Raw genomic sequence first — 56,498 nt, 5'->3', positions numbered from 1 at the left:
CGGATGCCTGCCCGCGGTGCATGTCGACCAGGTCGGTGACCGTGGCGCCACCGCCGAGCATGGTGACGATTTCGGCGCCCGCCGAGGTCCCCTGCAGGATGTCGGCCGTCGCGGGTTCGCTTCCGGTCTGCTCGGCCAGTGCATGCAGAACGGCGACGATCCACGCGCCGCCGATCGTGCCGCCGCAACCGATGACCAAAGCCGTTTTGGGGGCTTTATTCGTCACGGGTCTCCTCGTGTGCCGGGCTGATTACGCCCGTGCCGGCAACCTGCGTTCGATGATTTTCAGCGCACGCTCGGCCCAGCGGATGTTTTCCTGCTCGAAAGATATGCCACGCAGCAAGGTCAGGTAAGGACCGACCCGTTCGGCATCGGTTACGAATTCCTCCTCGCTGCGGCCGGCGAGCAGGCGGGTCCGCAGCCGCTCGTAGCGCTCGAGTTTGGCCTGGGCCCACTGCAGGCGTTCGGCGATCGAGTCGCGAACGGCTCGGGTGTCGCCGGCATCGGCGGCGGCAACCTTGATCATCAGGTCGTCGCGCATCATCGAGGGCTTGGGAGCCTTGGCGGTGAGCTGCGTGATCGCCTCACGCCCGGTGTCGGTCAGCGAGAACATGCGCTTATTGGGACGACGCTCCTGGTGAACGACCCGCGCCTGAATCAGGCCCTGCTCGGCCAGCCGGTCGAGTTCGCGGTATAGCTGCTGCGGCGTGGCCATCCAGAAGTTGGCGACCGAGGCGTCGAACTCTTTGGCGAGGTCGTATCCCGAGTACTCACGTTCGAGGAGTGCGGTCAGCACGGCATCACGCAACGACATCCGCCGATAGTACAACGATGCACCTATTCAACAAAGTGATTATTTGCCTATGGACATACGACCGGCCAGGATCTAGCGTCGATCTCATCTACTCAACAAATTGACTATTGCGAGGTTCTCATGCACCCCTTCCGTAAAGCCGTCGAGGCGCACGACGTAGAAGCCGTCGAGACGATGCTGGCCGACGACGTGGTGTTCACGAGTCCCATCGTGTTCAAGCCGTACGTCGGTAAGCCGATGACCAGGGCGCTGCTGCGCGGGGTGCTGCGGGTGTTCGAGGACTTCCGGTACGTCCGGGAGATCCACGACGAGAACGGCCGCGACCACGCGTTCGTGTTCGAGGCGACGGCGGCCGGCAAGCAGGTCACCGGATGCGACTTCCTGCACTTCAACGAGGACGGCCTGATCGACGACTTCATGGTGATGGTGCGGCCGCTGTCCGCCGCCATGGCCCTGCAGCAGGCGATGGGCGCACAGTTCGACCGGATCACCGAAGAGGCGCTCGAGTTCGCCTCCGAACTGAGCCAGGCGCAGGCGGGCTGACCATGCGGATCGGATTGGCGATCAACTATGCCGGCGGCTTCAGAGAAGTGGCCGCCGAAGTGGCCGACCTGGAGCGGGCCGGGTTGGACATCGTCTTTGTGCCCGAAGCGTATTCGTTCGACGCGGTGAGCGCGCTGGGTTATCTGGCGGCCTGCACCGACCGGGTGGAGTTGGCCTCGGGCATCTTGCAGCTCTACACGCGGACCCCCACGCTGACCGCGATGACCGCCGCCGGCCTCGATTACGTCTCCGACGGCCGCTTCACCCTCGGGCTGGGCGCCTCGGGACCGCAGGTGATCGAGGGTTTCCACGGTGTGCCCTACGACGCTCCGATCGGGCGCACCCGCGAAGTCATCGAGATCTGCCGTCAGGTGTGGCGCCGCGAGACGCTGAAATACCAGGGGAAGTACTACACGGTGCCACTGCCGCCCGAGCAGGGCACCGGCCTGGGCAAGCCGCTGAAACTCATCAATCACCCTGTGCGGGAGCGTATCCCGATCCTCATCGCCGCGTTGGGTCCGAAGAACGTCGAATTGGCCGCCGAACTGGCCGAAGGCTGGCAGCCGATCTTCTATCTGCCGGAGAAGGCGCAGGACGTGTGGGGCGACGCCCTGGCCGCCGGCAAGTCCAAGCGTGATCCGTCTCTGGGCGACCTTGAGGTGTATGCCGGACCGACGCTGGCGATCGGCGAAAACGTCGAGCCGCTAAGGGAATTCGTCAAGCCCCACCTGGCGCTCTACATCGGCGGCATGGGAGCCAAGGGCAAGAACTTCTATCACACCCTGGCCACCAGGTACGGGTACGGGCCGCAGGCCGACCGCATCCAGGAGTTGTACCTCTCCGGCGATAAGGAAGGCGCCGCCAAGGCGGTACCCGACGAACTGGTGCGCGACGTCAACCTGATCGGCACCAGGGAATTCGTCAAGGAACGCGTGGCCGCGTTCCGCGCGGCAGGGGTGACGACACTGAATGTCGTACCCATCGCGGGGACGGCCGCGGAGCGGGTCAAGCTGATCGAGGAGCTGCGCGGGCTGGTCGACTGAGTCCGGCTCAAGACGCCGAACGGCGGCGGGAGGAAGTCGGAGTGACCGCGACTCCGGTCATCGACGTCATCGCTTCGGCGAAACGCGGATAGATGATGGCGGGCCCGATCCACCGCGCCAGAAAGCGGCGCAGGTCGGTGCCCCGGCGTGGGGGTTGTCCGCGATCGACGACGAACGAATGCAGTATCCGCAGACAGAACTCGGAGAGCTCGTCCAGCGCGGCGTCGTCGAAACCGTTGGCGTCCCAGTCGACGTCGTAACGGTGGAGCATGGCGCGGCTGAACGTCACCGCTGTTTCAGACGAGATCGAGGGAACCGCACCACCCTGCTGCCGCTTGGTGAGGATGAGCCGGATGCGATCGTCGGCGGCCAGGTTCTCGATCGCGAACGCCAGGCCCTCCACCATTGCCCCGACTGGATCGGTCTGACCGCGGACGTGTTCGGCCAGCTGCCCGAGGAATCCGTCGCCGGATCGCATGGCGGTGGCCAGCAACAGCGCCTCGGTGCCCGGGAAGTAGCGGTAGACGGTCTGGCGCGTCACACCGAGATCCCGTGCGACGTCGGCGATGCGCATAGCGGACCCGCGCTCGGCGACGATCGCGTCAGCCGCGTCCAGGATGCGGGTGATCGCGTCTTCGTCGGAAGCGGGCGGATTGCCCGCCCAGCCGTGACTACGCGCCACTACCGGCTCGTCCGTGCCGCTGACATGCCGTGATCATAACGGGCGCAGGCCGTCGTGCGGCCGCGTCAGAGGTGTGCCCCACCGGTCGAGTACCAGTGTGCGGCGCTCTTCGGTTCTTCCGCGTACCGGTCGAACCAGCGTCCGGCAAACTCGGGGATCTTCTCGTAGGTGGGGTCGTGGCCAGGCCCTTGCGAACGGATCAAGCCGGCCAGCATCGCCGCCAGCTCGCGTTTCGGGACACCGGCATACGTGGCTTGGCCGGGGCGCGTCAGCTCGCGGGACGCGCGCGCCGAGGCGTAAAAAGCCTTGGGAGACAGGCCTTCAGGTATCAGACGGCCGTACGACCCACCGTCTGCTGTCGGCACGTGTTCCCGAAATCCCTGCGTGATGATCCGCAGGATTTCGTCGATGTGCCGTGCTACTCCGGCGATGGTCTTGAGTCGGTAGGGGTAGCTGTCATGGACCGCGTCATACACCCTCAGCGCCGAACTGCGGTGTTCGATCTCCTCTACGAAGTGCCAAAGGAACAGTGACGCAACGCGTTCGTCGCCAGGTGCGAACAGCTTGTCTTCGTGGTCGAGAAACACCTTGAAGTAGGGAGTGAACGTCGCCTCCACAGCTGCCACGTACCCGAGTCGCCAGGCCAATGGTTTGGTCGCGGTCAGGCGATCGAAGGAGGCCACCACTTGGTCCATCGTCTCCTGTAGTCCGGGCCAGCGGCGGACCAGCGCGCGATAGTGGCTCAGGTGCGCGGCCGAATGTTGTGCCTCCTGGCGCAGATAGGCGTTGGCTTCTTCGGCAATCTCCGGATCTCGTATCAACGGCATGGCTTCGCGCGTCGCTTCGACGATGAACTTCTCGAAACCTGGCGCGAAAAACGTTATGACGTTGCACTGCATGGCAAAAGCCGGGCGCTCGGGTTGCCAGTTGAAGGGTATGTCGGAGCCTGCGAAGTCGAAGCGGACTCGCCGCACTTGAATATCTGTCGTCACGCGCCCGCCTTTTCGTTCGGCCCCCCGGAGTGACTCGCTGCCAACGCTAGCGGGCGTGCGCGTATCTTGGCAATACGCTCAGTACAAAATGTATGGTGGTGCGATGGGTTACTCGACTGTGGCCGCCTCTTTGCTCGGCCTGCCGTTCGACGACCCCGACGACGTCATTCGCGACGCCGTGGCGCAGGCCAGTGTTCCTGCGCTCCTTATGTCTTTGGTACACATGACCGGCGACATAGGCCTTCTCGCCGAGCTACCGCGGCCGTTCGCGCTGATCGCGATGGACCTGCAGGGCGCGATGAGCGAGCCCGACAAGGACGCGGTGCGTGAGCGTGCCTTCGACGTGATCCGCGACTACCGCGACCGCGGCTGCCCGCCGCCCTATGTGCCGGGGCCCGAGGAGATGCGGGCGATGTTCGACGTGATTTCGGCGGGGACGGTGACCGAGGAATACGTGGACTATGTCGCCGCCGACCTACGGTTCACCGACGCCGACCAGAACGGTCCGGTCCTCAGGTCATCACCGGAGCAGCGGGCTGACTTCCCGGTCGTCGTCATCGGGTGCGGTGAGGCCGGACTGTTGGCCGGGATCAAACTGAAAGCGGCCGGCATCCCCTTCACCATCATCGAAAAGCAGGCGCGGGTGGGCGGAACGTGGTTGCTCAACCGCTATCCGGGTTGCCGGGTGGACATTGCCAATCAGTACTACGCCTACTCGTTCGAACCGACGGACCACTGGACCCATTACTACTCCGAGCAGCCGGAGATTCTGCAATACCTCACCGACGTGGCAACCCGGCACGACATCGAACCCCACGCGCGATTCAACACCGAGGTGACCGGGGCGACGTGGGACGACGTCTCGGGGGCGTGGCAGGTGCGCGTTCGTGAAGCCGATGGGCGGGCCGAGACGCTCACCGCGCGAGCTCTGATCTGCGCGGTCGGCCAATTCAGCAACCCGGTGATCCCAGAGATCAGGGGAGCCAACAAGTTCCGTGGACCCTCGTGCCACACGGCGGACTGGTGCGACGACGTCGACCTGACCGGCAAGCGGTTGGCGGTGATCGGTGCCGGTGCCAGCGGATTCCAGCTTGTGCCCGCCATCGCCGACACCACGCGACACGTCGACGTCTATCAGCGCACGCCGCAGTGGATGGCGCCCAACCCGATGTACCACGATGCCGTGCCCGACGGCGCGAGATGGGCGATCCGTCACCTGCCCTACTACGGCCGATGGCTGCGGTTCGTATCGTGGTGGCCGCTGGCCGACGCACTCGACGAGCAGGTGCGCATCGATCCGGACTGGGACAACGGTGGGCTCTCCTGCAATGAGTCCAACCACGCCATTCGGGAGATGTTCATCGCGTGGATGCGGGCCTTCTGTCAGGACGAGGAGTTGCTGGCCAAGGTGACTCCGAAGTATCCGCCGATGGGTAAGCGAACGTTGCAGGACAACGGAACCTGGCTGCGAACACTGCAACGGGATGACGTCGAACTCGTCACAGAGGAGATCGCCGAGATCACCGAAGACGGGGTGACCACCGTCGATGGCGCGCACCGGCCGGCGGACGTGTTGGTGTGGGCCACCGGTTTCGACGTCAACCACCAACTCGGACCGATCGACATCCGCGGACTCAACGGACGCGACCTCAACACCGTCTGGGGCGACTCCGCCTTCGCTTACTTGGGCATCACGGTTCCGGGCTTTCCGAATTTCTTCTGCATGTACGGGCCGGGTACCAACGGCGTCAACGGTGCCAGCATCATCTACAACTCGGAGTGTCAGATGCGCTACATCATGGGATGTATCGACATGGTGCTGGAGAGCGGTTGCCGCTCGGCCATGCCGCGCGCAGAAGTGTGTGACGAGTACAACCGCCGCAACCAGGAACGGCTGAAGACCATGGTGTACAGCCACCCGGCGGTCAGCAGCAGTTACTACAAGAACGCCGCCGGGGAATTGCCGACGCTGTACGGTTTCCGCATTTTCGACTACTGGCGGTGGACCAGCAGCCCGGACCCGCAGGACTACGAACTGCGGCCCAGAGGCGATTGTGCCACGTCTTGACCATACACTGGTCCTAAAATGTATTGTGGGGGTGAACGGGAGGAGTCCACCTATGCCACGACCGGAAGCACTGGACCTGACCCGGCGGGTGCTCAAGCACTTGGAGGATGACGCGCTCGACACTGCCGAGGACGTCTGTCGAGAATCGCGCGAAGCGTTCACGGATCTCGGATGGTTCGACCGTGAGCTCGCCATGCTGCGGAGCGTGCCCCATGTCATCGGCTGGGCCGGTGAAGTCGCGATGCCGGGGAGCTATACGACGAAAGACGTGCTGGGCGTGCCGGTATTGGTGGTCCGGGGCAAAGACAATGTGCTGCGCGCCTTCGTCAACGGGTGCGCCCACCGCGGCGCGCAAGTCGCCGCCGACTGCGGGACGACCAAGATGTTCACCTGCCCCTATCACAACTGGTCGTACGGGCTGGACGGCCGACTGGTAGGAGCGCCCGCGCGCAAGATGTTCGCCGGCGCTCTCGACGGACGGGGACTGACGCCGTTGCCGATCAGCGACGAGGCGGGCCTTATCGTCGTCGGCCTCAACTCTGACGTGGACGTCGCACGGGCTTTCGGCGAGGTTGCAGAACCGCTGAGCCACTACGACTTCGATGTCAGGCACCACGCCGAGACCCGGCGCTTTGTGATCGCCGCCAACTGGAAACTGGCCGTCGGGGTCAACTTCGAGGGGTATCACTTTCCGTACGTCCATCCCGACACGCTGGATCCCATTGCGACCAACAATTCCGTATGCGACGTGTACGGGCGCCACAACCGGTGGGCATTTCCCTTCCGCGGCGTCGCCAACTTCCGGGATTCGCCCGAAGCGGATTGGCCCGACCAGTTCTTCGGCACTGTCGTCTATGGCTTGTTCCCGAGTTGCGTGCTGATAGAGGCGCCGGCCTCCTACCAGATGCTGCGGGTGTACCCGGGTCGCGGGCCGGGTGAAAGCGTCATCCACATGACATACGGCGCGCCCTCTCCTGTTACCACCGAGCAGGAGCGCGAGTGGTACCGGATGTCCATGGATGCGGTGTGTAACGTGTTGTGCAATCAGGACTTTCCGATGTCCGAGGCGTGCCAGCGCGGACTTGAAGGTGGAGTGTCTGAGGTGCTCTTCGGGCGCAACGAGCCGATGCTGCACCATCTTGTCGCTGTTTGGCGGGAGGCCGTACTGGAGACTGCGGCGGCTGCGTCCCCAGCCCCGCGACTCTAGTGGAATTCCGCCGGGTGCTCGGCGTCAGCCGGGAAGAGAAATCTGTCGGCGATTGCGTGTTCATTGCGAATCGACATCTCTTGCGCCGTGTTGAGCCACAACCCGTCGAATCCGGCGGAATGCATGCCGGCGTGAATCGCGGCGATGTTTCTCAAGTCTTGCGACGGTAACTCGCCCCAACCATCGTGGTCCTGCCACCGCTCGAAGACCTGCCATTGAGTGTCGGGTACCTGACCGGGCGCGAAGTGCTCGAGCGAAAACATCTCGAACAGGCACCTGTTCGGGTCCTCGGCGTCGGGCAACATGCGATACCCCAGCAGGCAAGACTTCTCGACCAGGATCACCATGCTCGGAAAAACGTGCCAGTCACCGTTTCCTGCGAAATACTGCTCCATCGACATCTGCGGGAAGTCGACGCCCTCGGCGCGGGCAAGTTCTTCGCACATCTGGTGATAGAGCACAAAAGGTGGCACGTCGCCAGGCTCCAGGGTGGCTAGTTGCTGGGCGGCGCGAAAGTCGCGTTCGGTGACCAGAGATCCCACCTCGAGGTATTGGTACTGCATAGAATTCGCGAACACCTCAGGTCTGGCCGCCAGTTCCTGACGTCCGCTGTCGCGGTCGGAGTGCTCTGGTCGCTGGGTGTAGACGAAGCGGGAGTGGTTCTTGTAGGTGATGGTCGGCGTGTAAGGGGCGTAGGCGTATTCCTGTGGTGGGGCGGGCTCGGCCGACGGCCGCGGACCCTGCGCTGACCGCATGGTCTGCGGGTGGGTGCCTGGGGTGTGGTAGCCCTCGATGAACGCGTCGATCACGGTCTTCCAATTGGCCGGTAGATACGTGCGCTTGCGCCAGCGATAACGCATGTCCTGCAGCCGGAATGGAGCCAGCGCAGTGGGCAGCGGATCCAGCCAGTCCAGCAGATCCGGTGGCTCTTGCGCCATGGAGACGAACACCCATCCACCCCAGGTGCCGACCGCCACCGGACGCAGCCCCCACTGTTCACGCGGTCGCGAGGCGAACTCCTCACGGCACGGAACGAACGAAGAACGGCCGTCCAACGCATATCGCCAACCGTGGAATTCACATCGGAACTCGTTGTCCTGCAGGCACCCGTTCCCTCGCGCGATCTTCATTCCGCGGTGTGAACAGGTGTTGTGGAACCCTTTGATTCCGCCGTCCTTCTGGCGTACCACGACGATGGATTGCCGTCCGATCGTGTATTCGTAAAAGCAGCCCGAATCGGGTATCTCCTCTTCGCGACAGGCAGGTTGCCAGACCTGAGCAAATAACCGGTCCAACTCGAGCTGCAAGAACGCAGGGTCGGTGTATCGGCTCTTCGGAACGAAGGTATCGCCGCAGGAATACTTCTCGGGCACGCGGCCGGTGAGGGTCTCGGTCATCACAGGTCCTTCAGTCGGCGGGCGGCCTGTCGAAGATGTTCGGGTACAGCACCGCTTCTTTGAACGACGTCTCGATCTCCGAAAAGGCGGTCGGGATATCCCAAGTTCCGGAGGCTGAGACGATCTCTCGCTCCACGACCGGATTCGACATCAGGCTTATGCGGCCGTTACCGGCGAAGATGACCCGCCGGTTGAGCCAATCCGACTGCAGGCTGGCCAGATACACGACCGGAGGTACGCAGTTCTGTGGCGATAGTCGGACGTTGGAGTCGGAGTAGTCCATGCTCCCGCCGCCTTTGATGCCCTGGGTCATGCGGGTGCCGGCGATGGGTGCGATGGCATTGGCTCGTACCCCGTAACTGCGCAGTGCATTAGCGCACGAGAACGTCAGCCCGACGATCCCCATCTTGGCCGCCGCATAGTTGGGCTGGCTCGGTGCACCCTGGAGTCCGGACATCGAGGTGAAGGTGATCAGCCGGTACTGCCCGCCCCGGTTGGCCCGCCACCATGCGGCCGCATGACGCGTGATGTTGAACGTGCCTTTGAGATGCACAGAAATGACTGTGTCCCAATCCTGCTCGCTCATCTTGAACACCATGCCGTCACGCAGGATCCCGGCGGCGTTCACGACGATGTCCAGGCCGCCCAACGTTTCGGCTGCGCGACCCACGAGGTCGGCACATGCGCTGAAGTCGGTGATATCGGTCGTGTCGGCGAATGCCTTACCGCCTCGGCTGGTGATTGTGGTGGTAACGGCCTCGGCAGGACCAGCATCGTGACCGGTGCCGTCGACGCTGACACCGGCGTCGGAGACGAATACCGTTGCGCCCTCGGCTGCGAGCCCCTCGGCGACCGCCGCTCCGATACCCCGCCCGGCACCCGTTACCAGTGCAGTCCGTCCCTCCAGTACACCCATGGGCTCAGCATACAGAACAGTCATACAACATATGTATATGTGTCGACTGTGCTATTCGAAGCCCCACTCTTGGTAGCGGCGTTCCAGCTCGGCCATCGCCGCACGTCCCCCGCGTTTGCTTCGTTCCTTCATGAAGTTGTACTCGTCCTCGCGCCAGGAGAGGTTGCTGAAGACGCTGTGCGCCATCGGAACCCAGTCGCCGAATTGGGCCATGCCAACCGCGTGCCAGAACGTGATCAGCGCGTGTTTGCCCACCATCAAGCCGTCCGCGGAGTGGTGGGCGATGGCGCGCGCGTAGCGCATCGCCTCATCACGGAGTGCGTCCGCGGGTACCACTGACGCAGCGACGCCCCAGTCGTGAAGTTCCGCCGCCGAGACCCTCCGGCCGGTGATCATCGCCTCGTACCCACGATTAGGCCCGAGCTTGAGCAGGGCGAGCGGCATCGCGGTGGAGAAGCCGGCGAACCCGATGCGAGCCTGCGGTCGGGCCAGGTACATGTCTTCGGAAGCGATCAGTATGTCGGCCGCGAGCGCAAGATTCATCCCGGCACCGAGTGTCGCACCCTGGCACGCGGCGATTACGGTCTTGGGGAACTCCAGCCAATTGGTCAGATGTCGGTGCAGTCTCCGGGCATTTCCCATGCGCGCGGTCTGCGGCATTCGCTTGCCTTTGCGTAAACCCGCTTCCTCCAAGGGGAGTCGCCGCACGTCGTCACCGCTGCTGAAATCCTTGCCCTCGGCAACCACAACCACGACTTTGACCTCGTCGTCGTCTTCGGCGCGGGTCAGACGTTCCTTGAACATGTTGTGCATGTCCGGTGACAGGATGGCGTTGCGGCGGTCCGGGCGGTTAATGGCGATCTGCGCGATGTGCGGTTCGACCACCTGGTAGCGGACCCAGTCTTCTGTCACTTCAGCGGGGTCGAAGTCCCCGCCCGCGGTCGCGTCGGTGTCCATCCCGGCCTCCTTAACTGGGTGCGGCGGCCCATGCGATACATAAGTACACCAGACGATTAGTTGTTACACAGCAGTGGTACCGTCGGCCGATGTCAACCATCGCCATCCGAAAGCAACTGGGCGTGCCTGCGGGAGCAGTGTGGGCGACGCTCGCCGACTTCGGCAATGTCGAGTGGATCCCGGGGGCAGGTGACGTCGTTGTCGAGGGTGACGGACCGGGCATGCAGCGGGTTCTCGCCGGCGGCGGGCCAACTCCGATCGTGGAGAGGCTGCTGTGGATCGAACACGCGACGCGGAAGCTGTGCTACGAGATCACCGACAATCCATTGCCGGTCAGGCGTTTTGTGGCCGTCGCGACGGTTTTGGACGGCGGGACCGATTCCGGGGTGTCCACCGTGGCCTGGGAAGTCGACTTCGAACCGGATGGCGATGAGGATGCCGCGCGGGGCGCCATCGAAGCGGTGTACGGCCTGATGGCGGGCTGGATCGAAGACTACGTGTGGGCCGCCGACCAATAGAACACTTAGACACAATCTGTTTAGTAGTTTAAAATTCAGGTGTGATTGATCCTCTCGATCTGGTACTGATCAGTGTCGACGACCACACCATCGAGCCACCCGACATGTTCGCCGGACGCGTGCCGAGTCGCTTCGCCGACCTCGCGCCGCGCATCGTCGAGGACACCGATGGCGTGTGCTACTGGGAATACGACGGTCTGCGGCTGCCCAACATCGGGTTGAACGCGGTTGCCGGCCGGCCTAACGACGAGTGGGGTTTCGAGCCGTCCCGCTTCGACGACATGAGAGCGGGGTGCTACGACATCGACGCCCGGGTCAACGACATGGACGCCTCAGGCGTCCTGGCGTCGGTATGTTTCCCGTCGTTCCCGACCATCTCGGGTGCGTTGTTCACCTACCAGGGCGACCGTGAGGTGTCGGAGGTGATGGTTCGCGCATACAACGACTGGCACATTGAGGACTGGTGCGGCCGCCATCCGGACCGCTTCATCCCCATGGGCATCCTGCCGCTCTGGGACCCGACGCTGGCCGCCGCGGAGGTGCATCGTCTTGCGGGACTGGGTTGTCGGGCGGTGACCGCTCCGCAGCACATCGGTAGCTACGGACAGCCGCCGTGGCAGGACCCGCACTGGGATCCGCTGTGGGAGGCGCTGTGCGAAGAGAACACCGTGGTGAATATTCACATCGGCACGGGCGGCGGCGTGCCCGTGCCGTCCGATCAGACCACCTACCTTGCTTATAACTCGATGCTGCCAATCGATACGCAACGGTTCACGGCGGACCTGTTGTTTTCGCCAATCCTGATCAAATTTCCCACCATCAAGTTTTCACTCTCCGAAGGGGGCATCGGCTGGATTCCGTTCCTGCTCGAGAGGTTCGAGGACATCTACGCGCGTCAGCGGGCCTGGACGGGTGACGATCTCGGTGGCGGTCTGACCCCTACCCAGGTGTATCGCCGCAACTTCATGTCCTGTTTCATCCGGGACCGGGTGGGCATCGAAATGCGGGACCGAATCGGTGTCGAGACCATCTGTTGGGAAATGGATTACCCGCACTCCGACAGCAGCTGGCCCGACGCGCCGGAGCAACTGGCTGCCCAGCTGGACGGCTGCACTGCGGCAGAGGTCGAGGCGATCACGTGGCAGAACGCCGCGCGCGCGTTCGGCTACACCGGTGTCGACCGGCTCGGCCGGTCGAACTGCACGGTTGGGGCACTGCGACAGAGAATCGTCGACCTGGATCTGTCGGCACCTAAGGTAGATGCCGGCCGAGCACCCAAGGCCGGCGCCACCGCAATCACCTACGGCGAGATGAAACTGCGGATGGCATCGATCCTTCGTGGTGGGGCGTGACCGAGCCGGACTACGGGGTCGTCCTCAGCGATGCCGACCGCGCATTCCGCGACGAGGTGCGCGAGTTCATTGCCGCGGCGCTGACCTCCGACCTGCGGGGGCGCGGCCATGACAAGACCGACCATCTGGTTCGAATGCGCCTGTGGCAGGAGCGACTTCATGAAGCGCGCCTGGCTGCCATCTCGTGGCCGAAACAATTTGGCGGCCGCGGCGCGGGTCCGGTTCAGCAGCTGATTTTCAACGCCGAGATGGCTGCCGCACACGCCCCCGAACCCATCAACCGCAGCGCGATCAACCAGCTGGGGCCGACCATCATTCAGTGGGGCTCCGAGGAGCAGCGCGCCAATTACCTGCCGAGGATTCTGTCTGGCGCAGATGTCTGGTGCCAGGGTTTCAGTGAACCTGAGGCGGGTAGCGACCTGGCCGCATTGAGGACGAAGGCCGAGATCGATGGTGACGAGTTGGTGGTCACCGGGCAGAAGATCTGGACGTCCAAAGCTGAGTATGCGGACTGGATCTACATTTTGGCTCGCACGGACCCAGCGGCGGAAAAGCACGCGGGTATCAGCTACGTCTTGGTGCCTTTGAGTTCGCCGGGAATCGAGATCCGTCCCATCCGGCAGATCACCGGGCAGGCGGAGTTCAGCGAGGTGTTCTTCGATTCAGTACGGGTGCCGCGAGCGAACGTGGTCGGGCCGTTGCATGGCGGATGGCGGGTGGCCAAGTCGACTCTCGGCTACGAACGCGTCGGCCAGAGCCGCACTCACCGCATCGAGCGACGGCTCGCAATTCTGGTCAAGATGGCCCAGGACGACAACGCGCTGACGCGGGATGGGTTGGACGACAGCTATGTCGCCGATCGCATCGCTGGTTTCGCTGCCCGGGTTGAAGCGCTGCGCCAGATCTCGGCGCAGGCCACCGCCGCCGGTGTCCGCGGTGTGAGTCCCGGACCCGAGGCCTCGGTGGCCAAATTGTTGACATCCGAAGTCGACCAGGAGATGGCTAACTTCGGGCTGGACCTCGCGGGGCCATCTGGAACCCTGGATGGCAACTCGATCGGCACCGCGAAGGGGGGCAACGTCGCTCAGAGCTACCTGCTGATGCGGGCAGCGACGTTCGGCGCGGGCACCTCGGAAGTGCAACGCAACGTCATCGCCGAGAAACTACTGGGGTTGCCACGTGACCCTTGACTCGGCCCATGGGTTGGACGACATCGCCGACACGGCCGAAGACCTTGCAGCTCTGCGGGATTCGGCTGATGATGTGCTGCACCGATCCTGGTCGCTCGCAGCTTTCCGGGACATGCTTGCAGGTCCGGTATTCGAGCCGGGGTTATGGCGGACGGTCGCCGACCTGGGCTGGCCGGACGTGCTGGTGACCGAGAACCGCGGCGGCGGAGGCGGGGTCCTGCGTGAGTTGTGCGTGCTGGCGGAGGCGTCCGGCGCCGCGGCAGCCCCCATTCCGCTGGCGGGGGTGGCCGCGGCTGCCTGGTGCGCGGACCGCTGCGTCGACGGCGTCGTTCTATTACTGCCAACACTTGGCGAACGCACCGGCGTCGGTGTCTCGGGAGTGTGGCCGGTGGTGCCCTACGGGGCGGTGGCAGGCGCCCTCGTGGTGTGCGCGGGTGCGGGTGACCGGGCCGTGCTGGGGTTGGTCGACATCAATGGGGTAGGGGTCAAGATCGAGCCGCTGACACCGCTGGATCACAACCCCGCCGCGCGAATTTCATTGCACGAAGCACCAATCGACGTCCTTGCCGAAGGCCGGCACGCCGAGTCACGCCACCGTGGGGCAGTGCTGCGCGCACAGATCACCCAAGTGTCGGAACTGGTCGGCATTGCGGCGGCCGCCAACGACACTGCAACGGAATACGCGAAAATACGTCGAGCCTTCGGCCGGCCGATCGGCGCGTACCAGGCGATCAAGCATCGTTTGGTTGACCAGAGGTGTGCGATCGAGATCGGTCGGGCGCTGGTCAGCAGGGCCGCTGATGCGTGCCAGGACGACCATCCCGATGCCGCCGCGCTGACGTCGCTGGCAGCGTTCTGGGGGATCGATGCGCTGCGCGCAGTGGCCGAAGGCGCCACGCAAGTCTTCGGCGGCATCGCCTTCACGTGGGAGCACGACGCGCATGTGCACCTTCGCCGGGCAGCCACCTCCGCTGCCTTGCTCGGTTCCCGCGCCTATCACCGCCAAGCGGTGACGCGCTGGCTAGGGGCGGGTAACCGCCTCACCCGTGAGGGGACTGCCGGCGCATGACGCACTTCCTATCCGGTGTGACCGTCTTGCAGCTTGGCGACGGCATTGCAGGAGCGGCTGCGTCGGCATTGCTGGCCAGCCTCGGTGCTCGGGTCAGCCGGGTCCCTCGCGGTGAAGCGCCCGGCCGTGCCGGTCCGATCATCCGCGGAAAGGCCGGTCCCATCGCCGCCGTCGATCTGATCCTTGATCGGGGCAAGCGGATCATTGCGCCGGCTGACGAGTCTTTGCCAGTGATAACGGGTTTCGACATCGTGGTCGTGGACCACGACCGGGTGGTCGAACCGCCGGCGGCCGACGAAGCCGTGGTGGTGTGCATCACCCCATTCGGGTTGCACGGACCGCGGTCTGAGCAACCGGGCGGCGAGCTTGTCGCCCAGGCCGCGGGGGGAATGCTCGCGACGATCGAAGATGCCGATGGAACACCGGTGCCGGCACCGGGCTATGTGGCACTCAAGGCGGCCGGAGCGGTCGCCGCCCTCGCGGCGCTGCACGGCCTGGACGAACGCAACAGCACGCAAGCTCCGGTCCTGGTCGACGTGTCGGTGCAGGAGGCGGTTACGTTCGCCGCCGCCCTGCCGGAGTGCGCCCATGTGCTCTACTCCTGCCCCGGCAGGGCCGGCAGCGGCCGCTATCTCGCGCCGTCCGGACTATTCCGAAGCTCTGACGGCCTGGTGCGCATCACCGCGGTCGAGAACCACCAGTGGCGCGGTTTGATTGCCGCGCTGGGTCATCCGGGATGGGCCGAGGGGCTCGATGAGCGAGACGCCCGCATCGAGCACTCGGACCTGATAAACCAGCACGTGACCAGGTGGGCCGAAACTCGCGACAAAGAGGGATGCGCAGCACTGTTGCAGGCGCACGGCGTGCCTTCCACGCCGGTGAACACCCCACGGGAGATTCTGACTTCACCCCAGTTCATTTCGCGCCGAGCGGTGTCGGAGGCAGACCTGGCGGGGACTGTGTTATCGGTGCTCGCGCCGCCATGGCTGGTGACAACGGCAGGGCGGATCGGCCGGCATCGGACCGGGCGCCTCCGGGATCTGCGGATCGTCGAGGTGACTCATGTGCTTGCGGGTCCGATCATCGGTGCGCTGCTCGGTGGCATGGGGGCTCAGGTGCTGAGGGTCGAGGATGCGGAACGCCTCGACATCTACCGGCGCACCGGCCCTTTCGCCAACGGCGAGCCGGGCGTCGAGCGGGGCGCCTACTTTGCGGTGTCCAACCACTCCAAACAGAGCCTGCTCATCGAGTCCGCGAGCGCCACTGCCGATGTGGCTGCCGTGTTGGTGGATTCCGACGTCCTGATCGAGAATGTCGGTGGGTCGCGTTTGAAGCGCCTGGGTGTCAACCCGGACGCGATCGCGGGTTCCGGCCGGCTCGCGGTCCGGGTTTCAGGCTTCGGTGCGACGGGTCCGATGGCCGGGTATCGGGTGTACGCCAACAACGTTCAGTCCTACGGCGGCTTGGCCGGGCTGACGATCGGGCCCGACGGGTCCCCGGCACGGCTGGGTACGGTTCTTGCCGACCCGTTGTCGTCGATCGTGGCCGCCGCCGTGATTGCAGCCTGGGCTGTCGGGCCGCAGCGCGACAGCGGCGCTCTGATCGATCTCTCCATGGCCGAGGTGGTCGCTTTCACTGTGGCGGAGTACGTGGCCGCAGCTTCGGCGCCCGATGCGATCGCTGACAACCCGACACCGCCGCACCGCGGCGTGTACCAGGCCGCCGACGGGCGTTGGGTGGCAATCGAACTCATTCGCCCGCAAGACTGGCTGCGCCTGGCTGGAATAACTCGCGACGCTCGAGAGCTGCCCGACCTGGTCGCGGCAGCGCCGGCGGCTGACGTGGCCGCCCGCTTCACGGCCGCTGGGGTGCGCGCGGCCGTGGTGCAGCGCGCGGAGGACCTGGTGGCTGACCCGCATCTGGCTGCGCGCGGCTTCTTTCCCGAGATCACCCATCCCGATCCCGCGATCGGAACGGCGCGTCTGGTCGGTTTGCCATGGCGATTCGCGGGGCGTGGCCCGATTCGGTTGAGGCCACCGCCGGCGCTGGGCAGTGCGAACACCCGCCACGAAAGGATCACCAGTGCAACCTGACTCGCACCCGGCTACGGTGTGGGCCGCGACATTCGTCCCCTCGAAGTCGCCGATCCCCGGATACGGCATGGACGGCTACAGCGTCGCCTGGGTCGACACCAGCGACGGCCGCCTGCAAGTGCTCGTATCCGGGCCGCGTCCATCACCCGGGACTGTCGGCAGGCTGGTCGAACGCGAGCTGAATGAAACGAAAATCCATTTTTTCGAGGCGGATTTGACGTGACCGGCACGTACATCGCGGGTATCGGCCTCACTCCTTTCGGTCGGCACTCCGATCACCCGCTGGCCGACCTCGGCGTTCTGGCGGCCAGAAAGGCGCTCACCGACGCAGATCTCGACTATGACGCGGTCGGCGAGGTCTTCACCTCGTCGTCGATGGCGCCGCCCCAGACCGGCTTGAGAGTGGCACACCGGCTCGGCCGCACCGGAATTGCGGTTACCGCGATCGAAAGCGCCTCAGCCGGCGGGATGGTCGCGTTACGGCACGCCGTCTGGGCTGTCAGCTCCGGCCGGTGCAGCACCGCGTTGGCCATCGGCTACGAGAAGACCACCGCGCTGGAACCGGGCGGAGTGGTGCCGGTGGCTGTCGATTTCTGGGATCGCTTTCCGCCGCAGTTGCACTACGCCATCGAGGCGACCCGGTGGCTGCACGACTCCGGCAGCAAACCTGAGGTGATCGGCGCCGTCGCGGCGAAGTCCTACAACCAGGCGCGGCTGAATCCGATGGCGGCGCGGCGCAACGAGAACGAGGTCACCATTGAGCAGGTCATGTCCTCCCGAACGGTAGCCGAGCCGCTGACGAAGATGATGTGCCACGCCTCGGTGGATGGCGGCGCCGCGATCGTCGTTACCCGGCAACCCCGTTCGCGATCAGTGCCCGTTGCCGCAATCGAGCAGACCAGCTGGCCGAGCGACCCGTCCTGGCCGCTGGCCGGACCGTGCGTGGGCCCGCCCTCGCAGATCACCCTGACCGCTGACCGGGCGTACCAACATGCCGGAGTCACACCCACCGACGTGGGCATCGTATCGCTGCACGACATGTGCGCCAGCGAAGAAATCACCGCTCTGATCGCACTCGGCCTCGCGGACGTCCGCGGGGTGGCGGAGCTGGCCGTCACCGGCGAGCTGGCCAGTGGGGGCCGGTTACCGACGAACACGGACGGCGGGTGCCTGGCCCGCGGTCATGCCTTTGGGGCGACCGGCTTGGCCCAGGTGGCAGAGGTCGTCAGTCAGCTTCGCGGCGAGGCAGATTCGCGGCAGGTCGCGGATCCCCGTATGGGCTTGGCACAGGCGATGGGTGGCGGTGGCTCATGTGTTGTCGCCGTGCTGGGCCGGTGATCTGAATTGGTCAGGCGTTGCTGAATGACGAACTCACGAAGCGCTCCACCATCTTTCGTTCAGCCACCGGGTCTTTGAGTGGCCAGCACCAGAGCGACAGAAAGACGTGAATAAGCCACTGTTCAGCGAGGGGGTCACGCTGGTTTAGTCCGAGCATCTCAGCGGCGAAGACAGCTATGGAGGGTGTAGATGTCAGCCATTCGCTGCCGGGCGCCAACCGCACCGATCGCATGAGCTGGACCAGGGGATCTGCTCGCATACGTTGCAGGGCAACGATTGTGGCGGTAACGACTCGATCCGTCCCGCTGAGATCCCTGATCGCATCGCGCACCGTCTCCAGAATGCGGGTAGCTTGCTGGGTGACGACGGCGTCCCGGATCGCCGCCTTGCCCCCGGCCCGTCGGTAGATCGTTGCCGGTGAGCAATGAACTCTGGCCGCCAGGTCCTCGATGCTGAATGCCTCGTAGCCTGCTTCGGTGATGAGCTCAGCGGCCGCGCTGTAAATACGCCTGGCCGCTTCATTGTTCCGGTCCCCGCCGAGCAACCAGTCGTCATGTGGCATGTAAGCACCGCCTATCGAATCTGCAGAGCAGAGAAGTTTTCTCGCGAAGTGAGAAATTCTGGTGACTTTTATCAGTCTAATCCGCTGATGTTCGGGTGTGAGCTGAGGTGCCGGCCCGACCGGTGAAAGAGAACGTTTATCAACATTGTGCCCGCGTGTTGACGACTCGCTTGGGCGCGGTCAGCCTGAGTCAATGGCCGTTCTAGCTGATCCGACCAGTTTCTTCGGGGCTGAGTCGCTGCAGGATCCGTACCCTCTGTACGACCGGATGCGCGCGCAGGCGCCGGTCCACCGGATCGGTGACTCGGAGTTCTATGCCGTTTGCAGTTGGGATGCGGTAGTCGACGCGGTCAACCGAGTGGACGACTTCTCGTCCAACCTCACCGCGACCATGGTCTGTCACGAGGATGGTCGCGTCAGTGCTCTGCCGATGATGGAGGCGGGAAGTTCATCGCACGCGTTGGCCACTGCTGACGACCCAGCGCACGCGGTACATCGCAAGATTTTGTTGCCGCACTTGTCTGCGAAAAGGGTTCGTATTATTGAGGAATATGCGGGCCGAGTTGCGGATCGTTTGTGGGAGGAGAACTTGGCCCACGGGCAGATCGAGTGGATGAGCGCCATAGCGAATCGGTTGCCCATGATGGTGGTTGCCGAACTCCTGGGGTTGCCCGATACCGATGTCGACGATCTGATCCGTCTGGGCTTTGCCACGACCACGTTGCTCGACGGGGTGGTTTCACAAGCCCAGCTCGAGGCGGCCGGGGCCGCTGCGTTCGCATTGTCCGCCTACGTCATGGAACATTTCGAAAAGTCTGGCGGTTCAGACGAACACGGGCTGATCCCCGACCTGGCCGCGCGATACGCCTCCGGTGAGATAGACCAGACCGTGGCCATGGGAATCATGCTGACGCTGTTCAGTGCCGCGGGGGAGTCCACCGCATCACTCTTGGGTAGTGCCGCGTGGATCCTTGCCGATCGTCCCGAGATCCAGCAGCAGTTGCGCGCGAACCCTGATCTGTTGAACGCATTTCTCGAAGAGGCACTGCGCTACGAGCCGCCGTTCCGCGGACACTACCGGCATGTCTGGCGCGATACCACGTTAGGAGGTGTCGAGGTCCCTGCCAACGGCCATCTGTTGTTGATGTGGGGAGCGGCCAATCGTGATCCCGCACATTTCGACACACCTGATCAGTTCCGTCTCGATCGGGCCGGAGCGCGAGGTCATGTCACCTTCGGCAAGGGTGTGCACTTCTGCGTCGGTGCGGCACTGGCGCGATTGGAGGCGCAGATCGTGTTCCGGATGCTTTTGGAGCGGACCAGTTGGATCGAAGCGACTGATGTCGGCGAGTGGCTGCCCAGCATTCTGGTAAGACGGCTGGACCGTCTCCAACTGAAAACCTGCTGATTTAACGGCTTTGCTGCGGCCGGCGACTGTCGCGCAGCCGGTCAGCCGATTGCTCCACTGTCCTTGAGCGCGAGGATCCGGTCCCAGTCTCCACCGAGTTCAAGCACCAGTTGTTCGGTGTGTTCGGCGAACTCCGGCGCCGGCCGCAATTGCAAGTGCGTTTCATCGAACATCACCGGGCTGGCGACCAGATCGAATGACTCGCCGTCGCGTTCGATCGCCACGATTCCTCCGTTAGCACGCACTTGGCGGTCGGCAGCTACCTCCGCTGTATTGAGCACCGGCGCCCACTGACCGTCGAAGTCCGCCAATGCCTTCCGCCAGTACTCCAACGGCTGCGCGGCAATTGCGGCACGGAACCGCTCGGTCGCTTCCACGGCATTCGTCGCCAGCGACTCGTGACTGGCGAACCGATCGTCAGCGGCGAGTTCGGGAAGTCCGACGCATGCGCAGAAGTCGGCGAAGTAGCGAAACGCCTGCAGCGTCGACAATCCCAGGAACCGGCCGTCACTGGTGCGATAGAAGCCGGTAAGCGGATTGTGTGGAGTCACATTCGCGCCGGCCGGATTAGCGACCCACGGCTGCCCACTCATCAGGGCGGCATTGACGGCCACCCCCATCGCCCAGACGCCGACTCCGAGTAGCGAGATGTCCACGGTTCGGGCCACACCTGTCCGTTCGCGCTCGAACAACGCAGCAGCGATGCCACCGGCGATGGTCATACCACCGATCGAATCCCCGTACGCCGGGCCCGGTTGGGCGACAACGCCATCGAGGTCGCTAGGAGTGGTACTTGCCGCGCCGGCGGCGCGACTCCAGAACCCGGTCATGTCGTAACCGCCCTTGCCGCCTTCGTCGCCCAGCGGACCGTAGGCACTGCCGCGCGCATAAATGATGCGGGGATTAATGGCTCGCACGTCGTCGACGTCAATCTTGAGCCTGGTGCGCGCATCGGGCAGGAAATTGGTCAAGAACACATCGCTGGTGCGCACCAGGTCCATCAGCAGCGTGTGGCCGTCGGGTGTCGAAATATCGAGTGCGATCGACCTTTTGCCACGATTGGCGTGTTCCATGACCGGATTGCGCGCACCTTCGACGGTGATGTTGCCGAGTTGACGTAGACCGCGCTGGGAGTCGCCGGTGCGCGGGTGCTCGACCTTCACAACGTCGGCGCCCCAGTCTGCCAGTACCGCTCCCGCCGCCGGCACGAACGTCCACTGGGCAACCTCCAGAACACGCACACCGTCCATTGGTCCAGTCATATCTGCATGGCCCCTCAGCGGTAGTTCAGCACGACCGGAAGATGGTCGTGTGTATGCACCAACGCGGAGGCGCGCGGCACGCGCTCACCGGTCACGCGAAGACCGCTGGCGCGCTTGACGATCTCTTCCAGTAATAGCCGCGCCTCGCGCCGAGCGAGCGCGGCTCCCATGCAGAAGTGCTCTCCGACGCCGAATCCCAGGTGACCCGCGGCATCCTGGCGAGTGATGTCGAACTGCTCGGCGCTGTCACCCCAGTGATCGGGGTCGCGGTTCGCGGATGCGTAGGCAAGGAGCAGTCCGTCACCTGCCTCGATGGTGGCGCCGCGCATCTCGACGTCGTGGGCGGCTTGCCGCGCCATGCTCATCACCGGTGTCCAATACCGCAAGACTTCTTCGACCGCGTTGCCGGCGAGACCCGGATCGGCGAACAACCTGTCGGCCTGTTCAGGGTTCGCATCAAGGCAATCGGCGATGCCGGCGATCAGGCTCTGTGTCGTCTCGCTGCCTGCCGCCAGCAGTGTCAGCGCGTAGATCATGACCTGCGCATCGTTGAAGGGCTCGCCACCGACGGTCACTTGCGAAAGCATCGTGAGCAGGTCGTCCTGAGGGTTGCTCTTGCGCTCAGCCGCCAGGTTCAGGAGATATGGACCGATCTGGTCGAAAATCAACGCCATGTCGTCGTCCGTGGCCAACCCGCTGCCCACGTTGGCGATGGTGGTCGCCCAACCCGCGACTTTGGGCCAATCCTCTTCGGGGACCCCCAGCAGGTAGGCGAATACGAACACCGGAATAGGTTCGGCAATGCGCTCTATCCAATCGAATTCGCCGTTCGGCAGGTCGTCCAGGGCCTCGTTGACGACTTGGCGCACCCGCGCCTCCATCTTTGCGACGGCCGCCGGCGTGAACCGGACGCCGATGGCCTTGCGGTGCGCGCGATGCTCGGGCGGATCCATGAACATGATGCCCCGGGTCTGGTAGCCCTGTGGGTCTCGTCCTTCCCGGTGCGCGATCAGGTCCATCATGATGCCGATCCGTTCGGATTTGAACTTTTCCGGGCGCGCCGAGATCCCCTTGATATCTTCGTATTTGGTGACGACCCAGAATTTCCCCTCGTCATACCAGTGGACCGGATCGGTGGCACGCAACTCCGCGAAGGTCGCATTGGGTTCGCCGAGATAGAAGTCCGGGTCGTCGAAACGGGCGGCTGCGATCGTCACCATAGAAGTAAACAATAGAACATCGAGTGTCGATCTGCGAACTGCTGACTGGTGGCAACAAGGCGACATGGAGTAGCAGCAGAACAAAATCTGTTTTATTGTTGCATTGTGACTGCTGCCCTGTCTCATCTCCGGGTGTGTGACCTGGGCGGGCAACTGGCGGGTGCGGGCGCCACGAAGATCCTGGCGGCGTTCGGCGCCGAGGTGATCCGCGTGGAGGACCCGGCGACCCGCGGCATGTGGGACGCGCTACGTGGCGTAGGGCCGTTCGTCGACGATCGGCGAGGCGTCAACCTCGGCGCAGGCTTCAACAACCACAACGTCGGGAAGCTCGGGGTGACGATCAATCTTCGCGCCGACGCCGGAAAGGAGTTGTTGCGCGAGCTGATCGAGGTGTCAGACATCGTCTGTGAGAACTTCGCCGCCGGAGTCATGGCGAGAATGGGCCTCGGCTACGACGAGCTGCGTCGAATCAAACCCGATATCGTCTACGTCTCGAACTGCGGGTTCGGCCACACAGGACCCTACCGTGACTTCAAGACCTGGGGGCCCATCGTCCAGGCACTCAGCGGTCTGACCTTCTCGGCCGGGTTGCCCGAAACAGAACCCGCGGGATGGGGGTTCTCCTATATGGACCATGTCGCCGCCTACTACATGACGATCGCCATCCTGGCCGCGGTGCACTACCGGGAAAAGACCGGCAAAGGCCAGCATGTCGACTTGGCCACGGTTCCGGCCGGGGTCGCCATGCTGCCGACCGAGGTGCTCGACTGGACTGTGAACCACCGTCCCGCCCGCCGGCCGGGCAACCCCGCCGGCAATCGCGCCGACTTCGGTGAGATGGCGCCGCACGATATCTTTCCCTGCCTCGGTGACGACCGGTGGATCGCCATCGCGTGCCGCGACGACCGCGACGTTACGCTCCTGGCCAAGGTACTGGACGAGCCGGAACTCACCGCAGATCGATTCGCCACACTGCAGGAACGGCTCACCGGCGCAGACGAACTCGCGGGGTTGATCAGCGCACGCACGCGGACCAGGGAAGCCACACTTCTGGCAGGCGAACTCGTTGCCGCCGGCGTGCCGGCCAGCGTCGTGAAATCTCCGCGAGAACGGATCGACGAGGATCCCGACCTCGCCGCGTGGGGCCTTTTTCCCACCGTCGTGCACCCGGAGATAGGGACGGTTCGCGTTGAGGGATTACCGATACGGCTCTCGGCCACGACGTGGAGCATCTCGCGTGCCGCGCCGTGCCTGAGCGAACACAACCGGAAGGTATTGGGTGGTCTGCTCGGGCACAGTGATGTCGAGTTGGCCGAGCTGACGAAGCAGGGTGTGATCTGAACGCGCTAGCCGGAATTCGCGTTGTCGAGTTCAGCGACCAGTTCACCGCCATCGGTGCTCGCCTGCTGGCCGAGCTCGGTGCTGACGTGATAGTCGTTGAGCCACCGGAAGGTTCGGCGCATCGACGGCGACCTCCATTTGTCGGTGGCGAAGCGGACCCGGATTTCAGCCTGCGGTGGTGGAGCGGTAACGCCGGCAAGCGTTCGGTGACTGTCGACGCCGACATCGACGGGCCGGTGAGATTGCGACGGCTGATAAGCACCGCCGACATCGTCGTTTCGGGAGCGGGCACGGCCAGTGTGGGACCACTCAGCTACGACAAGTGCGCACTCGACCACCCGGGCCTGATCTGGGTTGCGGTAACCCCGTTCGGATTGGACAGCGTCCGGGCAGGCCAGCCCGTCACCGACCTCACCATGCTGGCCGGCGGAGGACCGGTGTGGAACTGCGGATACGACGACCATTCGCTGCCGCCTATTCGTGGAGCGGGTGAGCAATCGGCCAATCTCGCCGGCCTGAATTGCGCGATCGGAGCCCTGGTTGCACTGGCGCACCGGGATCAGACGGGTACGGGGCAGCTCGTCGAAGTGAACGTCAACGCTGCGTGCAATGTCAGTTCGGAACAGACGACCTACCACTGGCTGGTCAACAACGAGACGTGCGTTCGGCAAACCGGCCGGCACGCCTACTTCACGCCCAGCCAGCCGACGCAGGTGTTGTGTGCAGACGGCGCTTACGCCAGCACCGGCGTGCTGCCGCGCAAACCCCCGGAGTATGCCAATCTGCTCGCCTGGCTCGACGATCTCGGCCTGCGCGACGAGATCCCCGAGGCCGTCTTTCTCGAAATGGCCGCCTCTCGTGACGTGCCGGTGGATATCGCGATGATCGGCGCCGACGACGAGACCACCGCGATCTTGACCGCAGCCCGGGATGCGATCACGTTGATCGCCAGCCGGATGCCGGCAAAGCAATACTTCCTTGAGAGTCAACGGCGTGGGTTTCCCGCCGGCGCAGTGTTGTCACCCGAGGAGGCCTTTGACGACGAGCATGCCGCGGCCCGGGGGTTCCGGGTCCCGGTGAACCATCCGGAACTGGACGCGACGGTCGATTATCCCGGTGTGCCCTATGTTTTCACTGCCAGTCCGGCCGTACCCCCATCGAGGCCACCGCTACTCGGCGAACACAACGAACTGCTCGATCAACTTCCCGACCAAAGCTGATCGGAGACATCGTGCAGGCACCTGTCGAGGGGAGCTTCGGTTGAGCCGCCTCACTCACATCGGTCTGTGCGTCTCGGACCTGGAACATTCAGTTGAGTTCTACTGCACCGCGCTCGATTTTCAGGAGGTCGGCCGGATGCACGTGACCGGGGAGGAGACGGCGCAGTTGCTGGACATACCCGGGTTGGTCCTCGATCTGGTCTACCTGCAGCGCGATGGTTTTCGCCTGGAGTTGTTGAGTTACTACGATCCCGGGGTTGACGGCGACGGCAGCCCGCGGCGGCTGAATGCGCTGGGCCTGAGCCATCTTTCGTTTCGCGTTGCCGACGCCGACGAATTGATCGCGAGGATCGAGCGCTGCGGCGGGCACGGTTGGCCGGAGCGGACGGTGAAATTCGACGGTGGCTACCGTGGCTTGATGGCAACCGATCCGGATGGCACGTGGATCGAGCTGATCGAGACCGGCTAGTCAACTAGTCACCAAACGTCCGATTGTTCCATCGGAATGATAGAGTTTCCGTGTGCCCGCTACCAGCGAGTTGGTGTACTCGCCGTTCTCGAAAGAGATCTTCGACGACCCCTATCCGGTCTACCGGCGCTTGCGTGACGAGGCGCCGGTATATCGCGACCCGGAGGACCGCTGGTGGGTGCTGTCGAGGTTCGACGACGTGGCACCGGCACTGCGCGACTGGGAGACGTTCTCGTCCAAATCTGGTCCGGCGCCGGAGAATCCGGACAACGACGGCCGCAAGTACTCGGTGATCTCGATGGATCCGCCACGCCACGACCGAATTCGCGGCGTCCTCAAGGGTTTCTTCACCCCCAGAGCGGTGGCCGCGCTGGAATCTGCCTTGCAGAGGGTCGTGAACACGCACCTGGGTCAGTTACGGCCCGGCACGACCGTGGACGCCATGGAGGCGTTCGCCTTCTCGGTGCCCACGGATGTGATCGGTGACCTGCTCGGCGTGCCGCATGCCGACCGTGAGCAGCTGCGCGTCTGGTGGGAAGCATTCCTCACCCGCGAGGAAGGCGAAGTCGCCATGCCGTCCAGTGCAATCGAGGCCAGCCGCATGATCAGTCAGTACATCGGCGACTTGATCGAACGGCGGAGGACCGATCCCGGCGACGATCTGATCAGCATCGTGCTGCAGGCCACATTCCATGACCCCGAGGCCGGTGCTCACCGCTCGCTGACCCCCCACGAAGTGTTGATGTTCTGCAATCTGTTATCCGCAGCGGGGTCGGAGACGACCCAGAAGCTGATTTCCAACGGTCTCGTCGCGCTGGCTGAGCATCCGGACCAGTGGCGCCGAATCGTCATGGATCGCAGCATCATTCCGGCCGCCGTAAATGAAGCCCTGCGCTATGACACTCCAAGCCACTGGGTGGCCCGCACGTTGACGCGGCCTGTCGAGCGCCACGGGGTCACCATTGACGCGGGTGACTGGGTGTTGCTGCTGTTGGGAAGCGCCAACCGCGACGAGCGCCGCTACAGCGACCCCGACCGCTTCATCATCGACAGGCCCCGGGGCACCGACGTCTATTTCGGCTGGGGTATCCATATCTGTCTGGGCCAGTGGCTGGCCCGGCGGGAAGCGCAGCTGGTTTTCGACTACGTAGCGCAGAAATTTCCGAACTACACCGTCGGAGAACGCGAACGGGTGCTCACCGCCACTGTGCGTGGTTACACCAGCGTGGAGATGACCCTGCGCTGATCATGGACATCGCTTTCACCGACGAGCAGCAATTGCTGCAGGACACGGTCGCAAGCCTGGCGGCCACCCTCGCGGTCGCCGGCCCCGGGGCGATTGCCTCTGGTGCGGCGCTGGACATGCAGTGGCATCGCATCGTGGAACTTGGTGTTCCGGCCCTGCGTGCTCCGTCATTGAGCGGATTGGAAGCCAGTGGTGTCGAGACGGCGATCGTCATCGAACAATTGGCCAGGGTCCTCAGCGCTGTTCCGGTGGTCGGTCAAGCAGTACTGGCCACCGAACTGCTGGACGCGGCCGGTGCTGGGAAAGAGCTGGCCCTCCTGGCAGCGGGCGCCCTCCGGGTGGCGCCCGCGCTGGCCACGGATTTGACGCGATTCTCGTCGACGGACGAACCCGGTGTGGCGTTCGACGCGGCCGGCGCGACGCACGCGCTGGCTTTGTCACGCAGTGACGGGCAGCGCCTGCTCGTGTGCGTGCCGCTTCACACTGAAGAACGCGAGATCACCGGCGGTCTCGACCTCACTCGCGCAATCCGGAAAGTGCGGGTGGATCCGGCCGATCCCGGCCGCCCCATCGGGGGACCGATCGGTGACGAGCGGTGGAGTCGCGTTGAGGCACTGGGGATGACCGCTGTCGCGGCTGATCTCCTCGGCGTCATGCAGGGCGCGTTGGACGAAGCGGTGCGCTACGCCGGCGAACGCACCCAGTTCGGCGTGAAAATCGGTTCCTTCCAAGCCGTCCAGCATCTGCTCGCCGATGCCTTGGTACAGGTGGAAGCTGCCCGCAGCTGCTTATGGCACGCGGCCTGGGCGATCGACCACCTACCAGTCGCCGAGGCACGCCTGGCTGCAATGGCCGCCAAGGCGTACGCGTCAGCGGCCGGCCGGGACGTCGTCGAAGCCAGCGCGCAGGTATTCGGCGGCATCGCAATCACCTGGGAGCACGTCTCTCACCTGAGGATGCGTCGAATGCTGCTGGATCGCCGGCTCTTCGGTGATGAAACCGAGCACTACGAAGCCATCGCGGCCATGCGGTTGTCGAACCGGGAGATGGCGTAACAGTGGACTTCAATGACAGTGCGAACGAAGCGCAGTTCCGCGCGCAGTTGCGGCAGTGGCTTGCCGACCATGCGACCGATGCCGCAGTTCCAGACGATCCGGCCGCCCGCGCCGATGCGCAGAATGCCTGGCACCGAACTCTTTACGAAGCCGGCTATATCGGCCTGTCCTTCCCGGTCGAGGATGGCGGCCACGGTAAGGCACCGATCTACGAGGCGATCCTCAACGACGAGCTCGGGCGGGCCGGCGCCCCACCAATCGAGGGTGTCGGTCACCTCAGCAATGCGCTTCGTCTCTTCGGCAGTGCCCAGCAGCGGGAGGAATTGTTGCCTGGCCTGTTGTCCGGTCAGGTGCGTTGGTGCCAGGGATTTTCCGAGCCGGAGGCGGGATCGGACCTAGCCTCCCTGAAGACCCGCGCCGAGTCGGTCGACGGGCCGGGCGGGCAGGTCTTCCGGGTCAACGGCCGCAAGATCTGGACGAGTTTCGGCGCGGTCGCCGACTGGTGTTTTCTCCTGTGCCGCACCGAGTTCGACGCATCCAAGCACGCCGGAATCTCCGTGCTGCTGGTACCGATGTCGAGCCCGGGCATCGAAGTGCGTCCCATTGTCAACGCGGCACGTAACCGCGAGTTCACCGAGATCACCTTTGACGACGTCGACGTGCCGGTGGCCAATCTGCTCGGCGAGCGCGGGCAGGGCTGGTCCATCGCAAACCAGTTGCTTGCCTACGAGCGCGGCCCCAGCGACATCAACTGGATCAGCCGACTCTGGACACAGTTCCGGCGCCTTGAAGACGACGTCCGTACCGGCTGGCTCGAAGACTCGCCGACGGCCCGGGCGTCGCTGGGCCGTGCTTATGTCGAGCTCCGTGCACTGCAGATCAAGGTCCAGCGGTCGCTCACCGACCGGCAACGCGGAAGACTTCCCGGCCCTGAGGGATCGGTCGACAAGCTGTTGATGACACGCGCCGATCAAGTCTTCGGACACACGATGATGGACCTACGCGCGAGCGGCCCCGTTCTCGCCGAAGGGCTGGAATGGGACATCTATGTATGGTCGCGGGCAGCGGGAATCTACGGCGGCACCGCGCAGATTCAGCGCAATATCGTGGCGCAGCGGGTGCTGGGGCTGCCCCGCGGTTAACCGCTCCCGGTATAACGCCGGTGGGCCTCCTTGAGTCCGCTCAGTCGCCGTTCCATCAGCTCGCGTTCCGCATCAGAACGCTCGCCGCCCGCACTGAGCTTCGCGGTAACCTCGGCGATCTCTATCGAAAGCCGTTCGGCTGCCTCGCTTTTAGTGAGTAGGTCCTGGTCGGCCCAGTCGTCGTGCGGAATACGCTCGCGGGATTCCACCAGCCCTCCTCGAGATATTCAAATAGTCATAAAGTGTATAGTTGTACCGTACCCTAACGCCCATAGATGTGAGGACCGGCCGATGCCGTTGCAACCGTCGATGAAGCTGCTGTCCGTGGACGACCATCTCATCGAGCCGCCGCACGTCTGGGCGGATCGGTTGCCGAAAAAGTACCTCGAACAGGGTCCGCGGATCGCGGATTTCCCGCGAAGTGGCGCGCCGCCCATGCAGCAGTGGGTTTACGAAGGACGGACCTATCCCAACATCGGACTCAACGCCGTCGCCGGCAAATCTCCGGAGGAGTTCGGGGTCGACCCCATCCGCTACGCCGACATGATCCCGGGCTGTTACGACCCGAAGGCGCGGCTGGCCGATATGGACATCGATGGCGTACACGCAATGCTGTGCTTTCCGTCGTTCCCGCGGTTTTGCGGCACGGTGTTTCTCGAGGGCGAGGACAAAGAACTTGCCCTGCTGAGTGTCAAGGCGTGGAACGACTTTTCGCTGGACGAGTGGTGCGCCACCGACCCTGCCCGCTTCATCCCCATGGCGATTACCCCGTTGTGGGATCCGGCGCTGATCGTGGCTGAGATCGAGCGGGTAGCGGCCAAGGGGGCGCGAGCCATCGGTTTGCCGGACAACCCGACCAACCTGCAGCTGCCCAGTTATCACACCGCTTACTGGGAGCCGGTCTGGTCGGCGCTGGAGGAGACAAACCTGACCGCGGTCATGCACTTCGGCAGCGGCGGATTCCCGCCGCAGACGGCGCCCGAGGCGCCGTTCGCGGTGATGATCACGTTGATGGGCACCACTTCGATGGCGGCCGCCACAGAACTCATCTTCTCGCCGGTGTTCCATAAGCACCCGAATCTCAAGGTGGCATTCTCCGAAGGCGGTGTGGGATGGATGCCTTATTTGGTGGAGCGCGCCGATTACGTGTGGCGCAAGCACAAGTACTACCAGAACATCCATCCGACCGTGGCGCCGTCGGAACTGTTCCGGCGCAACATCTCCGGCTGTTTCATCGAAGACGAGGTGGGGATGTCGATGCGTCACGCCATCGGAATCGACAACATCACCTGGGAGTGCGACTATCCGCACTCTGACTCGTTCTGGCCGAAAAGCCGGGCACGCGCCGAAGAGATGCTCGCCGATGTCCCCGATGCGGAAGCGGCGAAGATCGTCGAACTCAATGCCCGCCGCTGGTATGCCTTTCCGGAGGCGGGATTCAAGAGCTGTACGGCCGACGGAGGATGGCGGCCTAATGACGGCGATCCGCCCGCCTACGACTACGACGAGGTGATGGCGGGTCACGGCGGTATCGGTTTGGCGGCCTTTTTGAACAACATTGAAGAACAGAAGGCGCAAAAGGCCACGTGAATCAGCTGACCGGGCGGAGCCGGCTCAGCCAGTCTTCGACCGCGAGTAGGCGGCCCGACGAGGCGAGTGTCATGAAGAGTGTTCGTTCATCGGCACTTAAGGCCACATTGGTGGTCATCGGGTCGTCCGCGGGTATCGCCCCCAGCAGCGCGCCCGCGGAAGAGAAAACCGTGACGCCGCCGGTGCCGAGCGTGGCGACCAGAATCCGGCCCGCATTGTCCACGCACACCCCGTCGGCGCCACCAACGTTGAGCGGTCCGCCGGCAGGCACCGTGGCCAGCCCTCGTGAACGGCCCACCACGCCGGGAGCTTTGAGCTCGAAGTGCCATATGCGACGGGTCCGCGTCTCGGCCACATACAGCGAACCACCGTCGGGTGACAGTGCGACGCCGTTGGGCATTTCCAACGGATAGACGATCTCTCGCAAGCCACCGTCCACGGTTCCGTACAGCAGTCCGGTCATCGCACGGTTGCGGCCACGGGTCGTCCCACCATCGGTCAGGTAGAAGCCGCCATGCGCGTCGACGCAGATGTCGCTGGGCCTTACCAGCGCGTGGTTGTTGCCGGAGCGTGAGGTGAACTCGGTGGCAAGGGTGGTCACGTCCCCGGTGGCGTCGACAATCTGTAGCCCGGGGGTGACGGGGTGCTCTGGCGGCCCGACCGGCCGGAAAAGGCTTACACAGCCATCGAAATCGTAGGGCCACGGTGCCAGCCCGAAGCGCGAGCCGCCATTTTGGCAGACGACCAGCCGTCCGTCGGGAAGCGCCGCGATGCCGTTGGGCCCGCCTCCGGTAAGGGCGAACGGCCGGCAGGTCCCATTTGGGTCAACCCGGGTGACCCGCCCGCCCGCGATCTCAGATACCAGAACTGAGCCGTCGTTCATCGGCAGCGGACTCTCCGGAAAGGCGAGTCCGTGGGCAAGGCAACGGACGCCGTTCATGGCCGAGCGTCTTCCCACCAATGGAGGAACCCCGGTTCTGCCAGGGGCAGGTCACCTACACCGATCTGACGGTGTGGCCACTCGGCGGCCGATTGTGTCAGCGGTGACGGCTGCCGGTGCACACCGTAGTACAGCCGATGTCGTCGTCGCGTGAATCGCCAGACGCCCGAGTGCTTTTCGTAGCGGTCGTCGTACCTGATGAGTTGTTCGACGAATCCAGCGGTCGTCTGGGCGAAACACTGAGCCCAGACCTGGCCCGTGGCGTGCCGCGCATCGTCGAGTTCTATCAGGTGGTTCGCCACCAGAATCACCACGAACACGGTGTTCTCCAGGCTTTGCGCCATCAGTCGTCGGATGCCATCAGGTCCGGTCCCGTGGTCGCCGAACCGGGCGTGGGGAACGAACAGCTCAACCATCGCCTCGACGTCGGAGCCCTCCAGCGCGGCGGCATACCGGTAGGGCAGCTGCCGTATCTCGTCACGTGCCAACATGTTCCGGACCGCAACGTCGAGCACAGCGTCGTCGTCCACCGGTCTTCCCTCCGGGCACCTAGGCGGGTGGCATCTACAAGAGTACACAATATGTATTACTGTTAACTCAGACGGCCGGCGAGGAGGACACATGCAGCGTCTGGGAGGCAAGGTTGCCGTCATTACGGGGGCGGCGCGCGGCCAAGGAAGAAGCCATGCCGTCCACCTCGCCGACGAGGGCGCCGACATCATCGCTTTGGACATTTGCGACGACATCGCCACCAATGGCTATCCCCTGGCCACCAGGGACGATCTGGACGAGACGGCCAGGCTGGTCGAGAAGTCCGGTCGGCGAGTGATAACGGCGGTTGTTGATGTTCGAGAACGCATTTCGCTGAAGAAGGCGATCGACCAGGCAGTGGCCGAACTGGGCGGCCTGCATGTCGTCGTGGCCAACGCCGGCATCTGTCCGCTCGGCAATCAGGTTCCCTCACGCGGGTTCATCGACGCGTTCGACGTCGACTTCATCGGCGTGGTGAACGCCGTACACGCCAGCTTTGAGCACTTGGGGCCCGGCGCGTCGGTGATCGTCACGGGTTCGATAGCCGGCCTGGTACCCCAGAAAGACCTTGCCACCGGTGGGGGACCGCAAGGTCCTGGCGGCGCCGGCTACGGCCTCGCCAAGAAGATGCTGTGCGAATACACCAAGGGTCTGGCATTGACGCTGGCGCCCGAGCAGATCCGCATCAACACCGTGCACCCGACCAACGTCAACACCGGCATGCTGCACAACCTTCCGATGTACCGAACGTTTCGTCCAGACCTTGCCGAACCCAGCCGCGAGGACGCGGAACTGGTGTTCCCCATACTGCAGGCGATGCCGGTCCCGTGGATCGAACCGGAGGACGTCTCCCATATGGTGGTGTACCTGGCCTCCGACGAATCACGTTACGTGACTGGGCAACAATTCTTCATCGATGCCGGTGCCGGGCTGAAACTCGGCCTGTAGTCAGCGGCCCCGGAATTGAGGGTCGCGCCGCTCGCCGAAGGCGGCCATCCCCTCCGCGACATCATCGGTTCCGGCGACCTGCTCCACCAGCAGGGCTTCCGTTCGGAAAGCCGCGTCCCGGTCGACGTCGAGTGCTTGATTGAGCATGGCCTTGGCCGCAGCCAGGGCGCGGGTCGGTCCCTCTGCGAGCCGCCGGGCCCAAACGGTCGCCGCGTCTTGGAGATCGACGTCCGGCACAACCTTGTTGAACAGACCGATGCGGTGAGCTTCGGGTGCGGACAGCTCCTCGCCGAAGAAGAGAACTTGTTTGGCGATGTTGAAAGGGACCTTGCGGGCCAGCAGGTAGGCGGCGCCCCCGTCAGGGGCGAGTCCGCGGCGTACGAAAAGCTCTAACAGCCGGGCGCTTTCGGCAGCCACGATGAGGTCGCACGCGAGCACCATGCTGGCTCCCACGCCGGCCGCGACTCCGTTGAGCGCGCACAACACCGGCTTCTCGCAGTCGAGCAATGCGGACACCACGGCTTGCGATCCAGTACGCAGGATGCGCGCCGCGTCACCCGCCACCCGGTCCTTCTGGGGCTGCATGCCAGGGTCGCGGAGATTCGGGCCGGTGCAGAAGTGCCTGTCTCCGCGACCGGTGAGAACGACCGCACGTATCTCCGGATCACCCGAGGCACGCGTCAACTCCTCGATGAGACTGCGCTGCATTGCCCGGGTCACCGAGTTTCCGACGTCTGGCCGGTCCAGAACCAGCCAGCGCACCGGACCCTCGGTGTGGGTGGCGAGATCCGGGGTCACAGCAGGATCGGCACGCTGGCGGGGCCGCGAACCGTGTTGGTATGCACGTAGGTGACCGCTTCCTCGTCCACGTGCCAGGTGGGGAACCGTGCCAGTGTCTCTTCCAGGGCTACGCGAGCTTCCAGGCGTGCCAGAGCCGCACCCAGACAAAAGTGGGAGCCGTGCCCGAAGCTGACGTGGCGGATTCCGGGACGCTCGACGTCGAAGGCATCCGCGTTCGGGTACTGGCGTTCGTCGCGACCCGCCGACCCGGTCAACAGCGCGACGCGCGAGCCGGCCGGAATCGTGGTCCCGTGGTACGTGGCATCGCGCTTTGCGAATCGGCCCTGCACGGGTGATGGGGCGTCGTAACGCAGCAGCTCCTCGACCCCATTGGCAATCAATTCGGGCCGAGCGACGAGTTTGGCCCGCTCTCCGGGATTGCGCGCCAGTGTCAGCGCCGCCCAGCCCAGCAACCGCGCCACGGTCTCGTTTCCCGCCACGTTGATCATTGCGACGAACATCAACAACTCTCCGTCATCGAGGCGACGGGTTTCGCGGCCGGCCTGAGCCAGGTCGGAGGTCATCAGATTGCCGACGATGTCGTCGGTGGGTGCCGACCGTCGCCGTTGTATCTGATCCGCGTAGTAACCCAGCAATTTGACATTGGCTTCCTGCCCTTCTTCGCTCAGCTGGGTAGTGCCTTCGTCGCGATGCAGCTGGGCATCGGACCACTCGCGCAGGTTGTCGTGATCGCGCTCGGGAAAACCGAGTAGCGAGCTGATGACCATGACCGGCAGCTTCATGGAGAAGTCGCGGACGTAGTCAAAGCCGTCACTCTCGACGAATTGGTCCAGGTAGTCCCGGCATAGCGTCCGGACGCGTTCTTCCAACTCCGCGACCTTGGTACGGAAAAACGTGCGGTTGACCATCTTTCGCATACACGTGTGATCGGGGGGATCCATCATGATCATCGCCCTGGGCGGTGCCCAGGGTTCATCGGTGATCGCATCGAGAGTGATTCCGTGCTCCGACGAGAACGTCTCGGTGTCCAGCGATGCGCTCAGCACATCGTCAAATCTGCTCAGGGCGTAGAAGCCGTGCTGTTCGTTGTGGTAGACCGGTGCTTCGTCGCGCATCCGCTTCCACACCGCGTACGGATCCGTGTGCAGCGCTCGATCGAAAGGGTCCCAACGCAAGTCCGTCGTGGCTGTCATCGGCACCGTCCTTTCATGGAGAACAGTAATACATTATCTGTATAGTTGCACTGCCGACCGATTGCTAGGAGGACGAGACGTGGAAACCCGGGAGCTCGAGCATGTCATCTATGAAAAGGATGGCTCAATTGCACGCATCATCCTCAATAACCCGGACGCCGCTAATGCGCAGACCTCGGAGATGGTGCACAGCGTCGATGCCGCCCTCGAGGACGCGCAGTACGACTACAACATCAAGGTCGTCATCATCAAGGCGAACGGCCGAGGGTTCTGTTCCGGTCACATCCCGACCGGTGCCTATCCAGAGTTCAAGGCCGAACTCGATGCTTCAGGAAAGGTGTGGCGTTCAGCGGCGCAGCTGTTTCTGTGGCCCGTTCTGAAACTCTGGGAATTCCCCAAACCGGTGATCGCTCAGGTGCACGGCTATGCCATCGGCGGCGGCACGACCTGGGCACTCATTCCCGAAATCACGGTCTGCTCGGAGGACGCCTGGTTCCAGATGCCTCTGGTACCTGGTTTCGGATTGCCCGGCGCCGAGACGATGTTCGAGCCGTGGGTTTTCATGAACTACAAACGGGCCGCGGAGTATCTGTACACAGCGCAGCGGCTGACTGCTGCCGAGGCGCTCGATTTCGGACTGGTCAATCGGGTGGTGCCGGCCGAGCAGCTCGAGGCCACCGTGGAGGAGCTGGCGGCCAAGATTGCCAAAGCCCCCTTGATCACTCTGCAGGCCACCAAGTCCGGGATCATCCGAGCGTGGGAGACCATGGGGTTCCGCACGCATCAGCAGGCGACAAACGATCTTCAGGCGATGGTGACGGGCAGTAAGGAGTTTCAGGACTTCATGATCGAGCTGATGAAGAAGAGCTCCAAGCCCGCCGAACGCACCTGAACGATGCGGCCCATCATCAGGTTCGGCGGCGATGAGCACACCGAGGCGCTCCGGGCCTCGGTGCGAGAGTGGCTGGCGGACCATCTGCCCGACGAATTCCGGCATACCGCAGCCAATCCCGATTACCTGCCGCACGACGCCCACGAGCGGGCGGTGTCGTTCTGCCAGGATTTGCACGCCCAGGGCTGGTTCGTGCCACACTGGCCCGCGCAGTACGAAGGAGGCGGCCGCGGCATCGTCGAACAGGTCGTCATCCGTGAGGAACTCGCCTACGCCGGCGCGCCTCTGGTGAACACGAATGGCGTCAACATGTTGGCTCCCGTGCTATTCAAGTTCGGGACAACGGAACAGAAGGCGCATCATCTACCCGCGATCGCCCGTTCCGAACGCATGTGGGCCCAGGGCTATTCCGAGCCGGAGGCCGGGTCCGACCTGGCCGCGCTACGCATGACGGCGCGCCGCGACGGAGACTGCTACGTACTTGACGGCCAGAAGACGTGGACCAGTAACGGTGTGCTCGCCGACTGGATCTTCGTTCTAGCGAGGACGGCAACGGTCAAGGAGAAACGCCAAGCGGGAATTTCCTTCTTTCTTGTCGATCTGGAATCCCCCGGCATCACCCGTCGGCCTATCCGGTCGATGACGGGTTATCCCACTTTCGCCGAGGAATTCTTCGACGAGGTGCGGGTGCCTGCCGGCAATCTCGTCGGCGCTGAGGGCGAGGGCTGGAAGGTTGGCAAGGCGCTGCTGGACGTCGAACGGTCGAACGTCACGCGGGCCGCCCAAGCGCAGCGCTATCTCGACGAATTGATCGACTGGTGCCGCGCGCAACAGGGGTCCGCGAATGACCCCCTCGCCGACCCCACCAACCGCATCGCGCTCGCGCATGCCGTTGAACGGGTCGAGGTGGGCCGCGCCCTGTCCTACCGGGTGGCGCATCTGCAAGCAGCCGGTGCTCTGGATCCTGCCCTGCCCTCGTTGTCGAAGCTCTATCATTCGGAGCTGACCGCAGAGCTGCGCGCGCTTGGCGCGCAAATCCTGGGTCCGGCAGGAGAACTGATGCCGGATGATCCCGATGCCGTATTGCACGGGCATTTCTCCGAAGGCTTGCTGCTTTCGCTGCTGCACTCCATCGGAGGGGGGACCAGCGAGATCCAGCGCGACCTCATATCCACGACCGGTCTAGGGCTGCCCCGCTGAATCGGGCTGCCGGTCCTGTCCGAATGCTTGCCGTCCCGTGGCAGCGGCCGAGCGTTGTTGCGCGACGGTCGCCATCGCGAGTTCGAGGGGCTGGAATGCGGCGAGCTGCGCATTCTCGGCCGAATTGATCAGTCGCTTGGTCATTTCCACCGCCGCGGCGTCGGCTCCGGCCAATTCGTCGGCCAGTTGCACGGCCGTGTCGATCGCCGATCCCGGGGTGACGACCTCGGTCACGAGGCCGAGTCGCTCGGCTTCGGCGGCCGGGATCCGGTTGCCGCGCAACAACAACGAGACCGCCCGGTGCCTCCCCAGCTGTTGGGTGAGACGCCACGCCAATCCCCCGTCGGGCACTACCGCACGTGCCACAAAGGGAGCGGCGAAGAAGGCGTCGGAAGCACAAACGACCAGGTCGCAGCACAGGGCCAGACTCCACCCGAGTCCGACAGCCGCACCTTCGACCGCGGATATCGTCGGCATGGGAAGCCCTCTGAGTTTCTCCATGACCCGCTGCGCGAGTTCGACTCTGCCGGCCGGCGCCAACGGACCATCACCGTGCGCCGGTCCGGATTTCAAATCACCGCCCGCACAGAAGAATCCAGCCGATCCGGCCACTACAACACCGGATACGCCGGTCAGCTCATCTAGCGCTGCCGCGAACTCCGTCCACGACGCGTAGGTCAGGGCATTCCGTTGCCGCGGACGATTGAGCATGATCACGGCAACAGCGCCACGGTCCTCACGCAGAATCAGCGGTTCGTTCACCGGTCGAGAAACTTGTCGATCGCGGCGCGATGCTCGGGCGTCGTGAAACATTCCGTCTCAGCCGAGATTCCGTACTCGAGTATTCCGGTAATCGCTCGCTGGGCATGCAAGTTGAGCGTGCGCTTGGTGTCCTGCACGGCGCGTGCGGGCAGCGCTGCAAGCCGGCGCGCGATGGCCAGACCCTCCTGCTTGATATCCGCGTGCGCCACCACCCGGTTGGCCAGACCAAGCTCGACCGCTTTGTCGGCCCTGATGCGTTCACCCAGCATGAGGTATTCCTTGGCCTTGAGCAGGCTCATCAGCAGCGGCCATAGCACTGAGCCGCCGTCGCCGGCCACAAGCCCACTGGCCACGTGCGTGTCGGCGAAGAAGCTGCGGTCCGACATCAGGACGATGTCGCACAACACGGCTATGCTGCAGCCGAATCCGACCGCCGGACCGTTGACGGCCGCGACGACCGGCAACGGAAAGTCGATCATGTCGCGCACGATCCGGCGCGCGTCGCGCATGCCGGCACGGCGCGTCACCGGGTTGTTGACGTGTGTTTCCAACCACTCCACCAGATTTCCGCCTGCGGAGAAGTAGTCACCGGTGCCGGTGATCAGCACCGCACGAGCATCGGGGTCCTCGGCAAGCGCTGTCCACAATCGAGTGAAAGCGGTGTGCATCCGGTTGTTGACCGCGTTTGCGTGGTCCGGGTTGTTCAAGGTCACGATTCGCACGGGGCCGTCTTCAGCCACGAGAATCTCCTCGCAGCCAGTCAGCGTCGATGTGCCCTGTGGTAGCTCCGTCATCGATCTAGATAATAGAACACAAAGTGTGCAAGTGTCATACGATGCTGCTCGTCGGAGGGCTCATACGGGCTATCGCTCCGAGGGCGTTACGGTGGTCGGTGATGACGCAGGCGAACGAAGCTGCTACGGGTCGCGACTTACAGCGCCTTGCGACCCGCGAGCGCGTTTACCAGGCGGCCGTGGATGAGTTCGAACGCTCGGGTGTGGCAGATGCCGACATCAGCGCGATCGTCTCTGCTGCGGGTGTGTCGCGCGGCACCTTCTACTTTCATTTCCCGACGAAGGAACACGCCCTTGCAGAATTTGCGCGGCGCGCGGAAGCCGGAATCGAAAGCGAGCTGTCCGAGGCGTTGTCGTCGGTTGAAAACCTCGCCACCGCGCTATTGGAGGTCATCCGGGTCGTAGTAGCCGAAGAGGAACGGCTCGGCCACAATCTGTTTCGCGACGTCCTCAGCCTCTACTTCTCCCCGAGCCAACCCCAACTCAGTGACTCCGCAACCCACCCGCTCGTCCGCATCGTGATCGAACAGATCGAGATTGCGCGCGACCGAGGCGAGGTTTACAGCGACGTCGAGGCCGAGTACAGCGGGGTCTTCTTCCTGATCGGGCTGTACGGGCTGCTGATCACCAACCGTGACGACGCGGCGGTCCGCATGAGAGTGCTGGAGAAGTACCTGAGCAGCTTCTGCCGGGGCCTGATGGCCCGATAGGAGCGGTCAGTCGGCCTGACTCAAACCGTCGGACTGCGCCAGCCACGCCGGACGGCGGGTCTCGACGAATGCGTCGCGATCGTGGCCCACCGGCCACTCGGGCGGCCGCTTCTGTAGGAATGCGGTGAATGCCTCGATCTGTTCAGTGGTGCCGATCGAGGACCAGTAGCCGGTGACGTCGACCGGAGGCAAGGCGCGAGCCATCTCGCGCTTCACTGCTGCGCGCGCGGCGGGACCCGTCTTTCGGACTCGTTCCAGCAACGTCTGCACTTCGGCGTCGAGTGAGTCGTGTGGAACCACCCTGCCGACCAGGCCGAGTCGCTCGGCTTCCGCCGCATCGATCCAATCATTACCGTAAATAAGGTGATTGGCCCTCAAGGTGCCGAGTCGTTGCGGGAGCCGCGCAGCCACGAAGGCTTCGTACACCCCCCGGGTGAGATCCGGAACCCGAAAGCGGGCCCGGTCGGATGCGATGACCAAGTCTGCGAACAGCGTCATTACCAGGCCCCCGCCGAGGGCGATGCCGTTGACCGCGCAAACTACCAGTTTGGGTATCTTGCCGAGGGTTTCGAACGGCGTGCCGTCATAGGATTCGGTGAACGCGTCCCACTGCCGATCGGGGTTACCCACCGCATTCATGTCCCCGCCGGCGCAGAACGTCTCGCCGACACCGGTGATGACCAGAAAACTCAGAGCGGGTTCGTCGGCGACGATCATTGCGGCCCGCTTGATGCCGTGATAGCCGTCGGCGGTGACCGCGTTCTTCTTTTCGGGCCGGTTGATGGTGACCGTGAGGGCGTCACCTGTGATGCGTCCCATCAGCTCTGGCGCACCCAGGTCCACGATGGCCGAGTATGGCAGCGGCGTCACTGCTCTCCGATCACAGCGAGCAGTTCGCCTACGTCGTAGGTGTTTCCGGCTGCTACCTTCCAGCTGACCACCCCACTGGCCGGGGCCTCGATGTCCATCTCGACCTTGTCGGTGGCGATTTGATAGAGACGCTCGCCCGCTGATATCGGAGCGCCGTCTTCGACGTACAACTCGGTGAGTTCCGCCTCGGTGATCGCGTCGCCCGGTTTGGGCATCCGGATTTCGATCACACCATCCCCCTGATCGTCTCGACGAGTCTTGCGGCATCCGGACGACAGGCCGCCTCCAAATTCGCCGCACGGGGTACTGGCGTATAGGTTCCGGCGACACGCTGAATGGGGTGGGTCAGCACACCGAACAATTCGGTTCCGACGGCGGCCGCGATCTCGGCTCCGGGACCGCAGAATTGAACGGACTCATGCGCCACAATCAGTCGCGTCGTCTTTCGCACGGACTGCAGTACGGTCTCGAGGTCCAGGGGCACCAGCGTCCGCAGATCCACGACCTCAACTGAAATACCCTCATTAGCAATCTGTTTCGCGGCCTCGAGTGCGGCGTACACGACAGTACCGTAGGTGCAGATCGTGACATCGGTGCCGGACTGCTTGACGTCGGCCCGGCCGAGGGGGATCGAGTAGTCTGCAGTCGGCACCGGGCCTTTACCGCCGCCGTAAAACAGTTTCATCGACTCGATGAACAAGCACGGATCGTCGTCAGCCAGACAACTATTGAGCAAGCCGACTGCGTCGGCAGCGGTACTGGGCCATACCACCTTGAGACCTGGTGTGTGCATCGCCCACGCTTCGAACGCTTGCGAATGTTGCGGACCGGCGCCCATGCCGACCATGGCGCGGATGACCACCGGAGCACCTTGCCGGCCGCCCGACAAATACCGGATCTTCGCCACGTGGTTCGCGATCTGGTCCATGGCGACACCCAGGAAGTCCATGAACATCAGCTCCGCCACCGGCCGGAGGCCACCCAGCGCGGCCCCGAGCGCGGCGCCGACGATCGACGACTCGGCAATCGGGGTATCGCGCACACGGGTGGTGCCGTACTTGGTGGACAGCCCGGCCGTAATCTTGAACATTCCGCCGCCCGCCTCGTCGGCGATGTCCTCGCCCAGCAGGATGATCGAATCGTCTTTCGCCATGGCACGATCGAGGGTGCGGTTGATGGCCTGGACGAGCCCGAGATTCTCGGTCTCGCCGTCCGGTACCGGGCCGTAATGGGTTACCCGTGCGGCTATTTCGGTGCCACCCGCGGCAAAGACATCGCGATTGAGTTCGTCGATCTCCGGTGGCTCGGCGTCGCGAGCGGCAACGAATGCTGCGTCGATTTCGGCGGCCAGATCTGCGTCGACACGGGCGAGTTCGTCTGCCGAGGCCGCGCCGTCGTCGATGAGCCGTTGCCGGAATCTGGCAAAGGGGGGGTCGGCGCGTTTGGCCGCGAGTTCGGCAGCGTCGGCGTACGACATCTGGTCGCCGAAGTAATGGCCTTGCAGTCGGTATCCGACCGCCTCGACGAACGACGGGCCTTGACCCGAGCGTGCGCGCTCCACGGCCTCGGCCACCGCCTGGTACACCATGACCGGATCGTCACCGTCGACGGTGACCCCCGGGATCGAGTAAGCGGCGGCGCGATCAGACAACGGACTCGAGTGGGTGTAGCCGGCTACGGGAGTCGATTCTGCCCAGGCGTTGTTCTGGCAGAAGAAGACCACCGGAAGTGACCACAGCGCCGCCATGTTCATGGCTTCGTGGACGTACCCGATGCTCGTCGCGCCGTCGCCGAAACTCACCAGCACCACCTGCCCGGTGGCCCTGATCTCGGCGGCCAGCGCAATGCCGTTGGCGATCAACGGCCCCGCCCCGACGATGCCGGTGGTCCAGGCGATGCCGTGCTCGGGGTCGAAGATTCCCATCGCCCCGGCCTTGCCCTTGGACAATCCGGTGCCGCGGCCAAGGATCTCGGCGAAATACCGGGGTAGGTCGATTCCCTTGGCGACTACATCCCCGAGCCCGCGATAGGTGGTGATGAGCTGGTCCGAAGACGACAACGCCAGAGCCGCTCCGGCCGACATCGCCTCCTGCCCGGTCACAGGCCAGTAGCTCATTGTGATCTCGCCCGCCGATAACCCCTTGCGCACGCGCTGATCGGCGTGGCTCACCCGGCTCATCAAGCGGTAAAGGCCGAGGGCGCGTTCGCGGCTCAGCGTCCCGACACCGGCGTCTGACTGCGTGGTCATTGCTACTCCTTCGCGGTGCGCGCCTTGCCAAAGTCTACAACAGGACGAAATGTGTTCAATCGTTCTGTCATCCCGATGGCGCGTGGAAGAGCTGTAGTTGTGCGGACAACAGCATTCTGTCGAAATAGCAGCGTTCCAAGACCAGATCCGGTCCGCGGAAGCCGAACAGGTTGATACTCAACATATTCATCGGCGTGTCCGCTGCAGTGGTGCGGGTTTCGACGATCAGACCGTCGTCACCGTGGTAGAGCGACGCAGCCGAATACCGCAGCAGCGGAAGATCCGTCCACTGCTGTACCAGCATCGCGCGCACCGCGGAATCTCCGTCGAAAACTGCTCCGGTAGGTATGATTTCGTAGCGAGGGTGAGTGAAGGTAGCCATCACCGCATCGAGATCGCGGGCGTTCTCCGCGGCGACGTGTCGCAGCACGAGTTCCTCCCGGTGCCGCTGTAGTTCGGTAATCATCGGGGCTCGAAAACCGCCAAATTGCGGCCATCGTCCAAGGGCAGCCAGGTCACCCCGACCCTGTCGCCCACCGCGGGTGGTGGCCCGAAGACGTTGGACATCATGCGGACTCCCTCTTCGAGGTCGACCAGGACGACCGAATACGGCACCTTATCCGCTAACGCGGGCAGCGCCGGCCGGTGATGCACACTGACCGCGTACACCACACCCGCGCCGCTGAGTGTTTCCCAGCGCAACCGGGAATCACCGCAGTACGGGCACGCAAATCGCGGATACCACACCAGACGAGAGCAGGACTCGCAACGCTGCATGGTGAGTTCGCAGCGCCGGGAGGCGTCCCAGAACGGTGCGGAGACAGTACTGGGCGCTGGGACAGGCAGTGACTCGGTCACAGTGTGGCCTCCGTTCCCAGGATCACGGTCGAGGTCGCCGACAGCACCCCGCCGGTACCGTGTGCGACCGCGGTCGCGGCGCCGTCGACCTGGCGGTCACCGCATTCGCCCCGCAACTGGCGGGCGGCCTCGACAAGCAGGAAGGCACCGAACGCGCCGGGGTGTGTGTAGGACAGGCCACCTCCGCTGGTCTGTCCCGGCAACGCTCCGCCGGGTCCGAGCACTCCTTCGGCGACAAAAGGGCCGCCTTCGCCCTTGGGGCAGAAGCCGAGGTCTTCGAGCGCGAGCAGCACAGTGATGGTGAACGAGTCGTAGAGCTGCACGACGTCGATGTCACGGGGGGACAGCTGAGCGGTTGTGAATGCCGCGGGCCCGGAGACAGCGCCGGGTGTGACTGTCAGATCAGGCATCTGGGAGATCATCGCGTGCGAGGCCGCCGACGCGGCGCCCAGGACCATCACAGGCTTGTCGGTCAACGCGCGTGCCCGTCCGGTGCTGGTGATCACGATCGCCGCGGCTCCGTCGGTAACCAGGCAACACTCCAATTTGTGCAGCGGCTCGGCAATGAATCCCGAGCTCAACACGTCGTCCACCGTGATCGCTTCGCGCAGATGCGCACGCGGATTCAAGATGGCCCATCGTCTGGTGTCTACCGCGATTTGAGCCAATTGCGCTGCGGTGGTTCCGTACTCGGCCATATGTCGGTTGGCGGCCAGCGCGTACGCGCTGATCGGCAACATCACCCCGTACGGAGTCTCCCATTCCAGTCGCTCGGGAGTGGCAAAGACGCCCAGTCCTTTCTCGCCACGCCGGCGGGCGGCGCGCGGCGTCGAGGCATACACGATCACGACCGTTTCGGCTGCACCGGCGTCGATGGCAGCAGCGGCGTGCTCGACGTACAGCCCGTAGCTCGCCCCGCCGGTCTGAGTGGAGTCGATGAATCGCGGCGCTATTCCCAGATACTCGGCAAGTTCCACGGCATGCATCAGAGTTCCACCGGTACAACAGCACAACCCGTCCACATCACGCAGCGACAAACCGGCGTCAGCCAGGGCCGCATTGACGACACGCGCTTCCAGCTCTCGCAGCGGAACGTCAATCACGCCGGTGGGCGAAACCTCCTCGGCAACACCGACGATGGCGGCCGCTCCTCGAATCGTCGTCACCGGTACACCCCTTCGAACAGGGCACGCAGGCCTGGTTGACTGACCTTCAGTGATGGCGTTCGGGGCAGCTCGTCAACCACGACGAGCTGCGCCGGAACCTGATATCGACTGACCCGCGCACGAACGTAATCCACGAGATCCTGCGGCTCGACGTGCGCACCCGCAGCCAACTCGACCGCCGCGACAGGCACGTGGCCGAGACGCTTGTCAGGTAGACCGGTCACGCCGGCGTCGCGCACCGCCGGGTGGGTGCGCAACACGTTGACGATGTCGGTGGGTGTGATCTTGAAGCCACCGCGGATGATTACGTCGTCGGTGCGTCCGTCGATGTAAACGAAGCCGTCCGAGTCAATTCGACCGAGGTCGGTCGTCGACACCCAATCCCCGCCCCGCGTCCGCACCTCAATGCGACCGGGCGTTCCGGCCGGCACCTCTCGACCGTCGTCCGCGGATACGACCCGGATTTCCCGACCTTCGTGTGGCCGACCCACGCTGCCCCGTTTTGTTGCTGCCCATTTGCGGTGCAGGGCGAGGTTCCAGCCGGCCACTCCACCCGCGAATTCTGTTGCACCGTAGGACGGCAGCACCGCGACTCCGTATCGTCGCTCGAATTGAGCCTGAACGTCGACCGGCAAGTGTGCGGTTCCCGAGGTAACCACCTCGACGCTGGAAAAGGCCTCTGGTGCTACTGCGGCATCCAGCACCATCGCCATCGCCGATGGCACCAAACTCACCGCGCGGGGTCGATGCCGCGAGAGCAGATCGACGAAGTCCGTCACGCTGAATCGCTCCTGCAGCGCGATCTTCCTGCCTTCGCAGATGTTCAGCAGAGTGCGGAACAAACCGGACATGTGCACCAAGGGAGACGAGACAATGGCCACCCCCGAGCGCAACCTGGGAGCCGGAGCGTCAGATGAACCGTAGTGCTTGCCAGCCGCCGCGACTGTATGCTCAAAGTCTCTATAGGACAGTGGTATTCGTTTCGGTGGACCCGTCGTGCCACTGGTCAGCATCTCAACCGCGATTCCGGCAGCGCCGGTTTTGAAGGGACCCGTGCCGAGACTTTCGAGTTCCGGTACGGGCTGGCAGGCGGCCGGCTCGGCCACGACTTGCAATCCGATGGCGTCCCTGGCAGCGTCGACGACGCCGGTGCGTTGCCAGTCGCTCGGCACGGCCACCAAGGCCGGCAGGCGCAGACTGCGGATTTCTTCGGCGAGCGCGTTGTCACCGTGTGCAGGGTTGATCGTGACGATGCAACCACCGGCAAGCAACACTCCCAGCATGGCACCGATCATCGCCGGGTCGTTGCGCAGTATCAGCCCCACGGCGGTGCCGTCACCCAAATGCGGGGCCATCACACGGTTTTCCACTGATTTGGCGATGGCGGCCAGCGTCCGCCAGTCGGTCCACGTCCCTCGATATTCGATCGCCGGCGCTGAGGGATCGAGGGTCAGAACCGTGCGGATGCGGTCACCCAGTCCCCCGGTCAAACCGCGGCGGCCGCGAGCTCGGTGGCGGCCGGGATCACCTCTTGAGCGAACAACTTCATCGACTCGTACACCTTGGTGCGGTCCATCGCACCGCCGCGTGACATGCGCAACATGATGTTGCGCCAACCCATATCCACGACGGTCCGCATCTTGTCGATGATGCGGTCCGGGTCGCCCATCAACGTCAGGTGAGAGTTGAGTACCTGTTCGTAACTCTGCTTGTCGTGCTTTTCGAACCAGTCCGAGTAGGCCTTGTAGTCGGCAGGTATCTGCCCGTCTCGCTCGAACGGGTTCGAGTATTGGCGATGGGTCTGGATCGACAGTTCGACGCTGTCGCGGGGGTAGGTGCGGGCAAAAGCGTCGTCTTGGTGGCAGAACGCGTTGAGGAGCGCCCAGACATTGCCGGTTGCTGCTGCGAGGCCCTTCTCGGACTGGACCTTGAGGTAAATGTCCAACGCTCCCTGCAGGTCCGGGTCCACCTGGTAGGGATTTCCGATAATCGCGCCAAATCCCTTGTCGGCCAGCCATTCAAAGCTGGACGGTGTCTTCATCACCGTGCCCCACACGGGAATCGGTCGCTGTAGTGGCCGCGGATAGATGGTCACGTCCTCGAGCTGGAAGTATCTGCCTTGGTAAGTGACGTTTTCCTCGCTGAGCAGGCGGTGCACGATCTCCACGCACTCCTGGTAACGGCCGGTGGCCTCGTCCATCGAGATACCGAAACCTTTGAATTCGTGCGCCTGGTATCCACGGCCGAACCCGGCGTCGAAGCGTCCCCCCGACAACACGTCGACAAGTGCAATGCGTTCGGCCAGCTGAATCGGATCGTGAAACGGCGCGACCATGCATGCCGTTCCGATACGAATACGTTCGGTCTGCGCCGCGATGGCCGCGGCCACCTGGGGCAGGTCAGCGAGCATGCCGTACGGGGAAAAGTGGTGCTCTGCCAACCAGACTTCGTCGAAGCCGAGTTCCTCCGCCCAGCGCGCCTCCTGCAGCACGTTGGCCAGCACCTCCTGATCGCTGAGGTGATTGGGCTTGTCGCCGAGGATGAACACACCGAATCTCATTGGGCTGCCCCCTGCTGAAAACTAGTTGCAGTTACTGCCAATATATTGCACGATTGAACACAAAGCGTCAAACCGTTCATCGAAGGAGGTCGTGCGTGAGTCTGTCCGACGCGGTCGTCGGTACCCCGATGACCCCGGCGACCTTTCGGTGGGATGAAACGGACGTCATCCTCTATGCGCTGGGTGTCGGTGCCCGGCCCCCCACCGACCTCCCGTTACTCAATGAAGCGTGCGGGCCGCAGGTGCTGCCGACCTTCGCGCTCGTCGCGAACTGGTGGGCGGTCAAGGACCTGCGCAGCGCGCTCGACCTGGGTACGTTTCCGATTGTGCACGCCGCGCAGTCCCTTGACCTGCACCGGCCGATCGCGACCCGCGGGGAGTTGTCCGTGCGCGCCGAGGTCTCGGCGGTCTGGGACAAGGGCAAGCACGCCGCCGTGGAACTCACGAGTCGAGGCACTGACGCCGACGGGCCGGTCTTCGTTGCTCGGTCACAGACGATGGTGTTGGGGGCGGGGGGTTTCGGCGGGGATCGCGGACCGGCCGCGGACCCTGATCCCGACACCGAACCCGATGCGCTGTGTGAAGACGTGGTCCGGCCGGAGCAGGCCGCGATCTACCGGTTGTCCGGTGACCGCAACCAACTGCACATCGATCCGGCGGCTGCCCGCAAGTACGGCTTCGACGACGTCTTCCTCCACGGACTGTGCACGCTCGGATTCGCAGCACGGGCTTTGATCAACGAGTTCGGGCACGGAAACCCAGCCGCGTTGACGTCATTGGGCTGTCGGTTCGCCAAGCCGGTGCGCCTTGACGCCGCGGTGCGCACCGAGATGTGGCGATCGGGAGAATCAGTGCGATTCCGAATGCTGCAAGGCGATGTGCTGGCGCTGAGTTCGGGCTTTGCATCGGTGTCGGGAGGTTGATGGTGGATCAACGGCGGGCCCGGGGACAGCGCAACAGGCAAGCGCTCATCCACGCTGCGATCGACCTGTTCAGCGATCGCGGTTACGAAGCGACGACTATCGAACAGATCTCGGCCGCGGCCGGAGTGGCGCCGCGGACGTTCTTTCACCACTTCGCCACCAAGGACGACATCCTGTTCGACGGATACGCCGACCGGCTCGCGGAGGCCACCAGGCGGTTCCGGGCGGCCCACTCCGATTCACTGGCCGAAGCTCTCGCCGAGGCGTCATCGGCGGTGGCACAGGCGATCACCGAACAGCCGGAACTGTTCGTGGCGCGCGCGCGGCTGTACCAGAGGGTGCCGGCGCTACGGGCGACGATGCTCCGGATCAATGAGGACTGGATCGACCAACTCACCGCGGAGGTCGCACGCTGGTTGGGGTGCGAGGGCGGGAATGACCTCCGGCCGCGCCTTGCCGCGACATTGCTCAACGGGGCCAACCGCGCCGCCATCGATGTGTGGGTCGGCGGCGGCGGTCAAGGCGACCTGCCCGGCCTGATTGCCGAATCGGTTCAGTTGGTGCGGCCGGCGATCTGCGCAATCGAGCAGGCCGGCACCGCCGCCGCGGAGAGTCAACGTGCCGGCTGAATCACGTCCACTGGCGATCGTCACCGGAGGGGCGCGGGGGATCGGTGAGGCCATCGTCGACGCGTTGGTGGCCGCCGGACACCGGGTGGCCGCTGTCGACATCAACGCAAAAGCCCTTGAGCGGATTCGCGCTTCGGAGTATGCGCGATCGGGACACCTCATCCCCGTGCAGCTGTCGATCACCGAGCGTGCAGCGGTGGAGACGGCGGTGCGCGACCTTACCGACCGTCACGGGCCCATCTGTGCGCTGGTCAACAATGCCGGGATGACCTTGCCCGCAACATTTTTGGATCAGACCGACGATGACTGGGATCAGATCGTGGAGGTCAATCTCAAGGGCACGTTCGTGGTGTCGCAAGTCGTGGCCCGTTCAATGGTGACCGCGGGTGGCGGTTCGATCGTCAACGTGAGTTCGGTATCGGCGCACGGGGTGCGTACCGGACCGCCCGCATACGCCGCCGCCAAGTCGGGAGTCGAGGGGCTGAGCAGGCTGATGGCCGTGCAACTGGGCGAGCACGGTGTCCGGGTCAACACGGTGGTGGTCGGTACGACCGCGACTCCCTGGCTGCTGTCGCGCAAGAGTGAGGCGGAACTTGACCGGATGCGCGCGACGACCCTGACCGGCCAGCTCGGCGAACCCTCAGACGTTGCGGCCACGGTCGCGTTCCTGTGCTCACCGCAGGCCAAACACGTCACCGGTCAGCTTATTTCGGTCTCGGGTGGCCAGTGGATACCGTGAAGCGATCAATAGGACAATGAGACAGAGATTGATATGCTGTTTAGCTGTCGCAGTTCAGTGCCGGGAGATGTCGTGGAGTTGAAGAGAATACTGTTCGAGGTCAGTGAGCAGATCGCGACTATCACGATCAACCGTCCGGACCGGCTCAACGCCACCGACGATCTCACCCGTACCGAGCTGGGTATGGCCTGGGCGCAGGTCCGCGACGATCCGAACATCCGGGTAGCCATCATCACCGGTGCCGGTGACCGCGCATTCTCGGCCGGCCAAGACATCCAAGCCACCGCCGCGAACGGCATCCGGAACAAAGTGCCGGGCTCCCGTTTGCACCACAATGTGTGGAAGCCGGTCATATGTGCCTTGAATGGCATGGTGGTCGGTGGCGGCCTGCATCAGGTGGCGGACGCGGACCTGATCATCGCGGCCGAACATGCCGAGCTGATCGACACCCACCTGCGGGTCGGCAACGTCTTCGCCCTCGAGCCGGCGGTACTGCTGCGCAGGATGCCGCTGTCGATGGTGATGCAGCTCGCGCTGATGACCAAGCAGGGTCGCATCAGCGCGCAGCGGGCCTTCGAGATCGGTTTGGTCAACGAGGTCGTACCGGCAGATCAGCTGCACCGGCGCGCACGAGAGATCGCGCTGGAGATCACCAAGCTCTCACCGGCCACCGTCCAGGCTTCCATCAAGGCGATGTGGACCAGTCTGGACGTCGGCCTGCGCGCGGCCAATGACGTCGCGTACCGGTACGTGCTGCAACACCAGTTGACCCACCCCGACTACCGGGAGGGAATGGTCGCGTTCGCCGAGAAGCGCGAACCTCGCTGGGTGGTGGAGTAGCGCTGAAATGACAGAACCGGCAAGGGTTTTCAGCTACGACGCGTTACCGTACCCACCAGTTGCTCCGGCGATGCTGGCCCACCTGACCACCGCGTACGGCGACAACGACTTCATTGTCACCGCGGTCGGCGGCGGTCGCACCGAACGGATTACCTACGCGCAGGCTGAAATCCGATCGGCCGAGATGGCACGCCGGCTGCTCGCAGCCGGAGTCACCAAGGGCGTCCGGGTGGGCATACTCGCGCCCAACGGGCCCGATTTCGCGGTCGCGCTTCTCGCCGTCACTCGAATCGGCGCCATTGCGGTGCCGATCAACACGTTCTTTCAGCCCCCGGAGCTCGGTTGGCTGCTGCGCGATGCCGACGTCCACACCCTGCTGGTGGCGGACCCAATCCTCGGCAAGGACGTGCTTTCCCGATTCGTCGAGGCAGCCGGCAGTGCGGTGCTGCCCAACGAACGACTGCCGCACCTGCGCAATGTCTTTCCGCTGGCCCGCAGTGCGAAGAGCTGGCCGAGCCGGTGGCCTGAACCGGCCGTCGAAAGGCTGCTGCGCGCAGCTGAGTCGACCGTGCGCCCCTCCGATGACCTGGTCATCATCTACACCTCGGGTAGCACGTCGGACCCCAAAGGGATCATCCACACACACGCCACCGCGATCACCCACTCCCGATTTATTGCGACGCAGCACGAGTGGCAGCCGTGGGACCGGGTTTACATTCCGATGGCGTTCTTCTGGGTCGGTGGTCTGATCTTCGGCTTGCTCGGGCCGATGCAGACCGGTGTCGCGATCCTGACCGAGCACAAGTTCGACGCCGGAGGCGTGCTGCGCATGCTTGAGTCCGAAGGAGCGACTTACGCAACGGGTTTTCCCCACATCGGACCGGCTTTGGCGAACCACCCGGACTTCGCGACGACCGACCTTTCCACCCTGCGCGGAGGCTACCATCAGGTGCTGTTGCCGCCCGAGTTGCGTGCCGACGACCCATCGCTACGGGTGACCCAGTTGGGGATGACCGAAACGTGCAGTTCGCACACCTGGTGGCCACCGCATGAGCCCGTGCCCGCCGGGAAGCGCGGTTCGCTCGGCGTGTCCGCGCCGGGCTATCAGCACAAGGTCGTGGACGACTCCGGCGCCGAGGTGCCGAACGGCACCGTGGGCGAGATCTGCGTGCGCGGCGCGGCCATGATGCGCGGGATGGTCGGTCGCCAAAATGCCGAACTATTTGATCCCGACGGTTGGTACCACACCGGGGACGCCGGATATCGCGACGAGGACGGACATCTGTACTTCACCGGCCGCACCGACGACATGATCAAGACCGCGGGTGCCAACGTCGCGCCGATCGAGGTGGAGGCAGTGATCAGCCGCGTGGACGCGGTCCGGATCGGCTATGTCGTCGGAGTTCCCGACCCGGATAAAGGCGCGCTCGTCTGCGGAGTAGTCGTATGCAACGAGGGCCAGCAGGTGACGTCACGGGATTTGGTCGGCGCGTGCCGAAAACAGCTGGCCGCCTACAAAATCCCCAAACGATGGGTGATTCTGCCGGATGCCGACCGGCTGCCCTACACCACTACCAACAAGATCGACAAGAAGCTGCTGATAGATCTGCTCGCGTCGGGGTCGCTGGCATGACGGGCGATGTGGGGGACTTGGCAAGGCGGATCGCGCGACTGGAGGCGCTCGACGAAATCAGGCAACTGGCATCGAAATATGCTGTCGCGCTGGACATGCGTGACTTCGACGCCCTGGTGAACCTGTTCGTCGACGATGTCGGTGTTCCCGGCGGAAAGCACGGCCGGGCGGCGATGCGCGAGTGGTACGACACGCAGATCAGGCAGGTGTTGCTGGGCAGTGCGCACGGCATTCTCGGCCACATCATCGACGTGCATGATGCGGACCGGGCCACCGGACTCGTCTACTCTCGCAACGACCTGGAGACCGAGTCGACGTGGGTCATCGAGCTGTTGGCGTATCTCGACAGCTATGAGCGGAGAGAGGGGCGCTGGTACTTCGCGCGACGTACACCCTTGTTCTGGTATCAGAGCGACATCACCGACCCGCCGCTGGGTCCCCAGAAGTTGCGCTGGCCGGAATCTCCCTGGCAAGAAGGCGCTTTCCACGATGCCTTCCCCTCATGGCAGGAATTCTGGGACGCCGAGCCCGGTCGCTTCGATGCGCCGGTGCCCCCTCCTGCCGCCGTCGGGACATGGCTGAGCACGCTACGCCGAGGTAGCGCCGCGCCACGGGTGAATCCAACCGGGCGTGCCGCATCGGAGGCTTGATATGTCCAGCGATGCAACAGGTTTAACTTTCACCGAGGAACAGGATGAGCTGCGCCGGACCGTGCGTTCCTTTGTGGAAAGCAAGGCCGGCGAGGACGCCGTGCGCCGGCAGCTGGATTCCACATCGGGTTACGACCCGGCGGTGTGGCGTCAGCTGTCGGGTCAACTCGGGCTGGCGGGGCTGGCCATTCCCGAAGGCTATGGCGGGCAGGGCTATTCATTCGTCGAGCTTGGGATCGTCGTCGAGGAGATGGGCAGGACGCTCTGCCCCGCCCCATTTTTCGCATCGGCTGTACTGGCTGCGAACCTCGTCCTGCATTCCGGCGACGAGGTCGCCCGAGAGAGGTATCTTCCGGGCATCGCGTCCGGCGGCAGCATCGCTACCGTGGCGATCACCGAAGAATCCGGTCGCTGGTCGGATGACGCCATCCACGCAACCGCGCGCGAAGTCGGCGGCGGATGGGTACTGGACGGAGTAAAGACATTCGTGCTCGATGGCTGCGCTGCTGACGTCGTGTTCGTCGCGGCTCGCACCGGCGCCGGACTTTCGTTGTTCGCTGTGGACCAGCTCGAGGGGATTTCTCGTCGGAACTTGTCCACTCTGGATCCGACGCGCAAATCGGCACGCGTTGCATTCGAGGTCACACCGGCGACATTGATCGGCGAGGAGGGACGGGCGTGGCCGGTGCTGACGCGGGTGTTGGCGCTTGGCTGTGCCGCACTGGCAGTGGAACAGGTTGGCGGCGCGCAGCGTTGCCTGGAGTTGGCAGTCGACTATGCGAAGGTTCGTCGGCAGTTCGGTAGGCCGATCGGATCGTTTCAGGCGATCCGCCACAAGTGTGCCGACGTCATGCTGAATGTCGAATGTGCACGCGGCGCATCGTATTACGCCATTCGCGCGGCGGCGGAGCTGTCCGACGAATTGCCGGCGATCGCCTCGCTGGCCAAGGCCTGCAGCTCGGATGCGTATGCGCGCGCGGCCGCGGCCAACATCCAGATCCATGGGGGCATCGGTTTCACCTGGGAACATCCGGCCCATCTCTATTACAAGCGCGCCAAATCCTCGGGGCACCTGTTGGGCGACGCCGCCTTTCACCGTTCACGGCTCGCGGACTGGGTCGGCATCTGAGGCTCAGAAGTCGGTGCCCCCGTCGATGTTGATGGTCGCGCCCGTCATGAAGCCCGCCCGGTCGCCGAGCAGAAATGCGATCAACTCGCCGGCTTCGGTCGGTCGACCGCCGCGGCCCAGCGCCACCCGCATGTTCCAGTCAGGATTGCTGGCAAGGTGCGTATAGATCGCATCGTGCAGTGGCACATCGTATTCGGCGGCGCGTTGGGCTCGGATGAAGTCATTCACCTCGGTATCGAATAAGCCTGGGCACACCGTGTTGACCCGGATCCCCTCTGAACCATGTGTTTTCGCCAAGATCTTGGATAAGGTCAACACCGCGGCTTTCAGCGCGTTGTACGGCGGAATGAGAACCTTCGGTGCGCGGACCGAGTACGCGGCGGTTGTGACGATCGTCCCCCCGCCGTTTCGCCGCAGGTGCGGAATGATTGCGCGGCAGGCACGTACGGTGCCCATCAAGATCAATTGGTAATACCAGTCCCAGGAGTCGTCGCCATGCTCGAGGAAAGGGCCCTGCTGGTTCATCGGTCCCGCGGTGACGGCCAGACCACGCAGCGGTCCCAGCTCTGCGGCGGCCCGGTCGATGGCGCGGTCCATGCCGTCGCCGGGTGCGGCGGCGTCAACCGCGATCCCGATCGCGCGCACCCCATGCTGGGACACCAGTCGCGCGGCACGGTCGCCGGCCCGCTCGCCGTCGCGGGCCAACAGGGCTACGTTGGCCCCGTTCGCGGCCAGTTGTTCGGCGGCGGCGAAACCCATTCCGGTGCTCCCGCCCACGAGAACGAAGTTCCGCCCCGCTATGCCCAGGTCCACGTCACTGCCCCTCAGGTGAATCAAACCAGGTAGAGTCAATCAGACAATATATGTACTACTGTCGCATACCGGGATCTGTCTGAAGGACGAGGCGTCGATGGGTGAGCGAACGTTGGCGGGTAAGCGCGTCGCCGTGGTCGGCGCTTCGGCGGGCATCGGCCGGGCTTTCGCGGTGCGGGCCGGAAAGGAAGGCGCGGACCTGCTTGCCACGGCGCGTCGACAGGATCGGCTGGATGAGGTGGTCGCCGAGGCGGGTTGTGGCACCGCGGTACGGGGCGATGTGCGCAAACCACAGGATTGCGCCAACATCTCCGACGCGGCCCGTGACCGACTTGGTGCCGTCGACCTGCTGTTCATCTCGGTCGGCTACGCGCCGTTACGGATGTTCGCCGACACCTCTGCCGACGACTGGTTCGACGTGATGCAGACCAATGTGGTGAGTGTGCACCAGGTGATCAGATCCTTCCTCCCTGTGCTGGCGCCGGGCGCGATCGTCAGCGCGTTGTCCTCTGAAACCGTGGGACAGCCGCGGACTGCCCTGGGTGCTTACTCGTCCAGCAAGGCCGCGCTGTCGGAGAGCCTCAACGCCTGGCGCACTGAGCATCCCGATTTCCGTTTCTGTTGCGTCACCGTCGGCGGTACGGTGCCGACCGAGTTCACCGCGGCGTTTGATCCGGATCTGCTCGGAGTCGTCGTGCAGGATTGGATCGCACGCGGCCTGCTGCAGGAGACGCTGATGTCACCCGACGATGTGGCTGATGTCCTGGTGGGGATTTTCGCCAGCGCATCCAACTTCCCTCAGGTAGGGCTCGAACAGTTGGTCGTTCGACCGCCGTCGTCGATGCGTGCGCTGGGTGTCTGAGCCGATGCAAGTCCGGTCCGCATGGCCTGACCATCCCGACTACCGGATTGCGGCCACGCCCTGCCCATTTCGTGCGCAGGTGTGGCTCGGGGAAGTGCTTCTTGCCGAGAGTAACCGTTGCTTGGTGGTCACCGAGACCGATCATGAAGACCGGCTCTACTTTCCCGAATCTGACGTGCGGTGGCAGCTCTTCACGCAGTCGGAGCACACCACCGTATGCCCCTTCAAAGGGGAGGCGAGTTACTGGTCGCTGGCCGATCCTGTTGTTCGGGACGTTGTATGGACCTACCGCAGCCCGCTGCCCGAAGTAGCCGCGATCGCCGGGCATGTGAGCTTCTACCACGAGGTACTGCGAGTGGTAGTTCTCGAGGACTGGCCCGACGGGTCAGCCGTCGTAACCTCTTTTCCTCTGTGGGGAGACGCGGCCGAGCTCTGCCGGCTCATGGATGTCGAACAGGTGGACGCGGGGCGATTTGTCGGCCCGGCCCACGGGCCGACCCGACGTAACGTCGTCGAAGGTGGCCAACTGCTGGGCGAGGCAATCATTGCGGTGGCCAAAACCTTTCCCGGCCAACGAATCACATCGGCATCCATGATCTTCGCAAAGGCCGCTTCGTTCGATGCACCGGTTGATCTGGCCGTCGAAGTCCTGCGGCGGGGCAGAACTTTCTCCTCCGCGCAGGTGCGCGTCAGCCAGCATGGCGTGTTGCGCAGTGGTGGAGTCGTGCTGGCGGACTCGGGGGCCGACGATGTAATGCGAGACGTGCAGCGCATGCCGGACGTGCCCGGACCCGATGAAGCGGTCCCCTTCTCAGGCTTCGGTATGACCGGCCGTGAGATCAGAGTGGTCGACGGCGCCTACGACCCGGACCCCGATCGGGTGGGACCGCCGGAGATCGATGTGTGGATGCGCTTCAGGGATGCTCCCGGCGATTCACGGTTGGCGGCGGCCCTCCTTGCCCAGTCCACTACGCATTGGACTATCGCCGCGGGCATGCTGCCGCACCCAGGTCTGGGCGAGGCCCGCGCTCACGTGACGTTGTCGACGGGAATCATGCAGGCCACCATCGCCTTCCACGACGACGTCGATGTCACCGAGTGGTTGTTGTACAC

General features: G+C 64.1%; 58 protein-coding genes (2 of these 58 cut by a window edge). 32 read left to right on the top strand and 26 right to left on the bottom strand.

What is annotated here, in order from left to right:
- Positions 1–226 carry the 5' portion of a patatin-like phospholipase family protein gene (locus tag ACNQS7_RS19405; RefSeq protein ID WP_418013826.1) on the bottom strand. 719 nt of this gene lie to the left of the window's left edge, so only the first 226 of its 945 coding nucleotides appear in the window; it begins with the start codon at positions 224–226; its stop codon lies off the left edge, out of view.
- Positions 227–250: 24 nt separating this feature from the next.
- A complete protein-coding gene (locus ACNQS7_RS19400) occupies positions 251–814 on the bottom strand; it encodes a PadR family transcriptional regulator (protein WP_418013825.1) in 564 nt (187 codons plus the stop codon).
- 120 nt (positions 815–934) lie between these two features.
- On the opposite strand from ACNQS7_RS19400, the gene ACNQS7_RS19395 reads away from it, so the two are divergent.
- Both ACNQS7_RS19395 and ACNQS7_RS19390 read left to right on the top strand, forming a co-directional pair.
- Entirely contained in the window at positions 935–1,357 is a 423-nt protein-coding gene (locus ACNQS7_RS19395; RefSeq protein WP_418013824.1) for a nuclear transport factor 2 family protein, read from the top strand.
- 2 nt (positions 1,358–1,359) lie between these two features.
- Complete coding sequence (locus ACNQS7_RS19390) at positions 1,360–2,400, top strand: LLM class F420-dependent oxidoreductase (RefSeq protein ID WP_418013823.1); 1,041 nt, start codon at positions 1,360–1,362, stop codon at positions 2,398–2,400.
- A 7-nt stretch (positions 2,401–2,407) separates the two neighbouring features.
- Here ACNQS7_RS19390 and ACNQS7_RS19385 read toward each other — a convergent pair whose 3' ends face one another.
- Both ACNQS7_RS19385 and ACNQS7_RS19380 read right to left on the bottom strand, forming a co-directional pair.
- Positions 2,408–3,082, bottom strand: coding sequence for a TetR/AcrR family transcriptional regulator (locus ACNQS7_RS19385; protein ID WP_418013822.1), 675 nt, complete (start codon positions 3,080–3,082; stop codon positions 2,408–2,410).
- A gap of 65 nt (positions 3,083–3,147) precedes the next feature.
- Positions 3,148–4,074, bottom strand: coding sequence for a metal-dependent hydrolase (locus tag ACNQS7_RS19380; protein WP_418013821.1), 927 nt, complete (start codon positions 4,072–4,074; stop codon positions 3,148–3,150).
- A gap of 103 nt (positions 4,075–4,177) precedes the next feature.
- On the opposite strand from ACNQS7_RS19380, the gene ACNQS7_RS19375 reads away from it, so the two are divergent.
- Complete coding sequence (locus tag ACNQS7_RS19375) at positions 4,178–6,142, top strand: flavin-containing monooxygenase (RefSeq protein WP_418013820.1); 1,965 nt, start codon at positions 4,178–4,180, stop codon at positions 6,140–6,142.
- A 52-nt stretch (positions 6,143–6,194) separates the two neighbouring features.
- Complete coding sequence (locus ACNQS7_RS19370; RefSeq protein WP_418013819.1) at positions 6,195–7,349, top strand: aromatic ring-hydroxylating oxygenase subunit alpha; 1,155 nt, start codon at positions 6,195–6,197, stop codon at positions 7,347–7,349.
- Here ACNQS7_RS19370 and ACNQS7_RS19365 read toward each other — a convergent pair.
- Genes ACNQS7_RS19365 through ACNQS7_RS19355 form a run of 3 tightly spaced genes read right to left on the bottom strand, consistent with a single transcriptional unit; the run spans position 7,346 to position 10,619 of the window.
- Complete coding sequence (locus tag ACNQS7_RS19365; protein WP_418013818.1) at positions 7,346–8,746, bottom strand: aromatic ring-hydroxylating oxygenase subunit alpha; 1,401 nt, start codon at positions 8,744–8,746, stop codon at positions 7,346–7,348. The two genes, ACNQS7_RS19370 and ACNQS7_RS19365, sit on opposite strands and share 4 nt — an antisense overlap.
- Positions 8,747–8,756: 10 nt before the next feature.
- Positions 8,757–9,662, bottom strand: a complete 906-nt coding sequence (locus tag ACNQS7_RS19360; protein ID WP_418013817.1) for an SDR family NAD(P)-dependent oxidoreductase — start codon at positions 9,660–9,662, stop codon at positions 8,757–8,759.
- A gap of 51 nt (positions 9,663–9,713) precedes the next feature.
- On the bottom strand, positions 9,714–10,619 hold the full coding sequence (locus ACNQS7_RS19355; RefSeq protein WP_418013816.1) for an enoyl-CoA hydratase/isomerase family protein: 906 nt from the start codon (positions 10,617–10,619) through the stop codon (positions 9,714–9,716).
- A gap of 89 nt (positions 10,620–10,708) precedes the next feature.
- Between ACNQS7_RS19355 and ACNQS7_RS19350 the strand changes: the two genes are divergently transcribed.
- The 7 genes from ACNQS7_RS19350 to ACNQS7_RS19320 all read left to right on the top strand — a co-directional run bounded on the left by ACNQS7_RS19350 (position 10,709) and on the right by ACNQS7_RS19320 (position 18,179).
- Entirely contained in the window at positions 10,709–11,137 is a 429-nt protein-coding gene (locus tag ACNQS7_RS19350) for an SRPBCC family protein (protein ID WP_418013815.1), read from the top strand.
- A 41-nt stretch (positions 11,138–11,178) separates the two neighbouring features.
- Entirely contained in the window at positions 11,179–12,489 is a 1,311-nt protein-coding gene (locus ACNQS7_RS19345) for an amidohydrolase family protein (protein WP_306237526.1), read from the top strand.
- Positions 12,486–13,679, top strand: a complete 1,194-nt coding sequence (locus ACNQS7_RS19340) for an acyl-CoA dehydrogenase family protein (protein ID WP_418013814.1) — start codon at positions 12,486–12,488, stop codon at positions 13,677–13,679. The genes ACNQS7_RS19345 and ACNQS7_RS19340 overlap by 4 nt, the downstream gene beginning before the upstream one ends.
- Entirely contained in the window at positions 13,669–14,748 is a 1,080-nt protein-coding gene (locus ACNQS7_RS19335) for an acyl-CoA dehydrogenase family protein (protein WP_418013813.1), read from the top strand. The genes ACNQS7_RS19340 and ACNQS7_RS19335 overlap by 11 nt, the downstream gene beginning before the upstream one ends.
- Complete coding sequence (locus ACNQS7_RS19330) at positions 14,745–16,841, top strand: CoA transferase (RefSeq protein WP_418013812.1); 2,097 nt, start codon at positions 14,745–14,747, stop codon at positions 16,839–16,841. Before ACNQS7_RS19335 ends, ACNQS7_RS19330 begins: the two co-directional genes overlap by 4 nt.
- A gap of 67 nt (positions 16,842–16,908) precedes the next feature.
- The gene (locus ACNQS7_RS19325) at positions 16,909–17,064 is read left to right on the top strand and encodes a hypothetical protein (protein ID WP_418013811.1); all 156 of its coding nucleotides are present in this window, start codon (positions 16,909–16,911) and stop codon (positions 17,062–17,064) included.
- Positions 17,061–18,179 carry a thiolase family protein gene (locus ACNQS7_RS19320; protein ID WP_418013810.1) on the top strand — a complete coding sequence of 373 codons (1,119 nt, stop codon included), beginning with the start codon at positions 17,061–17,063 and terminating at the stop codon, positions 18,177–18,179. Before ACNQS7_RS19325 ends, ACNQS7_RS19320 begins: the two co-directional genes overlap by 4 nt.
- A 10-nt stretch (positions 18,180–18,189) precedes the next feature.
- Here the strand turns inward: ACNQS7_RS19320 and ACNQS7_RS19315 are convergent, their stop codons facing one another.
- The gene (locus ACNQS7_RS19315; RefSeq protein ID WP_418013809.1) at positions 18,190–18,741 is read right to left on the bottom strand and encodes a TetR/AcrR family transcriptional regulator; all 552 of its coding nucleotides are present in this window, start codon (positions 18,739–18,741) and stop codon (positions 18,190–18,192) included.
- 193 nt (positions 18,742–18,934) lie between these two features.
- Here ACNQS7_RS19315 and ACNQS7_RS19310 point away from each other — a divergent pair, with 193 nt between their 5' ends.
- Positions 18,935–20,149, top strand: coding sequence for a cytochrome P450 (locus ACNQS7_RS19310; protein WP_418013808.1), 1,215 nt, complete (start codon positions 18,935–18,937; stop codon positions 20,147–20,149).
- A gap of 41 nt (positions 20,150–20,190) precedes the next feature.
- Here ACNQS7_RS19310 and ACNQS7_RS19305 read toward each other — a convergent pair whose 3' ends face one another.
- Both ACNQS7_RS19305 and ACNQS7_RS19300 read right to left on the bottom strand, forming a co-directional pair.
- Positions 20,191–21,411 carry a CaiB/BaiF CoA transferase family protein gene (locus ACNQS7_RS19305; RefSeq protein ID WP_418013807.1) on the bottom strand — a complete coding sequence of 407 codons (1,221 nt, stop codon included), beginning with the start codon at positions 21,409–21,411 and terminating at the stop codon, positions 20,191–20,193.
- A gap of 14 nt (positions 21,412–21,425) precedes the next feature.
- A complete protein-coding gene (locus tag ACNQS7_RS19300) occupies positions 21,426–22,757 on the bottom strand; it encodes a cytochrome P450 (protein WP_418013806.1) in 1,332 nt (443 codons plus the stop codon).
- On the opposite strand from ACNQS7_RS19300, the gene ACNQS7_RS19295 reads away from it, so the two are divergent.
- From ACNQS7_RS19295 to ACNQS7_RS19270, 6 genes are read left to right on the top strand one after another with little or no spacing between them, the layout of a single operon-like run.
- Positions 22,737–23,972: a CaiB/BaiF CoA transferase family protein gene (locus ACNQS7_RS19295; protein ID WP_418013805.1), complete on the top strand. Its 1,236-nt coding sequence runs from the start codon at positions 22,737–22,739 to the stop codon at positions 23,970–23,972. The genes ACNQS7_RS19300 and ACNQS7_RS19295 overlap by 21 nt on opposite strands.
- The gene (locus tag ACNQS7_RS19290; protein WP_418016061.1) at positions 23,969–25,192 is read left to right on the top strand and encodes a CoA transferase; all 1,224 of its coding nucleotides are present in this window, start codon (positions 23,969–23,971) and stop codon (positions 25,190–25,192) included. The genes ACNQS7_RS19295 and ACNQS7_RS19290 overlap by 4 nt, the downstream gene beginning before the upstream one ends.
- A 40-nt stretch (positions 25,193–25,232) precedes the next feature.
- Positions 25,233–25,661 (top strand): VOC family protein, encoded by a 429-nt coding sequence (locus ACNQS7_RS19285; protein WP_418013804.1) that lies wholly within the window; start codon positions 25,233–25,235, stop codon positions 25,659–25,661.
- A 52-nt stretch (positions 25,662–25,713) separates the two neighbouring features.
- Positions 25,714–26,907, top strand: coding sequence for a cytochrome P450 (locus ACNQS7_RS19280; RefSeq protein WP_418013803.1), 1,194 nt, complete (start codon positions 25,714–25,716; stop codon positions 26,905–26,907).
- 2 nt (positions 26,908–26,909) lie between these two features.
- Positions 26,910–27,962 (top strand): acyl-CoA dehydrogenase family protein, encoded by a 1,053-nt coding sequence (locus ACNQS7_RS19275; protein WP_418013802.1) that lies wholly within the window; start codon positions 26,910–26,912, stop codon positions 27,960–27,962.
- A gap of 2 nt (positions 27,963–27,964) precedes the next feature.
- Positions 27,965–29,104, top strand: a complete 1,140-nt coding sequence (locus ACNQS7_RS19270; protein WP_418013801.1) for an acyl-CoA dehydrogenase family protein — start codon at positions 27,965–27,967, stop codon at positions 29,102–29,104.
- Here ACNQS7_RS19270 and ACNQS7_RS19265 read toward each other — a convergent pair.
- On the bottom strand, positions 29,101–29,313 hold the full coding sequence (locus tag ACNQS7_RS19265) for a hypothetical protein (RefSeq protein WP_418013800.1): 213 nt from the start codon (positions 29,311–29,313) through the stop codon (positions 29,101–29,103). The genes ACNQS7_RS19270 and ACNQS7_RS19265 overlap by 4 nt on opposite strands.
- A gap of 82 nt (positions 29,314–29,395) precedes the next feature.
- Here ACNQS7_RS19265 and ACNQS7_RS19260 point away from each other — a divergent pair, with 82 nt between their 5' ends.
- Positions 29,396–30,694, top strand: a complete 1,299-nt coding sequence (locus ACNQS7_RS19260) for an amidohydrolase family protein (RefSeq protein ID WP_418013799.1) — start codon at positions 29,396–29,398, stop codon at positions 30,692–30,694.
- Position 30,695: 1 nt separating this feature from the next.
- Here the strand turns inward: ACNQS7_RS19260 and ACNQS7_RS19255 are convergent, their stop codons facing one another.
- Together ACNQS7_RS19255 and ACNQS7_RS19250 are read right to left on the bottom strand one after the other, a co-directional pair.
- Entirely contained in the window at positions 30,696–31,634 is a 939-nt protein-coding gene (locus tag ACNQS7_RS19255) for an SMP-30/gluconolactonase/LRE family protein (protein WP_418013798.1), read from the bottom strand.
- Positions 31,631–32,164, bottom strand: coding sequence for a nuclear transport factor 2 family protein (locus tag ACNQS7_RS19250; protein WP_418013797.1), 534 nt, complete (start codon positions 32,162–32,164; stop codon positions 31,631–31,633). Before ACNQS7_RS19250 ends, ACNQS7_RS19255 begins: the two co-directional genes overlap by 4 nt.
- A 91-nt stretch (positions 32,165–32,255) precedes the next feature.
- Between ACNQS7_RS19250 and ACNQS7_RS19245 the strand changes: the two genes are divergently transcribed.
- On the top strand, positions 32,256–33,113 hold the full coding sequence (locus tag ACNQS7_RS19245; protein WP_418013796.1) for a mycofactocin-coupled SDR family oxidoreductase: 858 nt from the start codon (positions 32,256–32,258) through the stop codon (positions 33,111–33,113).
- Here ACNQS7_RS19245 and ACNQS7_RS19240 read toward each other — a convergent pair whose 3' ends face one another.
- A complete protein-coding gene (locus ACNQS7_RS19240) occupies positions 33,114–33,911 on the bottom strand; it encodes an enoyl-CoA hydratase/isomerase family protein (RefSeq protein ID WP_418013795.1) in 798 nt (265 codons plus the stop codon).
- Positions 33,908–35,107 (bottom strand): cytochrome P450, encoded by a 1,200-nt coding sequence (locus tag ACNQS7_RS19235; protein WP_418013794.1) that lies wholly within the window; start codon positions 35,105–35,107, stop codon positions 33,908–33,910. The genes ACNQS7_RS19240 and ACNQS7_RS19235 overlap by 4 nt, the downstream gene beginning before the upstream one ends.
- A gap of 79 nt (positions 35,108–35,186) precedes the next feature.
- On the opposite strand from ACNQS7_RS19235, the gene ACNQS7_RS19230 reads away from it, so the two are divergent.
- Both ACNQS7_RS19230 and ACNQS7_RS19225 read left to right on the top strand, forming a co-directional pair.
- Entirely contained in the window at positions 35,187–35,999 is an 813-nt protein-coding gene (locus tag ACNQS7_RS19230) for an enoyl-CoA hydratase-related protein (RefSeq protein ID WP_418013793.1), read from the top strand.
- 3 nt (positions 36,000–36,002) lie between these two features.
- Positions 36,003–37,199 carry an acyl-CoA dehydrogenase family protein gene (locus tag ACNQS7_RS19225; RefSeq protein ID WP_418013792.1) on the top strand — a complete coding sequence of 399 codons (1,197 nt, stop codon included), beginning with the start codon at positions 36,003–36,005 and terminating at the stop codon, positions 37,197–37,199.
- Here ACNQS7_RS19225 and ACNQS7_RS19220 read toward each other — a convergent pair.
- Together ACNQS7_RS19220 and ACNQS7_RS19215 are read right to left on the bottom strand one after the other, a co-directional pair.
- Entirely contained in the window at positions 37,182–37,961 is a 780-nt protein-coding gene (locus ACNQS7_RS19220; RefSeq protein WP_418013791.1) for an enoyl-CoA hydratase/isomerase family protein, read from the bottom strand. The genes ACNQS7_RS19225 and ACNQS7_RS19220 overlap by 18 nt on opposite strands.
- Positions 37,958–38,755, bottom strand: coding sequence for an enoyl-CoA hydratase/isomerase family protein (locus tag ACNQS7_RS19215; protein ID WP_418013790.1), 798 nt, complete (start codon positions 38,753–38,755; stop codon positions 37,958–37,960). The genes ACNQS7_RS19220 and ACNQS7_RS19215 overlap by 4 nt, the downstream gene beginning before the upstream one ends.
- 101 nt (positions 38,756–38,856) lie before the next feature.
- Here ACNQS7_RS19215 and ACNQS7_RS19210 point away from each other — a divergent pair, with 101 nt between their 5' ends.
- Positions 38,857–39,465, top strand: a complete 609-nt coding sequence (locus ACNQS7_RS19210; RefSeq protein ID WP_418013789.1) for a TetR/AcrR family transcriptional regulator — start codon at positions 38,857–38,859, stop codon at positions 39,463–39,465.
- Positions 39,466–39,471: 6 nt separating this feature from the next.
- On the opposite strand, the gene ACNQS7_RS19205 is transcribed toward ACNQS7_RS19210, so the two are convergent.
- The 8 genes from ACNQS7_RS19205 to ACNQS7_RS19170 form a co-directional block, all read right to left on the bottom strand.
- A complete protein-coding gene (locus ACNQS7_RS19205; RefSeq protein WP_418013788.1) occupies positions 39,472–40,335 on the bottom strand; it encodes an enoyl-CoA hydratase/isomerase family protein in 864 nt (287 codons plus the stop codon).
- Positions 40,332–40,565, bottom strand: a complete 234-nt coding sequence (locus tag ACNQS7_RS19200; RefSeq protein WP_310778071.1) for a lipoyl domain-containing protein — start codon at positions 40,563–40,565, stop codon at positions 40,332–40,334. The genes ACNQS7_RS19205 and ACNQS7_RS19200 overlap by 4 nt, the downstream gene beginning before the upstream one ends.
- Positions 40,562–42,583: an alpha-ketoacid dehydrogenase subunit alpha/beta gene (locus tag ACNQS7_RS19195; protein WP_418013787.1), complete on the bottom strand. Its 2,022-nt coding sequence runs from the start codon at positions 42,581–42,583 to the stop codon at positions 40,562–40,564. The genes ACNQS7_RS19200 and ACNQS7_RS19195 overlap by 4 nt, the downstream gene beginning before the upstream one ends.
- 67 nt (positions 42,584–42,650) lie before the next feature.
- Positions 42,651–43,049 (bottom strand): nuclear transport factor 2 family protein, encoded by a 399-nt coding sequence (locus ACNQS7_RS19190; protein ID WP_418013786.1) that lies wholly within the window; start codon positions 43,047–43,049, stop codon positions 42,651–42,653.
- A complete protein-coding gene (locus tag ACNQS7_RS19185; RefSeq protein ID WP_418013785.1) occupies positions 43,046–43,441 on the bottom strand; it encodes a Zn-ribbon domain-containing OB-fold protein in 396 nt (131 codons plus the stop codon). The genes ACNQS7_RS19190 and ACNQS7_RS19185 overlap by 4 nt, the downstream gene beginning before the upstream one ends.
- On the bottom strand, positions 43,438–44,607 hold the full coding sequence (locus ACNQS7_RS19180; protein WP_418013784.1) for an acetyl-CoA acetyltransferase: 1,170 nt from the start codon (positions 44,605–44,607) through the stop codon (positions 43,438–43,440). Before ACNQS7_RS19180 ends, ACNQS7_RS19185 begins: the two co-directional genes overlap by 4 nt.
- Positions 44,604–46,097: a class I adenylate-forming enzyme family protein gene (locus ACNQS7_RS19175; RefSeq protein ID WP_418013783.1), complete on the bottom strand. Its 1,494-nt coding sequence runs from the start codon at positions 46,095–46,097 to the stop codon at positions 44,604–44,606. Before ACNQS7_RS19175 ends, ACNQS7_RS19180 begins: the two co-directional genes overlap by 4 nt.
- On the bottom strand, positions 46,094–47,167 hold the full coding sequence (locus ACNQS7_RS19170; protein WP_418013781.1) for an LLM class flavin-dependent oxidoreductase: 1,074 nt from the start codon (positions 47,165–47,167) through the stop codon (positions 46,094–46,096). The genes ACNQS7_RS19175 and ACNQS7_RS19170 overlap by 4 nt, the downstream gene beginning before the upstream one ends.
- Before the next feature lie 95 nt (positions 47,168–47,262).
- Here ACNQS7_RS19170 and ACNQS7_RS19165 point away from each other — a divergent pair, with 95 nt between their 5' ends.
- The 7 genes from ACNQS7_RS19165 to ACNQS7_RS19135 all read left to right on the top strand — a co-directional run bounded on the left by ACNQS7_RS19165 (position 47,263) and on the right by ACNQS7_RS19135 (position 53,710).
- Positions 47,263–48,090 carry a MaoC/PaaZ C-terminal domain-containing protein gene (locus tag ACNQS7_RS19165; RefSeq protein WP_418013780.1) on the top strand — a complete coding sequence of 276 codons (828 nt, stop codon included), beginning with the start codon at positions 47,263–47,265 and terminating at the stop codon, positions 48,088–48,090.
- Positions 48,090–48,719, top strand: a complete 630-nt coding sequence (locus ACNQS7_RS19160; RefSeq protein ID WP_418013779.1) for a TetR/AcrR family transcriptional regulator — start codon at positions 48,090–48,092, stop codon at positions 48,717–48,719. The genes ACNQS7_RS19165 and ACNQS7_RS19160 overlap by 1 nt, the downstream gene beginning before the upstream one ends.
- A complete protein-coding gene (locus ACNQS7_RS19155) occupies positions 48,709–49,458 on the top strand; it encodes an SDR family NAD(P)-dependent oxidoreductase (protein ID WP_418013778.1) in 750 nt (249 codons plus the stop codon). The genes ACNQS7_RS19160 and ACNQS7_RS19155 overlap by 11 nt, the downstream gene beginning before the upstream one ends.
- A gap of 72 nt (positions 49,459–49,530) precedes the next feature.
- Positions 49,531–50,298 carry an enoyl-CoA hydratase-related protein gene (locus ACNQS7_RS19150; RefSeq protein WP_418013777.1) on the top strand — a complete coding sequence of 256 codons (768 nt, stop codon included), beginning with the start codon at positions 49,531–49,533 and terminating at the stop codon, positions 50,296–50,298.
- Positions 50,299–50,305: 7 nt separating this feature from the next.
- Positions 50,306–51,931, top strand: a complete 1,626-nt coding sequence (locus ACNQS7_RS19145) for a class I adenylate-forming enzyme family protein (RefSeq protein WP_418013776.1) — start codon at positions 50,306–50,308, stop codon at positions 51,929–51,931.
- Positions 51,928–52,581 carry a nuclear transport factor 2 family protein gene (locus tag ACNQS7_RS19140; RefSeq protein ID WP_418013775.1) on the top strand — a complete coding sequence of 218 codons (654 nt, stop codon included), beginning with the start codon at positions 51,928–51,930 and terminating at the stop codon, positions 52,579–52,581. The genes ACNQS7_RS19145 and ACNQS7_RS19140 overlap by 4 nt, the downstream gene beginning before the upstream one ends.
- Position 52,582: 1 nt before the next feature.
- Positions 52,583–53,710 carry an acyl-CoA dehydrogenase family protein gene (locus ACNQS7_RS19135; protein ID WP_418013774.1) on the top strand — a complete coding sequence of 376 codons (1,128 nt, stop codon included), beginning with the start codon at positions 52,583–52,585 and terminating at the stop codon, positions 53,708–53,710.
- A 3-nt stretch (positions 53,711–53,713) separates the two neighbouring features.
- On the opposite strand, the gene ACNQS7_RS19130 is transcribed toward ACNQS7_RS19135, so the two are convergent.
- On the bottom strand, positions 53,714–54,523 hold the full coding sequence (locus tag ACNQS7_RS19130; RefSeq protein WP_418013773.1) for an SDR family NAD(P)-dependent oxidoreductase: 810 nt from the start codon (positions 54,521–54,523) through the stop codon (positions 53,714–53,716).
- Between the two features lie 97 nt (positions 54,524–54,620).
- Between ACNQS7_RS19130 and ACNQS7_RS19125 the strand changes: the two genes are divergently transcribed.
- A complete protein-coding gene (locus ACNQS7_RS19125; RefSeq protein ID WP_418013772.1) occupies positions 54,621–55,385 on the top strand; it encodes an SDR family NAD(P)-dependent oxidoreductase in 765 nt (254 codons plus the stop codon).
- Between the two features lie 4 nt (positions 55,386–55,389).
- A protein-coding gene (locus tag ACNQS7_RS19120) for a DUF427 domain-containing protein (protein WP_418013771.1) crosses the window boundary here: on the top strand, positions 55,390–56,498 show its 5' portion. It continues 160 nt past the right edge of the window; the window shows 1,109 of its 1,269 coding nt (coding positions 1–1,109); it begins with the start codon at positions 55,390–55,392; its stop codon lies off the right edge, out of view.

The sequence above is a fragment of the Mycobacterium sp. 23 genome (genome assembly GCF_048287075.1).
Classification (GTDB): Bacteria; Actinomycetota; Actinomycetes; order Mycobacteriales; family Mycobacteriaceae; genus Mycobacterium; species Mycobacterium gordonae_B.
Note: the sequence above shows the minus strand (reverse complement) of the source record. Positions and strands in the feature narration are given on the sequence as shown.

What these genes read in the sequence shown, in the direction of transcription:
- ACNQS7_RS19400 (WP_418013825.1), bottom strand. Translation starts at nt 814, where the DNA reads ATGTCGTTGCGTGATGCCGTGCTGACCGCACTCCTCGAACGTGAGTAC.
- ACNQS7_RS19395 (WP_418013824.1), top strand. Translation starts at nt 935, where the DNA reads ATGCACCCCTTCCGTAAAGCCGTCGAGGCGCACGACGTAGAAGCCGTC.
- ACNQS7_RS19390 (WP_418013823.1), top strand. Translation starts at nt 1,360, where the DNA reads ATGCGGATCGGATTGGCGATCAACTATGCCGGCGGCTTCAGAGAAGTG.
- ACNQS7_RS19375 (WP_418013820.1), top strand. Translation starts at nt 4,178, where the DNA reads ATGGGTTACTCGACTGTGGCCGCCTCTTTGCTCGGCCTGCCGTTCGAC.
- ACNQS7_RS19370 (WP_418013819.1), top strand. Translation starts at nt 6,195, where the DNA reads ATGCCACGACCGGAAGCACTGGACCTGACCCGGCGGGTGCTCAAGCAC.
- ACNQS7_RS19365 (WP_418013818.1), bottom strand. Translation starts at nt 8,746, where the DNA reads ATGACCGAGACCCTCACCGGCCGCGTGCCCGAGAAGTATTCCTGCGGC.
- ACNQS7_RS19360 (WP_418013817.1), bottom strand. Translation starts at nt 9,662, where the DNA reads ATGGGTGTACTGGAGGGACGGACTGCACTGGTAACGGGTGCCGGGCGG.
- ACNQS7_RS19355 (WP_418013816.1), bottom strand. Translation starts at nt 10,619, where the DNA reads ATGGACACCGACGCGACCGCGGGCGGGGACTTCGACCCCGCTGAAGTG.
- ACNQS7_RS19350 (WP_418013815.1), top strand. Translation starts at nt 10,709, where the DNA reads ATGTCAACCATCGCCATCCGAAAGCAACTGGGCGTGCCTGCGGGAGCA.
- ACNQS7_RS19330 (WP_418013812.1), top strand. Translation starts at nt 14,745, where the DNA reads ATGACGCACTTCCTATCCGGTGTGACCGTCTTGCAGCTTGGCGACGGC.
- ACNQS7_RS19325 (WP_418013811.1), top strand. Translation starts at nt 16,909, where the DNA reads ATGGACGGCTACAGCGTCGCCTGGGTCGACACCAGCGACGGCCGCCTG.
- ACNQS7_RS19315 (WP_418013809.1), bottom strand. Translation starts at nt 18,741, where the DNA reads ATGCCACATGACGACTGGTTGCTCGGCGGGGACCGGAACAATGAAGCG.
- ACNQS7_RS19310 (WP_418013808.1), top strand. Translation starts at nt 18,935, where the DNA reads ATGGCCGTTCTAGCTGATCCGACCAGTTTCTTCGGGGCTGAGTCGCTG.
- ACNQS7_RS19305 (WP_418013807.1), bottom strand. Translation starts at nt 21,411, where the DNA reads ATGACTGGACCAATGGACGGTGTGCGTGTTCTGGAGGTTGCCCAGTGG.
- ACNQS7_RS19300 (WP_418013806.1), bottom strand. Translation starts at nt 22,757, where the DNA reads ATGAGACAGGGCAGCAGTCACAATGCAACAATAAAACAGATTTTGTTC.
- ACNQS7_RS19275 (WP_418013802.1), top strand. Translation starts at nt 26,910, where the DNA reads ATGGACATCGCTTTCACCGACGAGCAGCAATTGCTGCAGGACACGGTC.
- ACNQS7_RS19260 (WP_418013799.1), top strand. Translation starts at nt 29,396, where the DNA reads ATGCCGTTGCAACCGTCGATGAAGCTGCTGTCCGTGGACGACCATCTC.
- ACNQS7_RS19255 (WP_418013798.1), bottom strand. Translation starts at nt 31,634, where the DNA reads ATGAACGGCGTCCGTTGCCTTGCCCACGGACTCGCCTTTCCGGAGAGT.
- ACNQS7_RS19245 (WP_418013796.1), top strand. Translation starts at nt 32,256, where the DNA reads ATGCAGCGTCTGGGAGGCAAGGTTGCCGTCATTACGGGGGCGGCGCGC.
- ACNQS7_RS19235 (WP_418013794.1), bottom strand. Translation starts at nt 35,107, where the DNA reads ATGACAGCCACGACGGACTTGCGTTGGGACCCTTTCGATCGAGCGCTG.
- ACNQS7_RS19225 (WP_418013792.1), top strand. Translation starts at nt 36,003, where the DNA reads ATGCGGCCCATCATCAGGTTCGGCGGCGATGAGCACACCGAGGCGCTC.
- ACNQS7_RS19215 (WP_418013790.1), bottom strand. Translation starts at nt 38,755, where the DNA reads ATGACGGAGCTACCACAGGGCACATCGACGCTGACTGGCTGCGAGGAG.
- ACNQS7_RS19210 (WP_418013789.1), top strand. Translation starts at nt 38,857, where the DNA reads ATGACGCAGGCGAACGAAGCTGCTACGGGTCGCGACTTACAGCGCCTT.
- ACNQS7_RS19195 (WP_418013787.1), bottom strand. Translation starts at nt 42,583, where the DNA reads ATGACCACGCAGTCAGACGCCGGTGTCGGGACGCTGAGCCGCGAACGC.
- ACNQS7_RS19190 (WP_418013786.1), bottom strand. Translation starts at nt 43,049, where the DNA reads ATGATTACCGAACTACAGCGGCACCGGGAGGAACTCGTGCTGCGACAC.
- ACNQS7_RS19170 (WP_418013781.1), bottom strand. Translation starts at nt 47,167, where the DNA reads ATGAGATTCGGTGTGTTCATCCTCGGCGACAAGCCCAATCACCTCAGC.
- ACNQS7_RS19160 (WP_418013779.1), top strand. Translation starts at nt 48,090, where the DNA reads ATGGTGGATCAACGGCGGGCCCGGGGACAGCGCAACAGGCAAGCGCTC.
- ACNQS7_RS19145 (WP_418013776.1), top strand. Translation starts at nt 50,306, where the DNA reads ATGACAGAACCGGCAAGGGTTTTCAGCTACGACGCGTTACCGTACCCA.
- ACNQS7_RS19140 (WP_418013775.1), top strand. Translation starts at nt 51,928, where the DNA reads ATGACGGGCGATGTGGGGGACTTGGCAAGGCGGATCGCGCGACTGGAG.
- ACNQS7_RS19135 (WP_418013774.1), top strand. Translation starts at nt 52,583, where the DNA reads ATGTCCAGCGATGCAACAGGTTTAACTTTCACCGAGGAACAGGATGAG.
- ACNQS7_RS19125 (WP_418013772.1), top strand. Translation starts at nt 54,621, where the DNA reads ATGGGTGAGCGAACGTTGGCGGGTAAGCGCGTCGCCGTGGTCGGCGCT.